Origin of the sequence: Paenibacillus sp. 203 (assembly GCF_037027525.1) — a bacterium.
Taxonomy (GTDB): domain Bacteria; phylum Bacillota; class Bacilli; order Paenibacillales; family Paenibacillaceae; genus Paenibacillus; species Paenibacillus polymyxa_B.
In genome coordinates this window covers 1-57671 of the sequence record NZ_JAXCHD010000017.1, presented here as the reverse complement: position 1 = coordinate 57671, position 57671 = coordinate 1, and the positions used below count along the sequence as shown (strand labels likewise).

Annotated in this window: 56 protein-coding genes and 1 riboswitch (1 of these 57 running past the window's edge); of the genes, 40 read left to right on the top strand and 16 right to left on the bottom strand. The window is 47.0% G+C overall.

The window, feature by feature from the left end; translation table 11 throughout:
- Positions 1-49, top strand: partial view of an alpha-galactosidase gene (locus tag WA407_RS24735; protein WP_336078616.1) — the final stretch only. It extends 2144 nt beyond the left edge of the window; only the last 49 of its 2193 coding nucleotides appear in the window; its start codon lies beyond the left edge, outside the window; its stop codon occupies positions 47-49.
- A 24-nt stretch (positions 50-73) separates the two neighbouring features.
- Positions 74-1507 (top strand): PTS transporter subunit EIIC, encoded by a 1434-nt coding sequence (locus WA407_RS24730; RefSeq protein ID WP_235307234.1) that lies wholly within the window; start codon positions 74-76, stop codon positions 1505-1507.
- A gap of 195 nt (positions 1508-1702) precedes the next feature.
- Here WA407_RS24730 and WA407_RS24725 read toward each other — a convergent pair whose 3' ends face one another.
- Both WA407_RS24725 and WA407_RS24720 read right to left on the bottom strand, forming a co-directional pair.
- Positions 1703-2194, bottom strand: a complete 492-nt coding sequence (locus WA407_RS24725) for a DinB family protein (protein WP_235307235.1) — start codon at positions 2192-2194, stop codon at positions 1703-1705.
- A 134-nt stretch (positions 2195-2328) separates the two neighbouring features.
- Positions 2329-2943 carry a superoxide dismutase gene (locus WA407_RS24720; protein WP_023986992.1) on the bottom strand — a complete coding sequence of 205 codons (615 nt, stop codon included), beginning with the start codon at positions 2941-2943 and terminating at the stop codon, positions 2329-2331.
- Positions 2944-3464: 521 nt separating this feature from the next.
- Here WA407_RS24720 and WA407_RS24715 point away from each other — a divergent pair.
- The 7 genes from WA407_RS24715 to WA407_RS24685 all read left to right on the top strand — a co-directional run bounded on the left by WA407_RS24715 (position 3465) and on the right by WA407_RS24685 (position 8981).
- Entirely contained in the window at positions 3465-3890 is a 426-nt protein-coding gene (locus tag WA407_RS24715) for a GNAT family N-acetyltransferase (RefSeq protein ID WP_069291098.1), read from the top strand.
- A gap of 131 nt (positions 3891-4021) precedes the next feature.
- The gene (lepB, locus tag WA407_RS24710) at positions 4022-4606 is read left to right on the top strand and encodes a signal peptidase I (protein ID WP_235307236.1); all 585 of its coding nucleotides are present in this window, start codon (positions 4022-4024) and stop codon (positions 4604-4606) included.
- A gap of 93 nt (positions 4607-4699) precedes the next feature.
- Positions 4700-5137, top strand: coding sequence for a ribonuclease HI (gene rnhA / locus WA407_RS24705; RefSeq protein WP_023986996.1), 438 nt, complete (start codon positions 4700-4702; stop codon positions 5135-5137).
- A gap of 95 nt (positions 5138-5232) precedes the next feature.
- Positions 5233-6981, top strand: coding sequence for a tRNA epoxyqueuosine(34) reductase QueG (gene queG / locus WA407_RS24700; RefSeq protein WP_235307237.1), 1749 nt, complete (start codon positions 5233-5235; stop codon positions 6979-6981).
- 105 nt (positions 6982-7086) lie between these two features.
- On the top strand, positions 7087-7341 hold the full coding sequence (locus WA407_RS24695; RefSeq protein WP_013308742.1) for a YneF family protein: 255 nt from the start codon (positions 7087-7089) through the stop codon (positions 7339-7341).
- Between the two features lie 54 nt (positions 7342-7395).
- On the top strand, positions 7396-7989 hold the full coding sequence (folE, locus tag WA407_RS24690; RefSeq protein ID WP_013308743.1) for a GTP cyclohydrolase I FolE: 594 nt from the start codon (positions 7396-7398) through the stop codon (positions 7987-7989).
- A gap of 146 nt (positions 7990-8135) precedes the next feature.
- Positions 8136-8981, top strand: a complete 846-nt coding sequence (locus tag WA407_RS24685; protein WP_336078615.1) for a lipoate--protein ligase family protein — start codon at positions 8136-8138, stop codon at positions 8979-8981.
- A 12-nt stretch (positions 8982-8993) separates the two neighbouring features.
- Here the strand turns inward: WA407_RS24685 and WA407_RS24680 are convergent, their stop codons facing one another.
- Complete coding sequence (locus tag WA407_RS24680) at positions 8994-10373, bottom strand: Fe-Mn family superoxide dismutase (RefSeq protein ID WP_235307239.1); 1380 nt, start codon at positions 10371-10373, stop codon at positions 8994-8996.
- A gap of 257 nt (positions 10374-10630) precedes the next feature.
- A complete protein-coding gene (locus WA407_RS24675; protein ID WP_235307240.1) occupies positions 10631-11668 on the bottom strand; it encodes an alpha/beta hydrolase in 1038 nt (345 codons plus the stop codon).
- Positions 11669-11966: 298 nt separating this feature from the next.
- Between WA407_RS24675 and WA407_RS24670 the strand changes: the two genes are divergently transcribed.
- On the top strand, positions 11967-12710 hold the full coding sequence (locus WA407_RS24670) for an IclR family transcriptional regulator (RefSeq protein ID WP_061831535.1): 744 nt from the start codon (positions 11967-11969) through the stop codon (positions 12708-12710).
- A 155-nt stretch (positions 12711-12865) separates the two neighbouring features.
- Positions 12866-12978: riboswitch (TPP riboswitch) on the top strand.
- Between the two features lie 185 nt (positions 12979-13163).
- Positions 13164-15008 carry a phosphomethylpyrimidine synthase ThiC gene (gene thiC / locus WA407_RS24665; protein WP_336078614.1) on the top strand — a complete coding sequence of 615 codons (1845 nt, stop codon included), beginning with the start codon at positions 13164-13166 and terminating at the stop codon, positions 15006-15008.
- A 124-nt stretch (positions 15009-15132) separates the two neighbouring features.
- On the opposite strand, the gene WA407_RS24660 is transcribed toward thiC, so the two are convergent.
- A complete protein-coding gene (locus WA407_RS24660; RefSeq protein ID WP_010348453.1) occupies positions 15133-15285 on the bottom strand; it encodes a hypothetical protein in 153 nt (50 codons plus the stop codon).
- Between the two features lie 508 nt (positions 15286-15793).
- Here WA407_RS24660 and WA407_RS24655 point away from each other — a divergent pair.
- From WA407_RS24655 to WA407_RS24645, 3 genes are all read left to right on the top strand, one after another.
- On the top strand, positions 15794-16630 hold the full coding sequence (locus WA407_RS24655; protein ID WP_023987004.1) for a YitT family protein: 837 nt from the start codon (positions 15794-15796) through the stop codon (positions 16628-16630).
- A gap of 197 nt (positions 16631-16827) precedes the next feature.
- Positions 16828-17028 (top strand): SdpI family protein, encoded by a 201-nt coding sequence (locus WA407_RS24650; protein ID WP_302058607.1) that lies wholly within the window; start codon positions 16828-16830, stop codon positions 17026-17028.
- Between the two features lie 44 nt (positions 17029-17072).
- Positions 17073-17420, top strand: a complete 348-nt coding sequence (locus tag WA407_RS24645) for a DUF1648 domain-containing protein (protein ID WP_302058588.1) — start codon at positions 17073-17075, stop codon at positions 17418-17420.
- Positions 17421-17493: 73 nt separating this feature from the next.
- Here the strand turns inward: WA407_RS24645 and acnA are convergent, their stop codons facing one another.
- On the bottom strand, positions 17494-20205 hold the full coding sequence (gene acnA, locus WA407_RS24640; RefSeq protein WP_254329095.1) for an aconitate hydratase AcnA: 2712 nt from the start codon (positions 20203-20205) through the stop codon (positions 17494-17496).
- 419 nt (positions 20206-20624) lie between these two features.
- On the opposite strand from acnA, the gene WA407_RS24635 reads away from it, so the two are divergent.
- The 14 genes from WA407_RS24635 to WA407_RS24570 all read left to right on the top strand — a co-directional run bounded on the left by WA407_RS24635 (position 20625) and on the right by WA407_RS24570 (position 35303).
- Positions 20625-21620, top strand: coding sequence for an amidase domain-containing protein (locus WA407_RS24635; RefSeq protein WP_023987006.1), 996 nt, complete (start codon positions 20625-20627; stop codon positions 21618-21620).
- A 73-nt stretch (positions 21621-21693) separates the two neighbouring features.
- Entirely contained in the window at positions 21694-22782 is a 1089-nt protein-coding gene (locus WA407_RS24630) for a D-alanine--D-alanine ligase (RefSeq protein ID WP_039270664.1), read from the top strand.
- Between the two features lie 101 nt (positions 22783-22883).
- Positions 22884-23207, top strand: a complete 324-nt coding sequence (locus tag WA407_RS24625; protein WP_007428793.1) for a hypothetical protein — start codon at positions 22884-22886, stop codon at positions 23205-23207.
- Between the two features lie 138 nt (positions 23208-23345).
- Complete coding sequence (gene uvsE, locus WA407_RS24620) at positions 23346-24347, top strand: UV DNA damage repair endonuclease UvsE (RefSeq protein WP_254329096.1); 1002 nt, start codon at positions 23346-23348, stop codon at positions 24345-24347.
- Between the two features lie 174 nt (positions 24348-24521).
- A complete protein-coding gene (locus WA407_RS24615; protein ID WP_250259425.1) occupies positions 24522-25388 on the top strand; it encodes an inositol monophosphatase family protein in 867 nt (288 codons plus the stop codon).
- A 37-nt stretch (positions 25389-25425) separates the two neighbouring features.
- Positions 25426-25668 (top strand): hypothetical protein, encoded by a 243-nt coding sequence (locus WA407_RS24610; RefSeq protein ID WP_029515768.1) that lies wholly within the window; start codon positions 25426-25428, stop codon positions 25666-25668.
- A 123-nt stretch (positions 25669-25791) separates the two neighbouring features.
- A complete protein-coding gene (locus tag WA407_RS24605; RefSeq protein WP_336078613.1) occupies positions 25792-27522 on the top strand; it encodes a sensor histidine kinase in 1731 nt (576 codons plus the stop codon).
- On the top strand, positions 27500-29059 hold the full coding sequence (locus WA407_RS24600; RefSeq protein ID WP_029515766.1) for a response regulator transcription factor: 1560 nt from the start codon (positions 27500-27502) through the stop codon (positions 29057-29059). Before WA407_RS24605 ends, WA407_RS24600 begins: the two co-directional genes overlap by 23 nt.
- Positions 29060-29233: 174 nt before the next feature.
- Positions 29234-30526 carry an ABC transporter substrate-binding protein gene (locus tag WA407_RS24595; protein ID WP_069291103.1) on the top strand — a complete coding sequence of 431 codons (1293 nt, stop codon included), beginning with the start codon at positions 29234-29236 and terminating at the stop codon, positions 30524-30526.
- A gap of 237 nt (positions 30527-30763) precedes the next feature.
- On the top strand, positions 30764-31672 hold the full coding sequence (locus tag WA407_RS24590) for a carbohydrate ABC transporter permease (RefSeq protein WP_023987015.1): 909 nt from the start codon (positions 30764-30766) through the stop codon (positions 31670-31672).
- 5 nt (positions 31673-31677) lie between these two features.
- Positions 31678-32517, top strand: a complete 840-nt coding sequence (locus WA407_RS24585) for a carbohydrate ABC transporter permease (RefSeq protein WP_023987016.1) — start codon at positions 31678-31680, stop codon at positions 32515-32517.
- Between the two features lie 113 nt (positions 32518-32630).
- Positions 32631-33743: a rhamnogalacturonan acetylesterase gene (locus WA407_RS24580; RefSeq protein ID WP_336078628.1), complete on the top strand. Its 1113-nt coding sequence runs from the start codon at positions 32631-32633 to the stop codon at positions 33741-33743.
- A gap of 72 nt (positions 33744-33815) precedes the next feature.
- Positions 33816-34850, top strand: coding sequence for a glycoside hydrolase family 88/105 protein (locus WA407_RS24575; RefSeq protein ID WP_336078627.1), 1035 nt, complete (start codon positions 33816-33818; stop codon positions 34848-34850).
- Positions 34851-34901: 51 nt separating this feature from the next.
- A complete protein-coding gene (locus WA407_RS24570; protein ID WP_336078612.1) occupies positions 34902-35303 on the top strand; it encodes a sensory rhodopsin transducer in 402 nt (133 codons plus the stop codon).
- 94 nt (positions 35304-35397) lie between these two features.
- Here the strand turns inward: WA407_RS24570 and WA407_RS24565 are convergent, their stop codons facing one another.
- The 3 genes from WA407_RS24565 to WA407_RS24555 all read right to left on the bottom strand — a co-directional run bounded on the left by WA407_RS24565 (position 35398) and on the right by WA407_RS24555 (position 39086).
- Positions 35398-36357 (bottom strand): DMT family transporter, encoded by a 960-nt coding sequence (locus WA407_RS24565; protein WP_336078611.1) that lies wholly within the window; start codon positions 36355-36357, stop codon positions 35398-35400.
- Positions 36358-36564: 207 nt separating this feature from the next.
- A complete protein-coding gene (locus WA407_RS24560) occupies positions 36565-37881 on the bottom strand; it encodes a glutamate-1-semialdehyde 2,1-aminomutase (protein WP_269465967.1) in 1317 nt (438 codons plus the stop codon).
- A gap of 83 nt (positions 37882-37964) precedes the next feature.
- Positions 37965-39086 carry an LCP family protein gene (locus tag WA407_RS24555; RefSeq protein ID WP_069291107.1) on the bottom strand — a complete coding sequence of 374 codons (1122 nt, stop codon included), beginning with the start codon at positions 39084-39086 and terminating at the stop codon, positions 37965-37967.
- A gap of 103 nt (positions 39087-39189) precedes the next feature.
- Between WA407_RS24555 and WA407_RS24550 the strand changes: the two genes are divergently transcribed.
- The 4 genes from WA407_RS24550 to bcp are packed head-to-tail and all read left to right on the top strand — an operon-like array spanning position 39190 to position 42327.
- Positions 39190-40230 (top strand): ABC transporter ATP-binding protein, encoded by a 1041-nt coding sequence (locus WA407_RS24550; protein ID WP_028540997.1) that lies wholly within the window; start codon positions 39190-39192, stop codon positions 40228-40230.
- Entirely contained in the window at positions 40223-41017 is a 795-nt protein-coding gene (locus tag WA407_RS24545) for an ABC transporter permease (RefSeq protein WP_053324641.1), read from the top strand. The genes WA407_RS24550 and WA407_RS24545 overlap by 8 nt, the downstream gene beginning before the upstream one ends.
- Before the next feature lie 4 nt (positions 41018-41021).
- The gene (locus WA407_RS24540; RefSeq protein WP_336078610.1) at positions 41022-41810 is read left to right on the top strand and encodes an ABC transporter permease; all 789 of its coding nucleotides are present in this window, start codon (positions 41022-41024) and stop codon (positions 41808-41810) included.
- A gap of 40 nt (positions 41811-41850) precedes the next feature.
- Entirely contained in the window at positions 41851-42327 is a 477-nt protein-coding gene (gene bcp / locus WA407_RS24535; protein ID WP_250259419.1) for a thioredoxin-dependent thiol peroxidase, read from the top strand.
- Positions 42328-42397: 70 nt separating this feature from the next.
- Here the strand turns inward: bcp and WA407_RS24530 are convergent, their stop codons facing one another.
- Genes WA407_RS24530 through WA407_RS24510 form a run of 5 tightly spaced genes read right to left on the bottom strand, consistent with a single transcriptional unit; the run spans position 42398 to position 47658 of the window.
- Positions 42398-43513: a GerAB/ArcD/ProY family transporter gene (locus WA407_RS24530; protein WP_336078609.1), complete on the bottom strand. Its 1116-nt coding sequence runs from the start codon at positions 43511-43513 to the stop codon at positions 42398-42400.
- Positions 43514-43530: 17 nt separating this feature from the next.
- Positions 43531-43767 (bottom strand): hypothetical protein, encoded by a 237-nt coding sequence (locus WA407_RS24525; protein ID WP_336078608.1) that lies wholly within the window; start codon positions 43765-43767, stop codon positions 43531-43533.
- Between the two features lie 29 nt (positions 43768-43796).
- Positions 43797-44906, bottom strand: coding sequence for a GerAB/ArcD/ProY family transporter (locus tag WA407_RS24520; protein WP_336078607.1), 1110 nt, complete (start codon positions 44904-44906; stop codon positions 43797-43799).
- A 5-nt stretch (positions 44907-44911) separates the two neighbouring features.
- The gene (locus tag WA407_RS24515) at positions 44912-46120 is read right to left on the bottom strand and encodes a Ger(x)C family spore germination protein (protein WP_336078606.1); all 1209 of its coding nucleotides are present in this window, start codon (positions 46118-46120) and stop codon (positions 44912-44914) included.
- On the bottom strand, positions 46117-47658 hold the full coding sequence (locus WA407_RS24510) for a spore germination protein (protein WP_336078605.1): 1542 nt from the start codon (positions 47656-47658) through the stop codon (positions 46117-46119). The genes WA407_RS24515 and WA407_RS24510 overlap by 4 nt, the downstream gene beginning before the upstream one ends.
- Positions 47659-47787: 129 nt before the next feature.
- Between WA407_RS24510 and WA407_RS24505 the strand changes: the two genes are divergently transcribed.
- On the top strand, positions 47788-48138 hold the full coding sequence (locus WA407_RS24505; RefSeq protein ID WP_336078604.1) for a hypothetical protein: 351 nt from the start codon (positions 47788-47790) through the stop codon (positions 48136-48138).
- On the opposite strand, the gene WA407_RS24500 is transcribed toward WA407_RS24505, so the two are convergent.
- Positions 48139-48795, bottom strand: coding sequence for a DedA family protein (locus WA407_RS24500; RefSeq protein WP_336078603.1), 657 nt, complete (start codon positions 48793-48795; stop codon positions 48139-48141). It abuts the gene before it with no gap.
- A gap of 145 nt (positions 48796-48940) precedes the next feature.
- On the opposite strand from WA407_RS24500, the gene guaA reads away from it, so the two are divergent.
- The gene (gene guaA / locus WA407_RS24495) at positions 48941-50479 is read left to right on the top strand and encodes a glutamine-hydrolyzing GMP synthase (protein ID WP_254329107.1); all 1539 of its coding nucleotides are present in this window, start codon (positions 48941-48943) and stop codon (positions 50477-50479) included.
- 412 nt (positions 50480-50891) lie between these two features.
- Positions 50892-51509, top strand: a complete 618-nt coding sequence (locus WA407_RS24490; RefSeq protein ID WP_061831557.1) for a peptidase E — start codon at positions 50892-50894, stop codon at positions 51507-51509.
- Between the two features lie 85 nt (positions 51510-51594).
- On the opposite strand, the gene WA407_RS24485 is transcribed toward WA407_RS24490, so the two are convergent.
- Complete coding sequence (locus WA407_RS24485; protein ID WP_336078602.1) at positions 51595-52725, bottom strand: Gfo/Idh/MocA family protein; 1131 nt, start codon at positions 52723-52725, stop codon at positions 51595-51597.
- 131 nt (positions 52726-52856) lie between these two features.
- On the opposite strand from WA407_RS24485, the gene WA407_RS24480 reads away from it, so the two are divergent.
- The 5 genes from WA407_RS24480 (at position 52857) to WA407_RS24460 (ending at position 57228) form a co-directional block, all read left to right on the top strand.
- Positions 52857-53702: a LysR family transcriptional regulator gene (locus WA407_RS24480; protein WP_336078601.1), complete on the top strand. Its 846-nt coding sequence runs from the start codon at positions 52857-52859 to the stop codon at positions 53700-53702.
- 73 nt (positions 53703-53775) lie between these two features.
- Positions 53776-53958, top strand: coding sequence for a hypothetical protein (locus WA407_RS24475; protein WP_336078600.1), 183 nt, complete (start codon positions 53776-53778; stop codon positions 53956-53958).
- Between the two features lie 105 nt (positions 53959-54063).
- The gene (locus tag WA407_RS24470) at positions 54064-54534 is read left to right on the top strand and encodes a MarR family winged helix-turn-helix transcriptional regulator (RefSeq protein WP_336078599.1); all 471 of its coding nucleotides are present in this window, start codon (positions 54064-54066) and stop codon (positions 54532-54534) included.
- 21 nt (positions 54535-54555) lie between these two features.
- Positions 54556-55494, top strand: a complete 939-nt coding sequence (locus WA407_RS24465; protein WP_336078598.1) for an NADP-dependent oxidoreductase — start codon at positions 54556-54558, stop codon at positions 55492-55494.
- 363 nt (positions 55495-55857) lie between these two features.
- The gene (locus WA407_RS24460) at positions 55858-57228 is read left to right on the top strand and encodes an NCS2 family permease (protein ID WP_336078597.1); all 1371 of its coding nucleotides are present in this window, start codon (positions 55858-55860) and stop codon (positions 57226-57228) included.
- The last annotated feature ends 443 nt before the right edge of the window (positions 57229-57671 follow it).

Genomic DNA, 57671 nt, shown 5'->3' with positions numbered 1-57671 from the left:
GCAGGACTTTTTAGGCATGTTCTGGAGATTTGTTAAAGAAGACATCTGATTCAGCTAGAGGAGGTTTTACTAGATGGAAGCAAAAGAAAAGCAGTATAAGCAAATTTCTCAAGAAATTTTAAAATATATCGGTGGTGAAGAGAACATTATCGGTGTGGCCCATTGTGCCACAAGATTAAGAATTGTACTTGAGGACAATGAAAAAGCGGAATTAAAAATGATTGAAGATATTGATCTGGTTAAAGGCGTTTTCATAGCGGGGGATCAACTACAGATCATTTTTGGAGCAGGGTTGGTCAATAATATCTATGCCGTGTTTTCCAAACTGACCGGAACGGAAGATATGTCATTAAGTGACGTCAAATCGAAGTCCGCACAAAGGCAAAATCCTTTTCAAAAAGCCATTAAATCGCTGTCAGATGTCTTCATTGAGATCATGCCTGGAATTCTTGCCGCCGCATTGTTAATGGGGATCACCGGTCTATTAGGCCAGAAGGGGCTATTCGGCCCTAAATCGATTGTGGAGATGTATCCAATTTTCCAAGGGATCAATCGCTTTGTTCAAATCGTTTCCACAGGTATTTTCACCATCCTGCCGCTGCTTGTTGTTTATTCTGCAACCAAGAGATATGGCGGCCGTCCGATTCTGGGGCTTGTGCTGGGTGCAATTATGCTTCATCCAGCCTTGGCGGACGCCTTTGAGGTAGCTAAAGGGAGCCAAAATCCGGAATCGATCAGTCTTTTCGGCCTTCCCGTACAGTTGGTAGGCTTTCAGGGCGGTATTATTATCTCTCTGATGATGGGATATGTGGTAGCCAAGTTGGATCAGTTTTTTAACAAAAAGGTTCCAGACATGATTAAACTATTTTTGGCTCCGTTGCTGACGGTCTTTGTTTCTTCCCTGCTATTGTTTACTATTATCGGCCCTCTTGGGCGAGAGTTGGCTAGTCTGGTGACTGTTTCGCTGCTTTGGATGACACAAAACCTAGGAATATTCGGTTTTATGTTTTTTGCAGGCATTCAGCAGATCATTGTTATTACAGGCTTACATCATGTTATGGGTGCGGTAGAAGCGCAGCTGTTAACCGATACAGGCAGAAATTTTATCAACCCATTGGCATCAGTAGCTTTGATGGCTCAAGGGGGCGCCGTTTTGGGGTATATTCTTTTGAATCGCAAAGACACCAAGGTTAAAGAAATGGGTTACTCTGCATTCGGGTCTGTACTTTTTGGAATCTCGGAACCAGCGATCTTTGGGGTCACTTTAAAGTATAAGTTCCCCTTGGTTGCTGGATGCCTCGGAGGAATGATTGCGGGAGCATATGTATATTTAAGCAAGCTGACAGCCATAGGATTCGGAACCACGGCTCTTCCTGGCTTTGCAATTGCCGCGTCAGAGAACCATGGTCATATGAATTATCTGATCGCTCATCTTATTGCCCTGTTATGTGGAGCATTATTTACATTGGCTTACGGTGCTTTCAAGAGTAAGAGGTCAACAGTCTGAACCAAGAGAGTATGAACAGGTTGGACAAAATTAGTAAGGTACCATCAAGTTTTTATGAAAACGGGTAAAAATAATAGAACCTTCGTGGAATGGACAAGAGAGCATAGATGATAAAGTAAAAGAGCCGACCTCAGTCGTTAAAAACGACCGGGGACGGCTCTGAGTCACATGAATATATTTGTATGTTCGTTAAAGCTAATCGATTCCACTATCGCTTTCAATCAGCCCTTTGCCGATTACATTGGCCGAAACTGGAGGCTTGCCGAGCTCCCGGGACCATACGGACAGTTGCCCGATATGATGAATCTGGTGGGCGATAACATGACGCATCACCTCGCCCCAGGCATCAATTACAATCCTGCCGTCCGGGAGGTGATCTTCGAACCTATTCCGTTCCAGACCATCATGCCAGGCGAGCACGAACGGCTCGACATCGAGTCGAAACTTTGCATCCAGCTCACGGACTTTGTCGAGCGTATCATAGAGAGAGAAGTCCTCTTGAAAGTCGGGTTTGCCCTGAATCGTTTGAATCCAGCTCCACTCCACATCAACGATATGAAAGAGTGTCTTTAGAATGCCGCCGACTCCGCCGACGCGTTGTTTCAGTAATTCCTCCTGTGATACCTCCTCACACCAGCGGTACCATTGTTCCCGAATCATCCAGTTGTAACGAAAAAAAGTCTGCATCCATCAACCTCCAGAGCTGTATTTGAGAATCAACTCCACCAGTTTACCATGGAATGCCAAAAGGGCTGTCTCATTCGTAGAAAATCTACTTTTGAGACAGCCCTTTATTATAGGATAGAGATGTTGTTACTGGCTTATTTCTTTGCAGCCGCGTAACGTTTGTTTACTTCATCCCAGTTGATTACATTGTAGAATGCTGCAATGTAGTCTGGGCGTTTGTTTTGATATTTCAGGTAGTAAGCATGCTCCCAAACGTCCAGTCCAAGTACCGGAGTCAGACCTTCAGACAGCGGGCTATCCTGGTTTGGAGTGCTAGTGATCGCCAGTTTGCCGTCTTTGCCGACAACCAACCAAGCCCAGCCGCTACCAAAACGTGTTGTAGCTGCTTTAGTGAAGTCTTCTTTAAATTTGTCGTAGCCGCCCAGCTCGTTGCTGATTGCTTCAGCAATAGCACCTGTCGGTTGTCCGCCGCCGTTAGGACCGATAACTTCCCAGAACAGGCTGTGGTTGTGGTGTCCACCACCGTTGTTGCGAACCGCAGTGCGGATGCTTTCAGGAACGCTGTCCAGATTGGAGATCAGATCCTCCAGGCTTTTGCTTTGCAGTTCAGGAGCGCTCTCCAGAGCTGCGTTTAAGTTTGTTACATATGTGTTATGGTGACGATCATGGTGAATTTCTACTGTCAGTGCATCAATGTGCGGTTCCAGTGCGTCTTTTGCGTAAGGAAGTTCTGGTAATTGAAATGCCATAGTAAAATCCCTCCTGGTTATATGGTTGGGTAAGTGTTCCTATGTAATAATACCCTCGATAGTTATATTAAACCGCATTCAGCCTATTTTATCAACATTTTTGTTTGTAAAATAGCAAACCGGGCAATACGGCCTGGTAGCTAGCATGTCCAAAAACCCGATTGGAATACACAATACATAGGTAATAAGAGGTAAATTGTGAACTTTAAAATGTAAACGCTTTATATACAGCGCTTACATGAGAAAAAGGGATGTATTCCGTCAAAAAGTATGGTTTAATGGTCAAGGAAGCAGAAATTTCGGCTTTTTTGTCGTCTGCTATAATCTGTCATGTCTATGACATGACGAACTTGAGGGCATACACCCTTTTCCTGTTCTTCATTTCATATATAGCAGATCGTATGCATTTTTATCATAATGCCTTGTGATTAACACCATGATAAGAAATTTAAGGATTTATGTAAAAATGACGGTGCTGTCTCAATTTTTTTATTATGCTTACGAAAAGGGAGATATTACTTATGCACGTTCGTTCCTTTCAATTAAGTGATGTGAACTCAGTAACGGAACTCATGCAAATTGCCTTGTCAGAGGAGTGCTACAAAGAGACGGTGAGTGCGTTTGCCCGTCAGCTTTCGTGGGATTCCGGTTTGATCATCGTTGCAGAAGAAGAGGGAGAGATCGTTGGTGCTTTGATCGGCACGATGGATCAGAATGATGGTTGTTACTATCGTATCGCTATTCACCCGGATCGTCGTCGGATGGGAATCGGCAAATCGCTTGTGGAGTCCATGGAGCAGCGTTTTCAGCAACGTAAGGTTAGCCGTATTTGGGTAGCAGGGGACAAGCATAACAGTGCGGCCATGCCTTTGTACGAAGCGATGGGCTATGGAGCAAGCCAGATTTTACAGGCTTTTCAGAAGCTGAGTATTTTGGCGCCTCATTAATCGGGAATCGAAATAAAGAGAATTGAATAACATTAAGTATAATATTTACATTTAGAGCATATCTGAGTAACCGTTGCAATCGGGTACGGGATATGCTTTTCTATTTATAACAGGGTTGAGGAGGTTTAATTATGGACGCTTTGGCTCCTTCGTCAGGCCCGCTTCCCTCGCCGGAAACGTCCAAACAAGCAGGCCGCTCTGGTTACATACGCGATTGGTTAGTCACTCTGCTGATCGCCATGGTCGTCTTGCTGCTTCTGAACCTGTTCGTATTTAACTTGTCCACGGTCAGAGGACATTCGATGCAGCCGACGCTAATGGAAAGCCAGCATTTGTTCGTTAACAAACTGGTTTATAATTTTCATGATCCGGGCAGGGGGGACATTGTGATTTTAAAAGATCCCGATTCCAAGCTGTCGAGCCCAAGATTTTTAGTGAAGAGAGTCATAGGTATTCCCGGAGATGTCATCCGAGTTGAACATAATCAATTGTATGTGAACGGTGAACTACTAAATGAACCTTACACCAACTCTGACGTGGAGGATGGTGATTATGGTCCTTTTACGGTGGAGCCGGAGCACTTTTTTGTCATGGGGGATAATCGCCATATTGCAGCAAGCAAGGATAGCCGCTATTTTGGCAGCATTAAATCTCAAGATTTACTGGGACGTGCAGAATTTATATTTTGGCCGATATCTGAGTGGAAATGGCTATAGAGCAACTATAGTCTGAAATCAATGCGGAACACGTCCAAACCGATCAGGACCATGACGGAGCAGGCGGTTACCGATGAGGAAAGGAAGAGGATGATGAAAGAAGTGATGGTATATACCGACGGTGCTTGTTCGGGAAATCCGGGCCCTGGGGGCTGGGGCATCGTTTTGCTGTATGGGGAGCATCGTAAGGAGCTGTCAGGTGCCGAGAAAATGACGACAAACAACCGTATGGAGATCAAGTCCGTGATTGAAGCGCTAAAGCTGCTCAAGGAGCCTTGCCATGTGAAAGTACACAGTGACTCAGCCTATGTCGTCAATTGCTTTAAACAGGGCTGGATTAAGAATTGGCTTCGTAATGGCTGGCGCAACAGTAAAAATCAGCCAGTGGAGAACAAGGAACTATGGGAAGAACTGTGGGAACTGATGGGTAAGCATGAGGTTGAATATGTAAAGGTTAAGGGGCACAGTGACAACGAACTGAATAATCGCTGTGATTTTCTGGCGACCAGTGCTGTTAAAAATTTACGGTAGCATCTGCTGCTATTTTCTGTTGAAATTTGAGGTATGGGAATTTTGCAAATCCTCATATCTGTAATGATAAAAAGTGGAAGAGAGGTGAGTATCGGATGCAACGCGGATTGACTCAGGCGGCTGCCGGAACCGCTTTGACTTGGGCTGCGCTCAAGCAGGAAATTATTGAGGCAGCTCCAGGGCTGGGTATCGACTCCATCGGGTTCGCATCCGCTGACCCCTTTCTGTCTCTGAAAGCTATATTGGAAGAGCATCGTGCGAAAGGCTATGAATCCGGCTTTGAGGAGCCAGATATTGATAAGCGGATCTACCCGGAGCTGTATGGCTCACAGCCTGCATCTCTGATTGCTATTGCGGTGGCGTACCCTTCTAAAATGAAGGACCCGCCGAAGTCGGACAAGGGGAAGTACCGTGGCATTTTGGCGCGTTCAGCCTGGGGGAAAGATTATCATCTGGTACTACGCGAAGCGATGGAAAAGCTTGAGGCTTTTATAAGTGAGCGGGTGCCTGATGCCATATTGAAAAACATGGTGGATACCGGAGAACTGTCGGATCGAGCCGTTGCGGAACGCGCAGGGATTGGTTTTAGCGGCAAAAATACGATGATGATTTCACCGACGCTGGGATCATGGATTTATCTAGGTGAGCTGTTGACGAACATTCCTTTCCAGCCAGATGAACCGGTAACGGATGGTTGCGGCGAGTGTACCAAATGTTTGGATGCCTGTCCTACGGGCGCGCTTGTGGGTCCTGGGCAGCTGAATGCCCAGCGGTGTGTGTCCTTTTTGACGCAAACGAAGGGCTTTCTGGATGAGGAGTTTATGCGGAAGATAGGGAATCGGCTGTACGGATGTGATACCTGCCAAATGGTATGCCCCAAAAATCGGGGTCTCAACTGGGATCACCATCCCGAGCTTACACCCGATCCTGAAATTGTGAAGCCGTTGCTGCTGCCGTTATTGGATTTGAGCAACCGTGAATTTAAAGACCGATTCGGTCAAAGTGCGGCGGCTTGGCGGGGGAAGAAGCCCATTCAACGCAATGCGGTCATTGGACTGGGCAATTTCAAGGATATCAGTGCGGTGCCCAAATTAACGGAGGTTTTATTGGATGATCCACGTCCCGAGCTGCGAGGCACGGCGGCGTGGGCTTTGAGTCGAATAGGAGGGGAAAACGCTATGACAGCGATCAAGCAAGCATCAGAGAAGGAACAACATGAGCAAGTACGCGAAATGATCGCGCAAGCGCATTCCAAACTAGAGGAACAAGAGCAGACAGAACAGCAAAAGGCGTCTGAATCATCAAAATCAGAAGTAACGGCCGAGGACTCGCAGGGTCCAACTACGATTTATTATGATGAAATGGAGACACCTGTGGGCACGTTGACGCTGTGCGCTACAGATCGGGGGCTGTGCCGAATAGACTATGGCGTTTTCCATGCGAAGGAAGCACTGCTTCAGCAATGGGCCCGAACATGGATTGGGGAATATGTCTATGTGCAGGAGCCGGAAAAGCTGCGCGAAGCCGCGGATCAACTGCGTGAATATTTTGCGGGAGAACGACGGGAATTCAGCATAGCCTATGATTTGAGAGGCACTCCTTTTCAAGAGCAGGTATGGCGTGCATTGCAAAATATTCCGTACGGACAAAGTGTGTCCTACAAAGATATTGCAGAATCGATCGGACGAGCCAAGGCGGTACGTGCTGTGGGTGGAGCCAATAACAAAAATCCGTTACCCATTCTGTTTCCATGTCACCGGGTATCGGGTGCTAACGGAAGTTTGGTCGGTTATGCTGGAGGCTTACCAGTCAAGACGAAGCTGCTGGATTTGGAGAAACAATAAGGACATATGTTTGCAAAAAGTGATTTGCTAGCTGTCCCATGTTTTGCTATGATAGGTTCGTGCAATTCAAGATGTTTCATATAAATATACAGAGGTGACGACTTCGTGGTGTGGAATATTGTCATTCCGATTATTACCCTGATTGCTGGTTTGGTTGGGGGATTTTTCATCGGTGCTTATTATCTTCGTAAACAGCTTGAAAAGATGCAAAACGACCCTGAAACGCTGCAAAAAATGGCCAAACAGATGGGTTACAACCTGAATGGGAAACAAATGCAAAAAGCCCAGCAGATGATGAAGAACCAACAGTTCTCCAAAAATCAGCCTGGTCCGCGTAAAAATCAGGGCCGTCGGAAATAATGAGCAACGTGAGCACGGATGCCGCATGAGGTTGCTGCATAGAGGAGGATTACTGTGGCTGGCGTAAAAGATTATATTAACCGCAAAGCTGCGGATAACCGGGATAAAATCGAGTACCATGTGGAGCAGATTTTACAACTGATCGGTGAGGACCCCAAGCGTGAAGGGTTATTGGAAACACCGGCACGCGTTGCGCGCATGTATGAGGAAATATTTGCGGGTTATGAGGTTGATCCCCGGGATGCGCTGGGTGTGACATTTGACGAGAATCACGAGGAGCTTGTGATCGTGAAGGACATCGTTTATTACAGCCAGTGTGAACACCATATGGCTCCTTTCTTCGGAAAAGTGCATATCGGCTATGTACCCAGCGGCAAAATTGTAGGACTGAGCAAGCTTGCACGCCTGGTAGAGGCAGTGACCCGCCGATTGCAGGTACAGGAGCGTATTACATCACAGATCGCTGATATTTTAAATGAAGCGGTCTCCGCTCACGGGGTTATGGTGGTCGTGGAAGGCGAGCACCTGTGCATGTGTGCAAGAGGCGTCAAAAAGCCTGGTAGCAAAACGGTAACATCTGCGGTACGCGGTACGTTTCGTGATGATGCAGCGCAGCGCGCAGAATTTCTGTCGCTGCTCAAGGATTGATCGAACATCGCAAGACGTTTATGTGATGAACAAAAAAGGGTGGTTTACGCATAGGCGTAGCCACCTTTTTTTGTTAACATCAGAAATAGAGACGACGGGATAGCCGCCTTAAAATTACGATTTGCCTATGGATAAGGGGATAACGTATGGAGAATGTACATAGATCAACAGAAAAAACAACAGCTTTGCCTCAGTTGCAGTGGTTTGAAGCGCCACTCGCGGCCACTCAGGAGGACGTTTTGTCTCCGCTGGCTTGGGAGGAGCTGGCCTGTCGGCAAGTAGGGAAAGGAGCTGCACCCATTTTGCATCTTTGGCGGCATCCGTCAGCGCTTGTGATCGGTCACCGGGACCGCAGGCTTCCCTACGCCCCGCAGGCGATGGAGCGAGTGCGCAGCGCGGGAACCTCGGTATGCGTACGCCCCTCGGGTGGAGCAGCCGTCATGCTGGACAGGGGGGTGCTGAACCTGTCCTTGATCCTGCCGAATCCACAGCGGGCCATCAGCCTGCATGAGGATTTTCGGCTCATGGCAGCGCTAATTGCCGATGCGCTGGTTCCGTGGTCTGGCGAGGCGCAGACCGGAGAAATCCCTGGGTCCTTCTGTCCCGGGGATTACGATGTCAGCGTCCGAGGCCGCAAGTTTTGCGGCATTGCACAGCGGCGCCAAGCCAAGGCGTATATCATCACAGCCTTCGTGATGATTGAGGACAGTGGTGTAGAGCGTGCACAGGCGGTACAGGAGTTCTACACAGAGGCAGCCGGGGACACGTCGGCAGGCGTGCAGCAGCAGGATTACCCCCGGGTGAATCCAGCAACGATGGGTAGCCTGGCAGAGCTGGCTGGAGTGCCGTCTGTTGAGGCGTACACGGCATCTCTGCGCCGTGTCGTTGAGAGCCGGACAGCCGTTTTACCTGCCGCTGGCTGGCTGGTACAACCGGAAGGATTGACCGAACAAATGGCAGCACTCAGAGAGCGATACGATTTGCAGGTGTAGTTTTTCTTTAGCTTAGAAGGGTTGCCATCTCAGTTTGGAGGCTTGGGTATAGCGCTCTGCAACCTCTGGCCAGTTAACGACATGCCACCAATCTTCAATGTATTTGTTGCGTTCGGCCTGATGCTTTAAGTAATATGCATGTTCCCATACATCTAGCGCTAGCAGCGGAATGGACTCCCATTGAGTCAGATTCTGGTGCTTTTCGGCCTGCAAAATTTCAAGTCGTCCCGCGCGTGGACTCCATACCAGGATAGCCCAGCCGCCACCCTCGACCTTTTCGGCTGCTGAACTGAATTGCTTTTTGAATGCCTCGTAGCTGCCAAAATCCTTTTTAATCTGTTCAGCCAGCGGGCCGCTTGGGTTTCCACCACCTTGAGGACTCATGATCGTCCAAAAAAGAGTATGCAGATAATGGCCTGCGCCGTTGAATGCCAGTTCCCGTTCCCAATGTTTTACGAGGTCAAAATCACCTGTTTTTCGGGCTTCTTCCAGTTTCTTTTCCGCTTTATTCAGGTCATTCACATAGCTCAAATGATGCTTGTTATGGTGAATACGCATTGTTTTCTCATCAATATACGGTTCAAGCGCATTATAGGGGTAAGGGAGCGGCGGTAGCCGATGTCCCCCAATAGGAACCGACCGGCCGATTGAGGTTTTTTCCGTTGCCGAAGGTTGCGCCTGGCTGGACTTGACGCCTTTAGTCGTCCATGCGCCTTCTCCCCTTATGCCTGCCTGCCGTTCTCGAAACGCTTCCTCTGGGTAATTCTCACCCTCTGTAGCTACATGATACAACCTAGCAGCCCTTGCGATGGAGCCAGGTTCCTGAAAGGGGGTTGTCGAGATCAGGAAATATTGGCTTTCATGTGCCGCGTGTAATACAACTCCGGCGGATTTTGGTTGCTGACGCAATGCATGACTGTGCTCGCTTAGCAGCCCGAGCTGTCGTACATACTCCTGTGACTGACGGTTTGCGGTTTGCAGCAAATCGTCTAATCGACGATTTAATTCTTGTGAGTCAAGCTGAGAGTTTGAGGCTGACTCTGACAATGGCATCTTTACAGATGATGATGCGTCTAATCCTCTTGACTGTTTTGAATGTTCAGTGAATTCGTGTGTATGTGCTTGTGGAGCAGCCGACATCTGTTTCCACTCCTGATGCCACGCCTGATCTGCCGGATCGAGTGCGCTCCGTTGCTCTTCAAGCAGCTCTATGGCGGTGCGTTCCGTCTGTTCGAATACAGTCCGCCAATCATCCAGCAGCCGTACATAAGTAGGCTCTAGTCCCTCGGTAGCGGATTTAATCACTTCCACATGCCAACTTTCCTGCTGCTTCCAATGCCGAATTTCCTCCAGCACACGTAAGGGCAGGAAAGACCCATAAGTACTCAGCATCGTTTTTTACCTCCCGTATCCCACTATGGCTATCCGGCCGATCTGGCAGATCTGCCCTGGACGCATACGTACCCAGTATATTCACTGTCTCATCGGAAATATGTCTATGAACTCCCTTAATCCGGTCACATCTGTTACTAAAACAATGAATACCCATGGAACACGAAAAAGAAGCCCAGCTACGGCACGGGTTAAGTGTCCATAGACAGGCTTCTTCCAGGCGAAGAATAGAATATAGTTCTTCGAAAAATAATTTTTTACTTCGTATTCGTTTGTTTGTGGGCATCAGCGGTGGTTTTCTTGTCCTCCAGCTCCTGTACACTGCTTAGAAACGTCGATACCCGTCGCAAATATTCACGAGGGTGCTCTCTGAAAATAAGCTCATGTATCCCGTTTTTAACAATCCATACACTGGAAAGCGGGTTGGTTTGATTGGCAGCGAGCTTTTCCGCAATAGGATAAGGAGCTTTTTCATCCTGTGTACCATGCACAAACATAATCGGGAACGGGTAGTTTTCCTTTTTAACCTCCTGATATGGAATCTGATGCAAGCTGGTGCCGTTCAAAATTGGAAACAGCAACTCCAGAATTTCCAAAGACGGATGTCTTGGCAGATTAATTTGATTGTGAATGTTATGGTACAGCGTATCCGGTTCCAGCAGGAAGGTGCTGTCCAAAATCATTGCGTCCACATCCTTGGTTTGCAAGCCCGCCTGAAGAGCGGTTCCTGCCCCCATGGAGAAGCCCCATACGATAATCTCCGACGAGCCGCGTTGCTTCGCAAGCTGAATTGCTCCGAGGAGCTGTTGGGATTCTGCTTTGCCTCCGGTTGCGACTGCTTTGCTGTTTTGTGACGCAAATCCATAATCGAACATGACCACATTAAAGTTCAAACTGTGGGCATAATGCGCCAGATCATACATGGGAATCCAGCTTTCTTCGCGGTTAGCCCCATAACCATGGCTGAAAATAATCGTTTTCCGCGATTGATCCGCCGGGATATACCAGCCTTGTACCATGCGGCTACCATCCTTGGCAGGGAAGCTGACTTCCTCATAAGGCATGCTTTTGGCCTGCATCGGATTAGAGTACAGTGGTGCAACGGTGGGATTCGTAAGTACCCATGCGATGTAAGCATGCAAGGCAATAAAACAAAACAACAGAAAAAAGACGACCGACAGCAGCAGAGCTATCACAACGTGCTTGAACCGCAGCAGACGGGGATTAAAGAGTGGGGTGGACGGCTCCTGAACAGCGGTCTGTAGCTGAGCGTTGCGCTGGGATGTCGAAATCATGTAAGAGCCTCCTTATATAAAATTGATCTTCGTTTCATAGAATATAGGTATAATTCCACTTGAAAATAGTAGTGTAGATCCGTATAGATACCTATTATCGTATGATGGGGATTATCCAAAGTCAACGCCTGAACCGGAAAAGTAAAAATGATGCAAAGAATTGTCGATGTTTGTTCTCGTTCTGTAATATGGTTGTCACAAAAACATCGGTTTACAGTAGCCGCGACTATTCTATATAATTTATGTAACCATGTTTCATAGTGTGAAACGAATATGGATACAAGAGGAGCGGTTCACGATGGAAGACCGTAAATTAACCGTTCGCGCTGTAGAGCGTGCACTTGATATACTGCTGTGTTTTACCGCAAATTCGGATCTTGGCCTGACGGAGATTGCCTCCAAAATTGGTCTACATAAAAGCACGGTTCATCGGCTGCTGACTACGTTGGAGGATCGGGGCTTTGTCGTTCGGAATGCCGAAACGGAAAAATATCGACTTGGCTTCCGCATTTGGGAGCTATCCACGCATTTGTCCCAAAGTGACGAGCCGGCGGTGCTGTTACAACCTGCAATGGAAGGACTACGTGACCGTCTGGGGGAGACGGTCAGCTTGTACTTACGGGACGGCAGTATGCGTATTCGCATACAAGCCGTGCAGAGCAATCAGGCGATCCGCAGGGTCGCGCCTGTAGGTGCGCGTATGCCGCTGGCTGTAGGGGCCTCCAGCAAGGTGCTGGCGGCCTTTATGCCGCCGCAGGAGCTGGAAGCCCTGCTAAGCGGGGATGAATGGCCGCCCTCAGTAGACCCGGAGGTCTATAAAGCCCAGCTGCAGGACATTCGCGAGAAGGGCTATGCGACCAGCTATGAAGAACGGGAGCCAGGGGCTGCTGCTGTGGCAGCGCCAATTGTGAACCGGAAGGGACAGGTCACTGCGGCTTTATCTGTATCCGGCCCGGTCAGTCGACTTGCACCCGAGACGCTACATGACTTTGCTCCGATTTTGATCGAAGCGGCGAAGGAAATGGGGCTTATGCTTCCGTAACAAGAATGAACACAGTTGAAGCAAGCAGAGTGATTTGATAGGGAGTGTCTTCTTGGTAAAAGGGTACCTAGAAGGGTTGCCAAAGCCATAAATTTGAAGTAGTCTGGTAAGGAAGGCGGATGTCTGTTATATCCGCCTCATGTGAATAGAAGTATCACAGTTACTGGGGGAGCCTGTAATGCCGGGCTGAGATGGAATCGTGCAAGATTCCGGACCCTTTGCACCTGATCTGGATCATACCAGCGTAGGGAAGTAATCGGCCATTGAAATGTATACGCGGCTGCTGTCTTCAGTGGCGCATTGGAATGGATATTCCATATGCGCACTGTCTGGACAGCTGCCTCGTTAGATTAGCCGGTTCCCTGGGGAACCGGCTTTTTTGCATAGATCAGCGCCACCCTGGGAATGGTTCCGGATCGGTGTGTCATTTCATCGAAACGGGAGGAATGGACAATGAAACCGACAGAAGCAGAAGGAACAAAAGGAACAGAATTGAAATCAGCAGAAGTAAGATTGGTAGGAACAAAAGAAGTTGAGGTAGAGAAGACAAACGGGGAGCAAGCCAGTGGGGTAACGCCCTTTCCAGGAAGCCGTAAGGTATATATTCAAGGCTCGCGGCCGGACATTGCCGTGCCAGAGCGCGAAATTGCTCTTCATCCTACACATACGCCGCAGGGCACGGAGCATCATGAGCCATTGCGTGTATATGATACAAGCGGTCCCATGACCGACAAAGCCTATCAGGTCGATATCCGTCAGGGCCTGCCTCCATTACGGCGAGCTTGGGCACTGGAACGGGGCGATGTGGAGGCTTACGAGGGACGCGCCGTCAAGCCGGAGGATAATGGACTGAAACCTGGCTCCAAACGGGAGACAGTGGAATTTCCCGGCGTGACCAATCGTCCGCTTCGTGCTTCGCAAGGGCGTACAGTGACGCAAATGCATTATGCGCGGCAAGGGATCATTACGCCCGAAATGGAATTTGCGGCGATCCGCGAAGGGGTCGAGCCTGAGTTTGTACGGCAGGAATTGGCGGCTGGACGAGCCATTTTGCCTTCGAATATCAATCACCCGGAAAGTGAGCCAATGGTCATTGGGCGTCATTTTCACGTGAAGATCAATGCGAACATTGGTAATTCTGCGGTTACCTCCTCCATCGAGGAGGAAGTGGAGAAAATGACTTGGGCGGTGCGTTGGGGCTCGGATACGGTTATGGACCTGTCCACAGGCCGTAATATCCATACAACACGTGAATGGATCATTCGGAATTCTCCTGTACCGATTGGGACTGTGCCGCTGTATCAGGCACTTGAAAAGGTGAACGGTGAAGCAGAAGCGCTGACGTGGGAGTTGTATCGCGATACGCTGATTGAGCAGGCGGAGCAGGGAGTGGACTATTTTACAATTCATGCGGGTGTATTGCTGCGGTATATTCCGATGACGGCGAATAGAATGACGGGAATTGTATCCCGAGGCGGGTCAATCATGGCAGCCTGGTGCCTTGCGCACCATCAGGAGAATTTTTTGTATACACATTTTGAAGAAATTTGCGAAATTATGAAAGCCTATGATGTGGCCTTTTCTCTCGGAGATGGTCTACGTCCAGGTAGTATCTATGATGCGAATGATGAAGCACAGTTTGCAGAGCTGGAAACGTTGGGCGAGCTAACGCAAATCGCATGGAAGCATGATGTTCAGGTCATGATTGAAGGGCCGGGACATGTCCCTATGCATAAAATCAAAGAGAATGTGGATTTACAAATGGAGATTTGTAAGGAAGCTCCTTTCTATACCTTGGGACCGCTCACGACGGATATTGCCCCCGGATATGATCATATTACCTCAGCCATCGGGGCGGCGATGATCGGTTGGTTCGGGACGTCCATGCTGTGCTATGTTACGCCTAAGGAGCATTTGGGTCTGCCCAATAAGGATGATGTCCGCGAGGGTGTCATTACCTACAAAATTGCGGCACATGCTGCCGATCTGGCGAAGGGGCATCCACGAGCGCAGCAGCGGGATGATGCTTTGTCCAAGGCGCGCTTTGAGTTCCGCTGGCGGGATCAGTTCAATCTGTCGCTTGATCCCGAGCGTGCCTTGTCCTACCATGATGAAACGCTACCGGCAGAGGGCGCCAAGGAAGCACATTTTTGCTCGATGTGCGGCCCTAAATTTTGTAGTATGCGTATCACTCAGGACATTCGCGCCTATGCAGCGGATAAGGGGCTGAACACCCAAGAAGCAGTAGCTGTCGGGATGCGTGAGAAGGCAGAGCAGTATCGGGATGGCGGTCAGTAAAACGAACGTGGAGTTTAGGAACGTATGAATTAAAAAAGCCGTGGTTCTCTACAGTCAATGTAGGAAACTACGGCTTTTTAGCTTCTTATGTAAAGTGGGATCATTCAACCGGATAAACGGCGCCTTATTTTTTACCCATTTTTTCATTCAAAATGTCCTGAAAGCTGAGCTTCTTCTCCGAGCTATCTTCTTTCTTCTGCATACTCACCGCGTTGGCACGTTGGTATTGGTGGTGAAAGGGCATCAGGGTGTGGACGGTTAAGTTCATTGTATTCATGTAGGTCATTCCTCCAATTCCATATTGTCAAATTCAGATTGAGTTGCTTAGGACGTCTGTATAGGACTATTTGTATGTACTTGATGTCGTAATACCGTGTAGGTTGCTTGGTAATGTTTCAATCATTATACCCACATTTTCTCAAAGTAAAACGCTTTTGACATAAAACAGGAAGATGGTCATATGTGTCCAAAATTTGGATTAGGAGGATGGTCATTTTAGGGGAAAATGTGCCTAGGTCTAAAACAAGGGCTAGAGGCCCGTTTTCTTAGTTTAGTAGTCGGGATTGTGTTTTTTTGTCGAATAACCTTGTAAAAGGAGGATTTTGCGGAATCCTCAAGTCAGGATTGAGGCAGTCTGGTGGCGAATTAAAGTGTCAAAGTTGTATTGACTTTATGTTTGGTAGTAGATACCATGAACTGGTTGTCAGCGTATTTTGGCAACAAGAGTCAGCCAATCCATCTGGCGATTCATCCTTTGAAATGTTAGAGAGAGGATTAGAGCATATATGAAAAAAAGTATTGCAGACATCGCATTTATTATTCTGGGAGCGTTTTTTTTCGCGCTAGCTGTTAATCTGTTTGTGATCCCGAATGAATTTGGCGAGGGGGGCGTTACAGGGGTCACGATCATCCTGTACTACCTGTTTCAGTGGTCTCCCTCGATCGTCAATCTGGTGATTAATGGCTTGCTGCTGATTGTCGGATATAAATTTTTGGACAAGAGAACGACCTTGTACACTATAATTGCGGTCGCTTTTAACTCGCTGTTTTTACATTTAACGGTCAACTGGCGGATTGATTCGCATGAACCGACGATTAATGCTGTATTTGCCGGAGTTTTGGTGGGGGTCGGCATTGGCTTAATCGTACGGGTAGGTGGCACAACGGCAGGAACGGTCATTTTAGCCCGGATCGCCAACAAGTATCTGGATTGGAATATCAGCTATGGCTTGCTGTTTTTTGATTTGATTGTCGCATTCTCTTCCTATTTTATTATTGGTCCGGAAAAATTGATGCTAACTATCGTTATTTTGTACGTTGGTACAAAGGTGATGGACTTCATGATCGAAGGACTGAACCCGAAAAAAGCAGTCATGATCATTTCGGAGCACCAAGATAAAATTGCCGAGATGGTCATTACGAAAATGGATCGTGGAGTTACCGTCCTGTCAGGCCACGGCTATTACACTAAAAATCCAAAAGAAGTGCTGTATATCGTCATTAGTAAACAAGAGGTGTCAGCGCTTAAAAAGATAGTCAAAGCCATCGACACAGCAGCATTCATCACCATTCATGACGTGCGGGACGTGTTCGGAGAGGGTTTCCTGGATATTTCGAAGTAACTCGTATGCACGAAGGTAAGGTTATAGGAGAATATTGTTGGAAGTCGGTCCTGAGAGGATCGGCTTTTTGTTTTTGTGATGTTTCTTCCATTTTTGGTATTGGAAAATATGCATAATAAAGAGGAGTCACTCAATTCCTGTTATGGAGGGTTTGGCGGGATGGAGAATAAGGGTAATTATGACGTAAGTTTCCTTGGCTGCTTTCGAATGAAAGCGCTTGGAAGAAAACGCATCGTATCTCTGCTTATATTTGGATAGCCTTTGGCTTAATCGGGATCGCTATAGGATTAGGACAAGAAGTTAATGTGTATATGGTGCTCGCATCTTGTTTGCCGACGATGATTAGTTTTATTACTTCTCTCTTTCTAAGTCATAGGTATAAAAATATAGACTGCTGATATCTGTATAATGCAGATCGATTTAGCATATTAGGGGGATTTCCATGAGAAGTAAATTAAATTTTTCTAATGTATTGTCTTTTCTTATTTCTGTTTTGCCTTTAGTCATCTACTTTTTCATGTATCCGAGAATGCCTAGGAATGTAGCAATCCACTACAATTTCAATGATGTGGCTGACCGTTTTGTTGACAAATCCTCCCCTGAGGTATGGTTGTTGTGTGGAATTAGTCTCATATCTTTTATAATTATGCTAATGCTTCAACCCTATCTCAGTCGTCAGTTCAAGAGCGAAGAAGGCTCTGTAATCATGGAAAGCCTGCCTGGTCTCTTCACACTCCTTATAACCCTAGTGTTCTCAGTTCTCGGCATATGTTTCCTTTTAAAAGCTTAAAGCATATAAAAAATCCCCTCTCAATTCGCAGTTTCCACTGCATTTGGAGGGGATTTCGTTATTTATACGCTCTTTACTCTTGAATCATCTGACGCAATACGGTTTGCAGAATACCACCGTTGTGGTAGTAATCGATATCGACGGTGCTGTCTAGACGGGCAATTACCGGGAATTCGAACTTTGTGCCATCCTCGCGTTTAGCCACCACTGTAAGCTCTTGACCAGGCTTCACGTCATTGTTAATGCTGAGGATGTCGAAGGTTTCGCGGCCATTGAGACCCAAGCTGGACCAGCCATAGCCCTCCTGGAATTGCAGAGGCAGTACACCCATGCCGACCAGGTTACTGCGGTGAATCCGCTCGAAGCTTTCGGCAATGACAGCCTTAACGCCCAGCAGAAGCGTACCTTTGGCCGCCCAGTCACGAGAGCTGCCTGTGCCGTATTCCTTACCAGCAATGACGATCAGGTTCTGATCGGCTGCCTGATATTTCATGGATGCATCATAGATGGACATTTCCTCATCCGTTGGCAAGTATTTGGTCACGCCGCCCTCGGTGCCTGGAGCCACATTGTTGCGGATACGGATGTTGGCGAATGTACCGCGCATCATGATCTCGTGGTTACCGCGACGGGAGCCGTAGGAGTTGAAGTCCTTGCGTTCCACGCCATGCTCCTTCAAATACAGTCCTGCCGGGCTGGATGGGGCAATGTTGCCTGCTGGTGAGATATGGTCCGTCGTGACCGAATCATTCAACAGGGCAAGCACACGGGCATTACGGATTTCCTTGATATCTTGTACGCCATCTTGAAGTCCTTCAAAGAACGGCGGGTTTTGAATATAAGTTGAGTTTTCATCCCATTCATACAGTTCGCCTTCAGGAACCGGAATGGAGTTCCATTTTTCGTTGGCAGTAAATACATTTTCGTATTTGCGACGGAACATATCCGGGCTGAGAGACAGGCTGATGGCTTCCTTGATTTCCTCGGAAGTGGGCCAGATGTCTTTCAGGTAGACTGGTTGATTGTCCTGATCGTAACCGAGAGGATCATTCACCAAATCAATGTTCACTGTGCCTGCCAGCGCATAAGCGACAACCAGTGGCGGTGAGCCGAGATAGTTGGCTTTGACCTGCGCATGCACACGGCCTTCAAAGTTCCGGTTGCCGGAAATAACTGCGCCAACCGTCAAATCATGGTCTGTGATGGCTTGACTCACTTCGTCAGGAAGTGGGCCGGAGTTACCAATACAGGTTGCGCAGCCGTAACCGGCTACATGGAAGCCGAGGGCTTCGAGCGGTCCGATTAATCCGGCTTTTTGCAGGTATTCCGTCACGACGAGGGAGCCTGGTGTCAAGCTTGTTTTAACATAGCCTGGCTTTTTGAGCCCACGCTGTACTGCTTTTTTGGCCAGCAAGCCCGCACCGAGCATAACGCTTGGATTGGAGGTATTCGTGCAGCTTGTGATCGCCGCAATAACGACTGCTCCTGTACCCAACTCGCTGGTGGAGCCGTCCGGATGGGTCAGCGGAATTTTCTGTGCGATTTTTTCATCGCTCAGTCCATAGCCGCCTTTGTCCACCGGGGTACGGATAATGCCTTCGAACGTTTCTTTCATGCGGCTAAGCTCAACACGGTCCTGCGGACGTTTGGGTCCGGCGAGACTCGGTACTACCGAAGCCAGATCAAGCTCAATCGTATCGCTGAACACAGGGTCCGGTGTATCGGATGTGCGGAACATGCCTTGGGCTTTGTAATACTCCTCTACGAGGCTTACTTGCTCATCGGAACGTCCGGTGCTGCGCAGGTAGGCTAGCGTTTCCGCATCGACCGGGAAGAAGCCAATCGTTGCGCCGTATTCCGGTGCCATGTTGGCAACTGTCGCACGGTCAGCCAAGCTGATGTTTGCCAGACCAGGCCCGTAAAATTCCACGAATTTGCCGACTACGCCTTTTTTACGCAGCATTTGCGTAACAGTGAGCGCCAGATCGGTGGCAGTAGAGCCTTCCGACAGGCTGCCTGTCAGTTTGAAGCCGATCACATCGGGAGTGACAAAATACAGCGGCTGCCCCAGCATGCCCGCTTCTGCTTCAATCCCGCCGACACCCCAGCCTACAACACCCAGCCCGTTAATCATCGTGGTATGGGAGTCTGTTCCTACGAGGGAATCTGGAAAGACGACCGTTTCACCGTCAATGGTTTTGGTAGCGGCAACGGAGGCGAGATACTCCAGATTGACCTGATGGACGATACCGGTGGATGGCGGAACGGCGCGGAAGTTGTTGAACGCCGTTTGCGCCCAACGCAGAAAACGGTACCGCTCCTCGTTGCGTTCAAACTCTACATTAATATTGTAATCCAGCGCATCACTGGTACCAAAAGCATCGACCATGACCGAGTGATCGATAACGAGATCGACGGGAACGAGCGGATTGATTTGCTTCGGGTCCCCGCCTGCTTTTTTCACCGTATCACGCATAGCTGCCAAATCGACAACCACCGGGACACCGGTAAAATCCTGTAGCACGATGCGTGCAGGAATGAACGGAATCTCCTTGTTGGTATCCCGATCCTCAGCCCAGCCTGTCAGCTGTTGCACATGTTCTTCCGTAATGGCGCGACCGTCAAACTGTCGAACCGCGGCTTCCAGCAATACTTTAATGGAGAAAGGCAGCTTGGCGATACCACTTTTTCCTTGTTCCTCCAGTGCCTTAAGGCTGTAGTAGCGGTAAGGCTTCCCGTTAACTTCCAGACTACGGGCGATGGAGAATTGATCTTTTCCTGACATAAGTATTACCTCCTTGAAGTGGATGCTTGTGGGAAAATAGGGATGTCGTTTTTTCGACGTCTTGCACAGTTGGTTTAAATTGGTTGCGTTCTCAATTACATCTTCAGTGGTTCATAACGTGTTAGAGGTTGAGATGAATGTAATTTGTTTCATTAGATGAAACATGATTTCAAAATGATTGCTTTTGGATTAAGTATACCGTTTTCAGACGGTTCCGTAAAGTTTTTTTGGCCTAAATGATGCGTTGCAGATTGGAAAATAAAACGCCCGCTCCCTCGCGTTTCGATGTTCATACCAAGCTTTAGAGATTCATACTTATAGATAGAGAGCATTTCAGACCAGAGAGGCAAGAAAGGAAGTTATTCATCATTCCGGTTATCCCCGGAAAAGGATAGCGGGACGAATATGGAGGGATTGGGATGGGGGAGCGGGAATGGAAACAGGCCCTTTTTGCTTACGTGAATCAATACAATCGCAGTGAAGTGAATGGTGTACCGCAGCCGGATGAGTATCTGGAGGTGGGTCAGCGGATGGAACGAGCAGCACGTGCGGCCAGATTGGAGCAGTGGTACAACGAACGGGATGCTGTTCCCCTACGCAGCGAGACACGCGCCAAGCCCCTACGAATGGTGCAGGATACCCCGGATGAGGCTGTGGTAGATGTACAACTGCATGTCCGACTCTTTTATGAGAAGGGTGGGATGACTCACCGGGAGGATCGGATCGAACGGGAGCGTCTGACATTCACACGCGAGGGTGAAGCCTGGCAGGTAGCGAGAATTGAGCGCGATCCGGCAGAAAGGAAGCCAGCGGGGGGAGAGGTTCCTTTTGAACAGGCTTCGTTTAATCAAGGAGGAAATCTGCCGCTGCTGAATCGCGGTGTGCTGGGCTTTGGCTCATCAGCACGTCCCAGCCGATATCGCCGCGAAGAAGCAGCGGCCTATGCAGATCAGTGGTGGGATAGCTTCAATCCGGAGTTTGAAGGTTTTGATGTGGATTGCACCAATTATATCTCGCAATGCCTCTTTGCAGGGGGAGCACCGATCCACTATACTGGTAAAAGAGAATCGGGCTGGTGGTATAAAGGACGGGTTGCCGGACGTGAACTGTGGAGCTACAGTTGGGCAGTTTCCAACAGTCTGGAGCGGTATTTGGGCTCCAGCTCATGGGGGTTGACCGCTGAGCAGGTGAGTCGCCCAGAGCAGCTCATGTTGGGGGACGTCATTTTTTACGATTGGGATGGTGACGGAACCTTCCAGCACAGCACGGTGGTCACGGCCTTTGATGCGGGCGGCATGCCGCTAGTCAATGCACATACGGTAAGCTCCAGACATCGTTATTGGGACTATAAAAATTCGTATGCGTGGACGGACAACACGGTATATCGCTTTTATCACATCGCCGACTATTTTTAAATGAGATGATGGATAACAGGTACAGTGATGCAAATCAGTCACAATGACGAAAGCAGGAAAGCGGAGGATAGGCATGGCAAATCAAAAATTGACCGTAGGGCTAGTGTACGGTGGCAAATCGGGCGAACATGAGGTTTCGCTGCAAACGGCGTATGCGGTAATGAACGCTTTTAACTATGAGAAATACGAGATCATTCCTTTTTATATTACGAAGGCTGGCGATTGGCGTAGAGGGGCGCTATTAAGCGCTCCTCTGGCTTCTGTAGAGCAATTGAAGCTGGAACGCGCAGAGGGCGGCACCAAGGCGGCATTAGATACATTGTTCGGCAAGCTGTACGGAGAGCAGACGCTGGATGTACTGTTTCCGTTGCTGCACGGCACCTTTGGCGAGGACGGAACGATTCAGGGTCTGTTCGAAATGGCGGATATGCCTTATGTCGGTGCGGGAGTGCTGGCTTCGGCAGCAGGTATGGATAAAGGCGTCATGAAGAAGCTGTTTGAGCATGCAGGATTGCCGCAAGTGAAATACTGTTATTTTAATAGTACACAGTGGGCCCAAACCAGTCATGATCTGGTACGTAACATGGAAACCGAGCTAGGTTATCCTTGCTTTGTCAAACCGGCTAATCTGGGATCAAGTGTCGGTATTTCCAAAGCCAGTAACCGAGAAGAGCTGGAAAAGGCTGTAGATCTGGCTTTGCAATTTGACCTAAAGGTGATTGTCGAGGAGTACGTCGATGCCCGTGAGATTGAGGTCAGCGTACTTGGCAATGATGAGCCGATTGCCTCGGTACCGGGTGAAATTGTATCGTCGAGTGATTATTACGATTACGCTGCCAAATATACGGATGGCCAATCGGAAATGCTTATTCCGGCACCGTTGGATGAGGAAGTGGCAGATCGTATTCGTGAAGCCGCATTGCAAGCATTCCGTGCTCTGGAAGGCTGCGGGATTTCCCGTGCCGATTTCTTCGTCAGACGCTCGGACGGACATATCCTTATTAATGAAGTGAATACGATGCCTGGCTTTACACCGTTCAGTATGTATCCATTGCTGTGGAGAGAAACTGGCGTATCCTATGCAAGTCTGCTGGATCGCATGATTGCTCTTGCATTGGAGCGTTATGAGCGCAGGTCGGCACTGCACTACGAGAACTCATAAACGAAACAAAGGGGAGCTGATCACTCTCCTTTTTGTTCATATATATGGCATATCTTTGAGCACTACACTAAACCCTTAATGATGAAAGGTGGCGGTTACACATGGGCTTTCAAACTGAATTTAACTCCGTGTGCAAATTCAAGAGCGAGCAAGAACTTTACGAACTGCTGGAATACGGACGTGGCAAAATGGTTAAATCCGGGCTGCGCGTGTTTCCGACAGGCCAGAAGGTCATCGCTTACAGCGTGGACAACGTGGCAGTAGCCATCGTGCAGATTGTGGGCTGTATCGCCGAAATTAATTTCCAGGGCGATGAAGTGACCGAAGTTGAAATGATCCTCATTCGTAAGCTGAATGAAGAGGAATCAAGAATTCAGACCGCATTGGCGGATGAAATGTTTTTTGGAGCACAGCAGCAATCCTAGCTGTTTTCTTCTTGCAATTTGTGCGATAACACCGAATCAGCAGGTGCTTTTCCGGGTATGATCAGTAGAAAAGGGTTTTAGGTCACTGAACGAAAGCGACCTTACCATCTACTGCGACTGCTGAAAGGAAGACACCCTATGATCGTAAGGTTCGGTTATGTAGCCATGTCGGTTAACGTTCAAAATGCATCCCCCTCTAAAACAATGACATTGAGCAGCTTTAACAAGATTGGAGACCGAGAAGCTGCAATCCGCAAGCTAGAACGGATAGCAGCCGAAAATCTCCATAATACTTTGAGGCTGCTGCGCCATAATCGCGCGAGTGATATCCAGGTCTATCGTTTCTCATCCAAGCTGATTCCGCTCGCGACCCATCAGGATCTGCGAGATTGGGACCCTTTTCAGGCGCTTGCTGCTGACTTTGCAGAGGTTGGGAACTATGTCAGGGCGAATAAGATGAGGGTATCGTTTCACCCCGATCATTTTACAGTGTTAAGCACTCCCCGTCCTGAGGTGTTGCAGAGCTCCATTAATGATCTGAAGTACCACAAAGCGATGCTGGAGGCCATGGGACTCGGTGCCGAAGCCAAGAACAACATTCATATTGGTGGTGCATACGGAGATAAGGTGACCTCAGGCCAGCGTTTTGTAGAGCAGGTTAGTGCTCTGGATCTTTCGTTAAGAGAACGGTTAACGCTGGAAAATGATGATAAAACGTTCAATGCGGTGGAAACGCTGGAGGCTTGCAAATTGACGGGGTTACCGATGGTTCTCGATATTCATCATCAATGGGTGAATAATGAGGGGGAAAAGCCGTGGGAGCTATGGCCGGATATTTTGGATACCTGGACAGGGGAATTGGCCCAAGCCGGATCTTCTGTGGATCATCCATTGCCGCCCAAAATCCATGCGTCCAGCCCCAAAAGTGAAAAAGATCCTCGGGGCCATGCGGACGGTGTTCTAGTGGAGCCCTTGCTTACCTTTTTGCGCAATATTGCCGGATATACGGATCGGATTGATGTCATGCTTGAAGCCAAACTTAAGGATGAAGCGTTATTCGGGTTGATGAATGAACTGCGCCTTCAGGAAGCTAATGGGGTTAAAGTGCTGGATGGAGCTTCCGTAGAAATTATGCCTTAGAAAGTAGCATTTTGCGGATAAAGCTCCCATTTAGAGAAACTTTATGCAGATTATTGTGTATACTAGAATGTGTAAACTAGCAAACTTGTACTGAAACAGAGATGGTTAAGAGACTGTGTTGTAGAGCAGCTTCGTAAACCACGTAACAATGATATAGAAAGTAGAGTGAACACGTTGAACGAAAATGAAAACGAAAAGGTTCCCTATATCGTATCAGGAAAAAGCTATACTGCCGTGGCTATTAACGCGGCATCCAAAGCCGGGGAATGGATTAAAAGCAGGCTGGGAACTGTTGAACATTTGAATACCAAACAGTCTCCTACGGATCTAGTGACCGAGGTAGATAAAGGGGCAGAGCAGATGATTCGCAGACTGATTCTGACCCATTTTCCCGATCATGCTATTTTGGGTGAAGAGGGTGTAGAGCCGGGAGCCGAAGCTTCGGCCCGCGCATTAGAGGCTGCCCGTGAAGAGGAATATCTATGGATTATTGACCCGGTAGATGGGACTACCAATTTTGTACACAGTCTGCCGTATTACAGTGTGTCAATTGCCTTGGCCCATCGTGGAGAGGTGATTGTCGGGGTTATTTATGATCCGTCCCGTGATGAAATGTTTGTAGCGGAAAAAGGAAAAGGCGCTTATGTACATGGCAATCGCATGCAAGCATCGAGAGAAGAAACACTGGGAGATAGTCTGGTGTGCGTCGGCTTCCCGCCGGATCGTACGTATGCACAACCGCTAAATATGAAAATTACGCAGGTTCTTACACCTCAGGTACGCGGCATTCGGGCGATGGGCTCGGCAGCATTGCATCTGGCTTATGTAGCATCAGGACGGCTGTCGGCCTATTGCGAAATTGGTTTGAATGCGTGGGATGTGGCAGCGGGCGCTTTGCTGGTGCAGGAATCAGGCGGCACCATTACCGATACATTGGGCAGACCTTATGACCTGAGTGTACGGCATATTGCAGCGACGAATACAGCTATTCATTCTCAACTTATTCAAGTGCTGAAAGAAGCAGACGCAACCGGATTATAATTCTACGTAGAACATCATCATGAAGGAGGAAATCGCGATGAGCCAATCCGAAGAATTGGAACGCCAGCTCAGTGAACTGCTGACGGAAGGCGAAATTCGTGAGAATGAGGCCCAGAAGCGGGAAAGACTCAGTCCTAAATATGAGGTGCGGGTTCAGACTCATATCGATCCCATTGTTGAGGAGACGCGTAAATACCGGAGTATGGCACGGGAACTTGATGACCGATACGACGAATATATGAGCAAGGCGGACAAATCGAAACCAACCGATCAACGCTAAGCAAATACAAATACCTCTTGCCGAATGACCAAGGCATGGGGTATTTGTATGTTATAAAGGAGGCGACATTCACTGATTACCTACTTTAAAAGCGCTTATAAAAATGCTGGAATCCATCATAAAATGGTACTGCTGATTACGGTGCTTATGCTGGTTAATTTTGCAGTTGTTGCAGTCATACTTAAGTACGTATTTCATATTTATGATAATCAAATGTACAAAAAAACATCCGAAGTACTCAATATTTCTTCAATCGGCATAGAAAATGAGCTGAAGGATGTGGAAAAAGTTACTTTCAAGGTAACAACGGACGAGCAGCTTCAACGTTATTTGCTGCAATTGGAAAAGGAAAAGTCACCTTATACCAAAATGGTGCTGCGTAAAAAAATAACGAATAGGCTCGTCGCCTTTGCCGGCTCTGAGACCTATGTCTATTCTATGATAGTAATCGATAAAGAGGGACAGGTCATGAGCGCGGGCAACCGCGAAGGTATTCCCCAGGAGCTTCGATCCACCCTGTCGGAGCTGGCAGACGAACATGACGGTTCCAATGCATGGTATGCGGCAGGTCATTCCTCCTTGCTGGCCGCTCGGCAGTTCAAATCCTTTACCGATTCCAATTTTACACTGAATGGGCTCGGAACGCTTGCGATTCGTGTGCGAATTGACCGGATTGTAGCGGATCGTGTGCAAACTTCCGGCCGTGACGGACAACTGATGATTACAGATGGAAGACGGATGATTTATCCCGAAACACCACTTTTGAGTGAGAGTGATATCCAGGCGGAGCTTGGCCGAAAGCAGCCTTACGGGATTGCGACCTACTCAGGAGGAACCTTTTTCGCTGCTCAAATCAAATCCTCTTATACGGGGTGGACGTATTTGCATATGACCCCCTTCGATGATATGTTTCGCAGTATTACGATCATTAAAGAAGTTGTAAGCGCTATTTTTGTAATTATGCTTCTTATCGCATTGGCACTGGGGGCTAGGTTGTCAGGGAGCATTACCAAACCGATTGTTCAATTAATCCAGAACATGCGTAAAATAGAAAAAGGCGATCTCGACCGTTTGGAAGAAGAAGCACTTGGCGCGGTCCCCCTTTCCACACAGGATGAGGTAGGCTTGTTACATCGGACATATAAGAAAATGATTCGTCGCATTCGTGAGCTCATTAATGAGAATGTTGCCAAGCAGCTATTACTGCGGGAAACAGAGCTAAAGGCATTACAGGCACAGATTAATCCACACTTTTTATACAACACGCTGGAATCCGTGAACTGGCTCGCCAAGGCCAATAAGCAGGATCGGATTTCAGAGATGGTGGAAGCACTTGCTTTTCTATTGCGTAGTGCGGTCAGTTTTGAAGAGCAGCTGATTCCGCTTCGAAAAGAACTGGATATTGTAAGGAGCTACGTAACGATCCAAAAAACACGTTTTGATGAACGTCTCGTTTTCCATCTGGATGTCCCGGAAGAACTGATGGATGCACAAATTCCGAAGCTAACGCTTCAGCCCTTGGTGGAGAATGCCATTCATTATGCGCTGGAGCCGCGAATTGAACCCTGTCGGATTGCTATTATTGCGAGAGAAAGCGAGGGGTCTTTATTTCTACGAGTTGAAGATGACGGACCGGGAATGACGCCGGATTTCTTGGAAAAGCTGCGGAGCGGGCAGGTCATGACTCGTGGGCAGGGCATTGGACTTACGAATATTGAGGAACGGATTAACCTGACATTTGGTACACCTTGGGGGATAGAACTGCATAGCGAGTCAGGAACAGGAACGTCGATTCATGTCTGTATTCCATATGTGAAAGGGGATCAGGGTCGTGTACAAGGTGCTACTGGTTGATGATGAGCGTATGATTTTGGAAGGCATATCACAGGTGGTTGATTGGGGAAAAGCGGGAACGAGATTGGTTGGTACGGCACGTAACGGGATTGAGGCTTATGATCAGATTCAGGCCAGCCCGCCTGACTTTGTGATTAGCGACATCTCTATGCCTGGATTGGACGGTATCGGACTGGTTGCCAAAACGACGGAGCATTTTCCAGACGTCCGTTTCATTCTGTTGTCTGGTTACAAAGATTTTGATTATGCCTGTCGGGCCATGCAATACGGGGTGAAGCACTACTTGTTGAAGCCATGCAATGAGCGACAAATTCATGAGGCTCTGACCGAGTTGGGGCAGGAGCGGGAGGAGCAGGAAGAACGCAAGCAGTTTGTAAACCGGATGAAGCTAGATTTTCAGCGTATGCTGCCTCATGTGAAGGAACACTTTTTGAAGGAGTTTATTTCCTATAAAACTTACGGTAGCCGTGATATCGCATTTTATGAGCGGTTATTCGGAATTGAATTGCAAGATAAGCAGGTTCGAATGCTGCTGCTGCGGGTGGAGGAATCCCATGAGCCGGAGCATTTGTTTGCATTGCAAAATATAGCGGCAGATTTGATGGATGATGTCTTGCTCAGTACGACCATGCAGGGGCAATTGCTCATCGTGCTGGAAAGTGAGGATGACACGTCACGGTTTATGAAACAGATTGAAGCGGTACGTGCGACATTTCATCGCTTTTACAAGCTAGAGGTAACAGTCGCAGTTAGTGAGTCGGATAGTATGCAGCATTCACGGGGGATGTACCGGGAGACACTACATTGTATGAATCACCGTTTTTACACCGGGGAGGGCAGTTTGATTACGAAGGAGGATTTAGCGGCTGAGGATACCCGGGAGATGGCAGATTTGGAGCTGGACGAGGAGAAGTTCGGTCTGCTAATCAAGGCTGGAAATACGGTGGAGGTTGCACAGGAAGTGGATCGGTTGTTCGGTATTTTGTCCCGGATGAAGCTGGAAATCTCCGTGACCCGCTCCTATGTGCTTCAGCTCTATGCCGCTATGATCCGTATATGCCCTGAAGAAGAGCGTGCGGCGTTTACGAGCCGAATGGTGGTGCTGGCAGAGCAAAAAACGCTGGCATGTCTCAAATCTTTTGTACAGGAAGCTGCCGAACGAATGACCGCAATCTATTATAAAAGTAATGTGTATCGCCAATCTTCCACCGTTGATAAAATGATCACTATTATTGAGCAAAACTACAGAAAATCCGATCTGTCGCTGAACGGAGTGGCAGGTCAAATGCTGTATATGAATTCCGACTACTTAGGAAAAATTTTCAAAAAGGTGACAGGGGAAAACTTTTCACACTACGTCAATCGTTATCGGATCGAACGTGCGGCTGAGCATATTCGAGAGACAGGAGACGTGAAGGTATTTGAACTGGCGGAATGGTTCGGCTTCGGTGGGAACGCGCAATATTTTAGCCAGGTGTTCAAAAAATGGGCGGGTATGACGCCTTCCGAGTATATTAAGTCACATGAACGGGGATGAGCTGATGGCCCCCACTGTTTTTTAAACCCAGGAAACCTGATTTGTGTATTCCAATGTTTCTCTGCTTTTGGGAAAATAACAACAGGAGCTAATGTAAACGCTATCAAAATTGCGTAAATGCGTTGTCACTCGTGATTTGGCTCCTTTCTAGAACAGCGAAAAGGGGAGAGATAGGTGGGCAAAAAGGGATGGTTTCTGATCATAGCTATGCTGCTCGTTTTGACGACGGCATGTAGCGGAGCGGACGGCGGCAGCAATTCGGGCACAAGTGCAGACGGGAAAGTAAAGTTACGTATCGCTTGGTGGGGATCGGATACGCGTCATGAATACACGCAAAAGGTCGTTGATTTGTATAAGCAGAAAAATCCTAATGTAACGATTGATGTGGAATATGCCTCTTTTGATGACTATTGGAAAAAGCTCGCCCCGCAGGCTGCGGCTAATCAGTTGCCTGATATCGTGCAAATGGACATTTCGTACATTAGCCAATATGCGAAAAATGGTCAACTGGAGGATCTCGCGCCTTACTTGAATCAAAAAATTCAGGTCGCTGATGTGACCGAAAATGTACTCAAAACCGGCGTAATTGCCGGAAAGCAATATGGTATTCCAACCGGTGTCAATGTTCTGGGTTTCCAGTATGACCCGGCGTTGCTCAAAAAAGCGGGTATAGACAAAATCCCTGACAACTGGACATGGGATCAGTACAAAGAACTGGCTTTAAAGGCTGGTTCCAATAAAGTATACTTTGACAGCTCGATGGCTGCTGATATTTTCTTCCACTACTATTTGCGTACGCAAGGAAAGACTCTCTACAATGCGGAAGGAACAGGATTGGGGTATGACGACGATAAGCTGTTTGTTGACTTCTTTAGCGGATTGGCTGATCTGATTAAGAAGGGAGCGACCCCGCCTCCTGAAATTATGAACCAGACCAAGGGGATTCTTGAGGAATCCGATATTGTAAAAGGAACTGGCATCGGTATTTGGCAGTGGTCCAATCAGTATGTGGGCTTACAGCAGGTTGTTAACCGCCCAATGGCACTGGCTCCAATGTTTGGGCCGAATATGGAAAAAGGCGTATACATGCAGCCTACGATGTACTGGACGGTTGCTTCCCGTTCACAGGTAAAGGATGAGGCCGCAAAGTTTATTGATTTCTGGATGAATGATGTAGAAGCGAATAAATTGATTAAAGGCGAACGGGGCGTGCCAATTTCCTCCAAAATCAAGGAGGCTGTTGCGCCAGAGTTAAGCGAGCCTACGAAGCAGGTGTTTGAATTTGTAGCTTCCATGGAGCCGAAGGCTTCTCCAATGAGCCCGCCGCCGCCAGTCGGATCGCCGGAGGTAATTGCGACTCTGACCGATTATATTGAGCAGGTCAATTTCGGACAGATGACGGCTGAAGACGCAGCGGCCAAATTCCGGGCTGATGCGAATACTATCCTTGCGAATAACAAGCAATAATGAGCGCAATGAGATCTTTAGGATATCTGACATCGTTTTAGCATAAGAACGACAAGATCCAAGGAACGTTTCGTTAAGTTAACCGTGCGTAGTCCAAAGCATGATTGCGCACGGTTGATTCGACGAACCAACTGCATAAGCACCCTTTGCAGACATCACAATAATATTCGTATAACAACGAATTATTAACAACGTAAAGTTTTTCTATTTCTTTAAAAGCAACAGAAGGGAGGCTTGATGAGCTTGCGAAATCATCAGAGCTTGAAAGCCAATATGACCGGATATGCGTTTATCAGCCCGTTTATTGTGGGCTTTCTGGCGTTTACGTTAATTCCAATGTTTATTTCGCTGTATCTGTCCTTTACCACCTACAACCTGTTCACCCCGCCCAAATGGATTGGTCTGGGTAACTTCGAAAAAATGTTCACAGGCGACCCGAAGTACTGGAATTCGATCAGGGTCACGTTTACGTATGTGCTGGTCGGTGTACCGTTGCGACTGATTTTCGCGCTGTTTGTGGCTATGATTTTGAATACCAAATCGCGCATGGTCGGCACCTATCGGACAATGTACTATCTGCCGTCGATTATCGGAGGTAGCGTTGCGGTATCCATTATGTGGCGGAACATTTTCAGTAATAACGGCATAGTGAACAGCCTGCTTTCGACCTTAGGGGCGACTCCGGTGAAATGGTTTGGTGACCCGGATGCATCGCTTACGATGCTGATCACCCTGTCCGTATGGCAATTTGGCTCCTCCATGCTGATTTTTCTGGCAGGTTTGAAGAACATTCCTGTTGAATTGTACGAGGCGTCCAGTGTAGATGGCGCTAAGCCAGTACGAAAATTTTTCAGTATTACGCTACCGTTGCTTAGCCCGATTATTCTATTTAATCTGATTATGCAGACGATCAGCGCTTTTATGACCTTCGTCCCGGCTTATGTTATTTCTAAGGGTGAAGGAGGCCCGATGGATGGAACGATGCTGCATTCACTGTATCTGTTCCGGCAGGCGTTTATGTTCAGCAACATGGGATATGCGGCAGCCATGGCTTGGGTCATGCTCATTATGATTGGGATACTGACAGCGATTTTATTTATAACCTCCAGATACTGGGTATTTTATGAAACGGAAAAGGGGCGCTGATACCGATGGCATGGAAAACGGTCAAATGGCCAATTTATCACATACTGGTTGCTGCACTGGCGCTCCTGATGCTGTATCCCGTTTTTTGGATGCTGTTCAGTTCGTTTAAAGAAAGTCGGACGATATTCGTCACGGCATCCTCGCTTTTCCCTACTGAATGGATCTGGCAAAACTATGTAACAGGCTGGAAAGGGACAACTGGCTACAACTTTGGCACGTACATTCTAAACTCGCTCACGATCGTGGTGATTTCAACGATTGGAGCTGTACTTTCCTCTTCATTGATCGCATTTGGCTTCGCACGCTTGAAATTCAAAGGGCGTAACTTGTGGTTTGCTTTGATGATGGTGACGCTTATGCTACCAGGGGATGTGGTACTGGTACCGCAATATATTATTTTCACCAAGCTCGGTTGGATCAATACGATCTTACCGTTGGTGGTACCCTCCTTTTTCGGGATGCCGTTCTTCATCTTCCTGATGGTGCAGTTTATACGAACGATTCCAGCAGAGTTGGATGAAGCGGCGACGATTGACGGGTGCGGCAAGTTCCGGCTGTATTTCAGAATTATTTTACCCTTACTCAAATCGTCGTTGGCTACAGCGGCAATCTTCTCTTTCTATTGGAAGTGGGAGGATTTGCTTGGTCCGGTACTGTATCTGAATTCGCCGGAGAAATATACCGTATCTATTGCACTCAAGATGTTCCTCGACAGTGAGTCGGCTTCCAACTGGGGAGGAATGTTCGCGATGTCTATCCTAAGCCTGCTTCCAGTTATCGCTGTATTCTTCGCATTCCAGAAGCAAATTGTAGAAGGAATGAGTACGAGTGGTTTGAAGGGGTAAGATCCAAAATCCATAGCGTGAGGATATGAAGCTTACGAGTAGAAATGGAAGGCACCCGGGTTTGTACGATTGAATGGACGGGATTTGAGGGCGATGGCTGAGAGGTGAGTACATTGTGGAAGTTTGATTTTGGTCCGGGGGGGCCTGCGGATGGCTACAAAGGAGTGCCTCCGGATTGCTTATATACAACTGAACAGGGCTATGGCTTCGAGACGACGGAGCATGTATACGGTCGAAAAAGGCAGAGTGCAGCCAAGGATGCACGCACGCGGCTACGAAGCAGCTTTTGTATTCCACTGAACGCTGCATTTGTTGCAGATGTGCCAGACGGGATGTATCTCGTCACCGTACTGGTCGGCGATTCGCAGGCGGAAACGCTCACGCGATTCAAGGCTGGTGAAGGCAAGCACATGCTGCCCCCAGTACACACGCTGCCGGGCCAGTTCATCGAAGCGCTGTTTGCGGTGCCAGTCCGGGGTGGCAAGCTACGCCTCACCGTGTCAGGCACCGCGCCACGGCTCAATGCGCTGGAGATTGCGCCAGCGCCACAGACCCTCCGGCTATTCCTAGCCGGAGACTCCACGGTTACGGATCAGGACGCCTCCGGCTATCCGTATACTGGCTGGGGTCAGGCTTTGCCCGCCCTGTTCAAGCATGATGTCTGCGTGGATAATCATGCCGTATCGGGACGAAGCTCCAAAAGCTTCGCGGAAGAAGGACGGCTGGATGTCATTTTGGACGAAATAAAGGCAGGAGATTTCCTGTTCATCCAGTTCGGTCATAATGATCAGAAGCCTGATCCAGAGCGGGCTACAGAGCCTTTTACAACCTACAAGGAGCATCTTCGCCTCTACATCGACGGCACAAGAAGCCATGGGGCAACCCCGGTGCTGGTCACGCCCGTACATCGCCGCTATTTTAACGAGGATGGTACGCTATCTGACACACATGGTGACTATGTAACAGCGGTTCGTGAACTGGCGGAAGAAGCGAATGCGCCGCTAATCGATTTGTCTGCCCGCACGCAGGAGTTATATGAGCAGCTGGGTCCCGAAGAGAGTAAAGAGCTTTTTATGTGGCTGCTGCCTGGTGAATACATGAACTTTTCCAGCGGCTTAGAGGATAACACGCATTTTCATGAGAATGGCGCGGTTCGTATTGCAGACATGGTGGTGGATGCTGTGAAGGAACTGGATTTGCAACCGCTGCGCATGTATTTACGTTGAAGGACGACCTTTTCATGTACGGGCGTCAAGGAGGTAACTCACGTGAAACTTACCAAAGGGGGAGACGTGGAAATGCCTGCATTGATTTTTGATGAAGAACAAGTTAAGCAGGTGATCGACCGGGTCGTAGAACGCACCTTTCAAATGCACTACAGCTGGGATTGGCCGGGCGGAGTCGCCTTTTACGGAGTATGCGAAGCGTATGAAGCGACAGGGAACGAAAAGTATTTGACTAAGCTGAAAGAATGGGTTGACGAAAATATCGAGGATGGACTTCCATCTCTCTCGGTGAACGGCGTTTCTGTCGGGCACTGTTTGTTGACGCTTTATCAGGCCACAGGTGAGCAAAAATACCTTGATATTGCCATCGAGATGGCAGAATTTTTGGCCCAAAAAGCGGAGCGGTTTGCCGACGGCATTTTCCAGCATACGGTGAATTCACTTCATGATGTATTTCCGCAGCAAGCATGGGTGGATACGATGTTTATGGCCGGTTATTATTTGCTTCGTATCGGTCATCTGCTAGGGAACAAGGAGTATTGGGAGGATGGAGCTCGTCAATATCACGGGCATGAAGAATTTTTGCAGGACCCGGATACGAATCTGTATTATCACGGATGGGATCATGCGAACCAAAGCCGGATGTCAGGAATATATTGGGCGCGCGGCAATTCATGGGCAGCCCTCACGATGGCAAAAGCGCTGAAATTGGTGGAGGTGCAGCATCCATCTTATATGATCATCGATGGCTCGCTGCGTGACCAGCTCAATGCACTGGTGCGGCTGCAATCCCCAGAAGGGCTGTGGCATACGGTGCTGAACGATGATACCTCTTATCTGGAAACCTCGGGCTCGGCTGGAATTGCGACTGCCTTGCTTATGCAAGGAAGATTGTTTAACAAATACACCCAAAAGGCGATCGACGGTATTCTTTCCCGCATTAAGGACGACGGCACAGTAACGGGGGTATCCGCTGGAACTGCTGTGATGAACGATATTGACGGCTATCGTAACGTTCCGTACAAACGCCTTCAGGGCTGGGGTCAGGGATTGGCGCTTGCTTTTCTGGCTCAACTGTTGCGTACCAAGGAGAATCCGTACGGCTAGAAGAAGGGGCATAAGCGCCAAAAAGTATGATGGGTAAAGGAGGCCAATAGTATGGGAAATGCTGAACTTTCTCAGGAAAAGGTGGCTAATCAGCCGCGAGGCAGCCGATTCTGGGTCATCCCCGATGGGTATATTCCACCGGAAAGCCGGGGAGAGCTGCTCAGTCATGAGAGTATATGTGTGCTGAATTGTGGGAGCCGTGTGGCAAATCTAAGTATAGACATCTATTTTGAAGACCGCGAGCCATTGGAGGGATTGATCGAGGTGGTGGAAGGAAGACGAACCCGTCATATCCGAACAGCCTCGTTGGAGAAATCCGGCGAACGGATTCCGACAGGCATTCCTTACGCAATTACGGTCACTAGCGATGTGCCCATCATCGTACAATATAGCAGATTGGACACGACACAGCCGGAATTGGCATTAATGAGTGTCATGGCGTATCCTATTTAATCCGACGAAGACTAAGAAGTGAAAAAAGAAATCTCTCGGCTGCAATTGTGCAGCTGGGAGATTTCTTTTTTTGCAGGCAAATGAGTGTCTATTTTTAGCCCGTTTTTTGTGATTTTGCCGAAGTTGTTTTGATCGGCGTGAAGTTTTTTCGCCCTCCGAAATTGGTACCCAGCACGCCGATAATGATCATCACAGCCCCAACAATGTGATAGTAGGCGAGCTGCTCCTTCAAAATGTAAGCACCGGCAATCATGGAAATGAGGGTGGATAAATTACCGATCACACTCATTTTGGAGGCTTCGATCCACTTCAAGGCAAAGCTCGATAACAGCGAGGTGACGAGGGTAGACAGAATGCCCAGATAAATCAGTGCCATCCAATAACCAGGCTTCACCAGTGGAGCGGTATAGGCGCTCATGGAGCCGTCTATGGCATGGTATCCTAGTGCCACCACGTTAAAAACGATACATCCCAAAATAGAGGTAACGTAGGTCAATTCCATGGGGCTGTACTTTTGTGTTAAGGGTCGTGCCAGCACATTATAGCCGGATAGGCATATCGCAGAGAGCACGAGTAGAAGAATACCTCCATAGCTATTGGACGCTAGTGGTGCTCCGCTTTTCATCACAAATATAAAAACCACGCCAAAGACAGACAGCAGTAAGGAAATTTTTTGGACTACCGTTGTACGCTCTTTAATAAAATAGGAAGCTAACAGCAACGTAAAAATAGGAACGGTTGCTTGAATAATTCCACCTTCCGATGAAGAAGTGCTCATCAGCCCGAAGGCTTGTAGTGGAAAATACACTAAAGGGGAGAGCAGTGCTAGTGGTAAAATGCGCGAAATGTCACGTAACTTGATGTTGAGCTTAATCCAACCGAGCAGCACTGGAACGGTCAAAGCGATAAATGACAGCGCAAAGCGATGGGCAATCACATCCAGCGGGCTCGCCTCTGTGACTGTCAATTTTACAAATAAAAATGAAAATCCAAGTATAGCTGCATAGCTGAGAGCTGCCAGATAGGCGGCTCCATTTCTGGAACGACTGTGCATAATAAACCTCCGTAATCATGACCTTAACCTGTTGTTCTCTCAATATACCCGGATGGCATCACCTGATACAATCCATAAAATCTGCAACTGTACGGGTACAGTTGTCAAATAAAAAAAGCCGGAACGAAGTCCCAGAGGTCGAATACCCTTCCCTAAGACTACTTCCAGCTCTTATCAAAATTCATATTCTATCACTTACTGCTGGGTTTACTTACCCTGTGACATCGCCCGGAACGAATCGTCCGCCGCTTCCAGCGTAGCATCCACATCTTCGTCGGTATGCGCTGTTGTGAGGAACCAGGCTTCGTACTTGGATGGCGCCAGATGAATACCGCGATCCAGCATGTGACGGAAGAAGGATGCGAACGCTTCGCTATCCGTATCCTGCGCCTGTGCGTAATTCGTGATCGGATGATCACAGAAATGCGTCGAGAACGCTCCACGAATACGGTTGATCGTCAATGGCACGCCGTAGCGTTCGGCAGAGGACTGAATACCGTCCGTCAGTCTCACGGCCAGACGTTCCATCTCTTCGTACACGCCTTCCCCTTGAAGGACTTCAAGGCAGGCGATGCCTGACGAGATGGAAGCCGGGTTGCCGGCCATCGTACCCGCCTGATAAGCCGGGCCGAGTGGGGCAACCTGCTCCATGATGTGCTTGCTGCCGCCGTAGGCACCAATCGGCAGACCCCCACCCATGATTTTGCCCAGAGCGGTCAAATCTGGCTGAATCGCATCATGGTTGTCCAAACCTGCATACGTTTGGGTGGAACCGAAGTGGAATCGGAATGCGGTAATGACCTCGTCATAAATGACGAGTGAGCCGTTCGCACGCGCCATCGAGCATAACCCTTCCAAATAACCGGGCTGCGGCATAACCATGCCGAAATTACCGACAATCGGCTCAACCATGACTGCCGCCACATCGTCGCTCCAACGCTCCAATGCTTGGCGCAACGCGTCGAGATCATTGAATGGCACGGTAATAACTTCGCTCGCAATGTTGGTCGTAATGCCTGCGCTATCCGGTATGCCCAGCGTGGAAGGGCCTGAGCCTGCGGCTACAAGTACCAGATCCGAGTGACCGTGGTAGCAGCCGGCGAATTTGATGATCTTGTTCCGCCCAGTATAGGCTCGTGCCACACGAATCGTCGTCATAACTGCTTCTGTGCCAGAATTCACAAACCGGACCTTGTCCATAGAAGGAATTGCTTCCTTCAGCATCTTCGCCAGTTTAATTTCCAATACCGTTGAGGTTCCGTATAATACGCCGTTCGCGGCCGCTTCGCTGATGGCCTTAGTAATATGGGGATGGGCATGCCCAGTAATAATAGGGCCATAAGCCGCCAAATAGTCGATATATCGATTATCATCCTCATCCCAGAAATGAGCACCTTTAGCACGTTTCATGAATACTGGAGCGCCGCCGCCCACAGCTTTAAAGGAGCGTGAAGGGCTGTTAACGCCCCCGACTATATGCTCCAGGGCTTCTTTATATAGTGCTTCGGAGTTTTCCCGTTTCATCATCAAAAACTTCCTTTCCGTTCATTAAAATAGGGTATACACACGCCAAAGGGCAGCGTTCACGGCTGCCCCTGCATACATCATTATAGCTCTTTTTGACCTGTCTTTGTTGTTGATTGTGTGGAAGCATCCTCATTACTGGTTTTACTGCCCCCTGTAAAAGAAGCTTTATCCTTCTTGGTAGACGATGCACTGTCTGGCTGTTTCGTTTCGTTCTGATCCTTGTTTTGTTCCTGTGTTTGTGTGGGTGGATTATTAAATATATCCTGCACATACGTTTTCAGTTCTTCCGGATCGCGGACCGTAAGAACTGCTGCGCCGCCCACATTCTCTTCTCCGAGCATCTTCATCGGTGGAACCTGTTCGCTGCCTGCAAAGTTGCTTTGGTACCCCACATTTGCCAGCTTCCACATATCGTTAACACTGAGATTCGTGTCGATGTACGGGTTAACCTGCTCTAAAATATTCGGCAAGTTAGCGATGGAAGTCGTGGTCTGCATTTTCTGGGCTACGGCTTCCAAGAATGCCCGTTGCCGTCCTGATCGGGAGAAGTCGGACATTGCATCGTGGCGGAACCGCACATATTGAAGCGCCGTATTGCCATCTAGATGCTGCATGCCCTTTTTCAAATCAATATCGTACTGATGTTTATCCGCATTACTTGTATAATGCATATCCTTTTCCACTTCAAAATCAATCCCGCCTACGGCATCCACCAGTTTGATAAAGCCCTGGAAATCCGTGTAGACATAATATTGCACCGGGATGCCTAACAGATCGCCAGCCGTCTTCATGGCCGTGTTGGGTCCGTGAGTAATGGCGGTGTTAATTCGATTTTTTCCATAGCCGGGAATATCCACGTACGTATCACGCAAAATAGAGAACAGGTGGATTTTTTTCTTAACGGGGTCCAGTGATACAACCATCATGCTGTCTGATCGGGGGACTTCCCCTTTCTGGATACCGCGCCCATCGACACCCATCAGTAAAATGTTAACCATATCGGTACCTTCCCACTTGGGTGGTTCTGGCGTACGAACCTGATCGACCTGCTTTACATTTTTGAAGGGGGAGTTAGCGCCCTCTTTATGCAGATTATCCAGCTGATTATAAATGGATGTAAAATAGTACACGGCAAAGCCGACAATCGCGACGATTACCACGGCTAGAACCGACCATATCGTCCTTTTGGTTCTGCTTGTCATGGATGCTCTCCCTTTCGCTTTTCAGTTCATTACATTATAATTTCTTTTTGGAGCACAATCAATTTAACTATGGATTTTACAAATCCTGATTGAGAGGTATAACATGCTGGCAATTGATGTGCAGGATCTGCGCAAAACATTTAAGGTTCAAAAAAATCGCGAGGGCTTAAAGGGTGCCTTCCTTGATTTATTCGCCCGAGAATACAACGAGGTAGCCGCGGTCAAAGATATATCTTTCCGTATTCCGCAAGGAGAAATATGCGGTTATATCGGTGAGAATGGCGCCGGAAAGTCCACCACGATTAAGATGCTGACAGGTATTCTCGTGCCGACATCGGGACATCTCAAGGTGGGCGGTTATGTCCCCTATGAGGAACGCGAGAAATTTGTAGGCAACATTGGCGTTGTGTTCGGTCAGCGCAGTCAGCTTTGGTGGGACATCGGTGTGATCGAGTCTTTTCAACTGCTGCGGAAAGTATATCAGGTTCCGGCTACGGACTTCAAACGTAGGCTGGATGAGCTGGTAGAGAGGCTGCAATTGCAGGATCTGCTAAGCCGCCCGGTACGCAAGCTTAGTCTCGGGCAAAGGATGCGCTGTGAGTTGGTAGCTGCCTTGCTGCACAATCCGTCTATTGTTTTTCTGGACGAGCCGACCATTGGGCTTGATATTATGGTGAAATCCGAAATCCGCGAGTTTCTGAAGGACATGAACCGGGATCACGGTACGACTATTTTGCTGACGACCCATGATTTGCAGGATATTGAAGCGCTGTGCTCGCGCGTCATTATGCTGGATGATGGAAATATCATTTATGATGGTGGTCTGGAGGATCTGAAGGCGCGTTGGGGGACAGGTCGAGAAGTACGGTTCCAGTTCGGCACATCGACCCAGTTGGAGCAATTACAGGCATGGACTGCTGATATGCCACTGGCTTGGACGATGGATAATGATTTGGCTGCCAAAGTATGGATTCCTCTTCATATTAATGTATCGGATGTGCTCGCTTGCGTAGTCGGTCGCACGGACATTACGGATATCAAAATCATTGAAACCAACACGGATGATATCGTCCGCAGTATCTATCAATCTGGTTCGGCTGAACGCCAGGGCAATCCGATAGTGGAGGCCAAAGTTCATGCTTAGCGTATACACCGATTTTATTCGTATCCGATTTCTCACGATGCTTGCGTATCGTGTGAACTATTATTCAGGAATCCTTATTTATTGCATGAATATTGGCGTGTATTATTTCACATACAAAGCGATATATGGCGATGCGGGTAGCATTGGAGGCTTTACCGCTGCTCAGATGACGACGTATGTAGCAGTATCGTGGATGGCGAGAGCTTTTTATTTTAACAATCTGGATCGTGAGATCTCGACGGATATACGTGATGGAAGCATTGCAATTCAGATGATCCGACCTTATAACTATGTACTTGTTAAATTTATGCAAGGACTCGGCGAGGGTATGTTCCGTTTTCTGCTGTTTATGATTCCAGGCATGGCGATTGCGATGCTGTTATTTCCGGTAAAGCTTCCCACGGATCCGGTAGCCTGGGTTGGTTTTCTGGTCATGCTGTTTTTTAGCTTTATGATCAACACTCAGATCAATATTATTACGGGATTAACGGCCTTTTTTATCGAAAATAATGAGGGCATGATGCGTATGAAGCGCGTAGTTGTAGATCTGTTTTCTGGGTTGATTTTGCCAATCAGTTTGTTTCCAGGCTGGCTGGCGACGATCGCCCAATGGATGCCGTTTCAGGCGATTACCTATTTGCCGGGTTCTGTATTTACGGGACGTGTAAAGGGCGTTGGCATCTGGAATGTACTGGGTATCCAAATCATTTGGCTGGTCGTTCTGCTCGTGCCGATGATCATCATTTGGCGACTGGCGCGCAGACGTCTGTTCGTGCAGGGAGGGTAAGCCGATGATGTACTATTTGGGTCTCATTAGCGAATATTTGAAAAATTACATGAAGTCACGGCTCACCTATCGGGCTGACTTTTGGGTAGAAGTGATTTCAGACCTGCTGTTTCAGGCCACGAATCTTATTTTTATCCTGGTTATTTTTATGCATACAGACAGTTTGGGGGGCTGGAGTGAAAATGAAGTCGTGTTCGTTTATGGATTTTTCATGGTTCCTTACGGACTATTCAGCTGTTTCGTCAACCTTTGGAACTTTAGCGAGCGTTATATTGTGAAAGGTGAGCTTGATCGGGTAATGACTCGTCCTGCATATAATCTGTTCCAGATTTTCCTTGAAAATGTGGACCCGCCAGCGTTGGTGGGCTCAGTGATCGGTCTGATTATAATGGGGATCAGCGGGGCACAGATGGACTTGGCTATGGAGTGGTGGTTCGTACCAGCGCTGATCGTTTTGAGCCTAAGTGCCGTGGCAATCTATACAGGCATTTACACCATATTGACTTCTATTTCATTCTTTTCGGATGCGCCCACAGGAATTATCCCGCTCATGTACAATATTCAGGGCTACGGACGTTATCCAGTGACGATCTATAACCGAGCCATTCAGGTTGTGCTGACTTGGATACTACCTTTTGCTTTTGTTGGTGTATATCCAGCCTCCCTATTCCTCCACCGAGAGGACATGCGCCATATGGCTCTCTTAACTCCTGTGATGGGAATTGTCTTTCTGACCTTGGGCTTACTGGCATGGAACTGGGGAATTCGCCGCTACAGAGGGGCAGGCTCATAGGTCAGATCACATAAGCCCCCACAAGATAGGAGATGATGAGATGTCCACGATATTTACCGTTATTGGGCAAGAGGCACCGGATTTTGAATTGCCTGGGAGTGAGGGAAAGCGTGTTAAGCTGTCTGATTATCGAGGTAATAGGGTGTTGCTGTATTTCTATCCCAAGGATTTGACCTCTAGCTGCTCGACCCAGGCTTGTGATTTTCGGGATAAACATACGGAGTTTGAAGGCTTGAACACGGTGATTTTGGGGATAAGCCCAGATCCACTCAAGCAGCATGACAAGTTTATTGCAAAGTACGGACTCCCTTTTCAGTTGTTATCTGATGAAGAGCATCAGGTCGCTGAGACGTATGGTGTATGGCAGCAAAAACAGATGTACGGCAAGCAGTACATGGGTATTGTTCGGTCTACGTTCCTTATTGATGAAAATGGCATTTTAGTTCATGAATGGCGTGGTTTAAGAGTGAAAGGGCATATTGATGCTGCGCTGGCATACATTCAGGATATGGCGTAAGTGAAGAATACAAGAAAACCTTTTGAAATCGGATTATGCTTTTTTAAGCATCGGTTTCAAAAGGTTTTTGTTAATTTTTGGATACGTTTTGTCGATGCTTCCACTTTTGCTTGCAGAGATAAACACCCCATAACAAAAGCGGAATGATCAAGCCGTTGGTATAATGCCAGGTAGACATGGGATAAACCAGAGTTCTTACATAATAAAACACATTTGGGGTTATCGAAATGGTCATGCCAAACACAAGCCCTCCTGCGGGGATGACAAAGGGACGGATATTAGAAATTCGGAATAGCTGAGTTGTTCCGAAAGTAAACGCGTAAAAGAAAAGAACACCTTTGAAATAGGCAGCAAGTGCCCAGATTAAAGTTACTAGCGATTCAACTCGTGTAATATAATTGAGCTCGTTAATCTTTGTTGTGAGTGCAGAAGAAATATATGGACTGTAGTTGGTCACGAAGGGTCCAATGACAAGGAGGGAGAGCAGCAGAAAGAGGCTAATCAGCACTCCGCCTATAAGTGATGCGAGCAGCATATCTCTTTTAAAATGGGCTCTTTTGTTTACATAAGGAAAAACCATGAGCATAATAGACATTCCGGCAAAAGGCATTGCCGCGCCTGGAACCATTCCTTTGGCAACAGGAGCGAACCCGTTTTCCAAAACAGGCCGTACATTAGAAAGCTGGATTTGTGGCAGGAGTCCAAGGATCAGACCAGAGAAGATTAATATATATGCTGGTAATAGCATCTCGCTAACACGACCGAAAGCTTCAATTCCCATTAGCGCAGTAAGCACCATTAGGGATATTCCCATAGCGAGCAGGACACGCAGAGGGGTTTGTACAAATAACTGGTTATTCAGGAAATCGCCTACCTCTCTAGCAATAAGAGCGGTGTTCATGAAGAAATAAAACAAATACCAGCAGGAGACAATGGTTCCGAATACGGGCCCGAAAATTTTACGGATCGCTTCAATAAGTGTAAGGCCCGGGTAGAGTTCATGAACACGAATGAGCACGTAAATAATAATTAAACCTAACGGTATGGACAATATAGAGCTGATCCAGGCATCCTGATGAGCAATATGTGTAATAATAGTCGGATAAATTAAGAGCATATCCCCGATTAAACACATAAACATAAGGACAGTCACTTGCCGAACACTGATACGTTCTTTTTTTGACATTTGTGGCTGCCTCCCTTCTAAAAGCCAAATACATGTGACACAAAAGCGTTAACAGGGTTATAGATGATTTCAATCAGAACCAGCGGGCTTGGCGTAACCTCTGATTTGGCCGCAAGGACACTAAGCCATGTGCCTAATCCGAGCATAATGATGTACACGAACATATCCTTAAAGCGATGCTTTCGGTACAAGCCTGGTAAATCTTTGGCAGCAATGGCTAGACCGATACAGATAATGACAATGGTGATCAGCATATGTATGCTCCTTCCATTAAGGGTGAGGGTCAACCAGGTCCCAGGCTATGATTTCCTTTTGTTCTAAACTTGTATACGACAAGCAGCAGCAAAGGAAGGACAACGGAATCAGTCAAATCCCAGTAAATCCAGGCGTGAACGATCGTATCCAGATAATAAGTAATGTTGGGTGCCGACACGATAATCAGACCAAATAGGATCATAAAGCTAGGGCCCAGAAAAGTCCGTACATTGTCTAAACGCAGTAGCTGAGTCATTCCTAAGGTAAAGGCATAGAAGTGTAAAATGGTTTTAACAAAGGTAGTGATAATCCAGGCTGTGCTCATCATGGATTCAACCCTCTGTAAGAAGTTTCCTATGTTAATTTTTTTAGAAAGCGTGTAAGAGGTGTACACGCTGTTTTCGGTTACAAAAGGGCCCAGAACCATGAGAGAAACCAGAAGTAGTACGCTTAACAGAACGCTAGCAGTAAGGCCGGCTAATAAAACTGATTTTTTTAGACCCGGTTTTTTGCTCACATAGGGAAAAATCATGAGTAAAAAAGCTAATTCTCCGAATGGGTAGGAGAGCGCAAATAGGCTGCCTTCCATAATCTTAGGAATACCTTGCTCCATAATAGGCTTAAGCTGCTGACTTTCACATTGGGGAAGCAAGCATAGGATTAAAAATAATGTAAAAACCAGGCACAGAGGAAATAACATTTGAGCCGTACGGGCAATAGGCTCCAATCCCATATACATCCCCCACATCAGCACAAGAATTAAGAGTAAATTGATAACGGGAAGAGGTGTCATCACATAGGTCTGGCTGTTCATAAAATCTCCGACTTCTCTTAAGTAAATCGCTGAATTTATTAGTAAATGGAACAAATACCATATGGAGATGAGGGCGCCTAGCCACGGACCCAAAATTCGCTGGCAGAGCTGAACAAAGGTGAGATCAGGATACAGCTGATGTACCCGCAGGAGTAGCAGTAGTATAGCCAGTCCTGCAGGGATGCTTAGGAATGAGCTGATCCAGGCATCTTGCTTGGATATGGCTGTAATGAGGGAGGGATACACCAGTACACAGTCTCCGATAATACTCAAAAATACGAGTACGGCTATATTTGGTATGCTGATACGCCCTTTTTCCTCCACCAAGCTCACTCCTTCATTTCTTTTTGGAACGATTCAAACAAGGAACCAATTTTTTTGATCGTAGTCTTTGCCTTATATTCAATCTGTAAGTCCATAAATGGATTTTCTTTTTCTTCTTTTAGTCTTTTCCAAAGCTCTGGTTTGGACTGGTGGATCAGCTGACCAAAGCCGAAAATGTCTGACTTGAACTCACGCCGAACAGTCTCTACGGAATGCTTCAAAATTTCAACGATTTTTTCATTGCTTGCGGCCTCAATTTCTTTAATATCAGCCATACTGCTTAACTTCATATGCTTACAGTTGACCTCTCGTACTGTGCTATCGTTGGTAACGGATATGGAGATAACAGGTTCTCCATCGCGAATAAGCACTTTTTTTTGGGTGTTGCTGTTCAAGGTTAATAAGGCGATATTCCCTCCTCCCTGACAGTCGACGTGTCCTGTAGTTGATTCCACTGTATTCCAAATGTAATTGAACCCTTTGCTGTCTTGTTCATTGATCCAGCCCAGCAAGCGGTCTTTTTTTAAGACACCGATACCGGAGAACCTCAGTGTGGTTCCAGGAGATATGCTTTTGGTGTCATCTATACCTTTTTCATTGGACGACTCTATATCTCCCAAAGCTTCCAAAGCGGGCAGAGTGGACTGGATGTCAGGATTAGCCAAGTTGCTCAGCAGTTGATCCATGGTTACTTTGGTGGCAGGAGCCCATGTTTTGGTTAACGTATCCAATGAAGCAAACATTTTATTGGCCGGTAACTTTTCAAGTGGAGTGGGGATTTTTAGCATCGTGGAAGCCTTGTTATCTTTGGCTATCGCAATATAAAAGTCACTTCTAGTAAAAGGCTCTCGCATCAAGGCTTCAATCGCATCAGAAATTCCTCTTCTCGCATACTCTTCACCTAAAATCAGCATACGAATATGAGATAAATAGATGATTCGCGGGCTTGTATCCGTCATTTTTTGAATAGCCTCTTGAATTGTGGGCGCAGTGGCCTCATAAGTAACGACGGGCGAGCCTGCACTTGGTGAAGATTTGGAAGCTACTGCCGAAGGAATAACCACCTGAGCCGTCACCTGATACTGGTCACCTTCCATATCCACTCCGATCCCAATAGCGATGCCCAGCTCGTTTAATTCTTTGCGATCCCAGCATCCACCCAATAGTAAAGCAATCAGTCCCCAGACGAAGAACAAATGTATGGTCTGCTTCATGGTTGATCCCTTCTGGTTTTTGATTTATGGCCAATCCGTCTTTTTTTCGTTTTTTGGCGGATCGTATTTTGGATAGAAATGGATTGAGGCCGTGTCGTCATGCGAGGCCAAGGTAGGCGAAACAGCGTATCTTTCATATCGCTTTCCACATAGGGACCAAACGGGCTCATATAAGATACTCCAAACGATCGCAGACTGGTTAAGTGCAGTAAAAGCACGATTAAACCCATCAATATTCCAAGAAGCCCGAAGGCTGCGGCTAGCATCATTAAGGCGAAGCGTATAATACGAACCGCTATCGACAGGCCGTTTTCCGGAATAACATAGCTGGAGATGGCGGTAATGGACACGATAATGACCATAGCCGCCGAGACAACCCCCGCATCCACGGCTGCTTGCCCAATAACCAGTGTCCCTACAATAGATACAGCCTGTCCGACTGTCCTCGGAATTCTGACTCCTGCTTCACGCAAAATTTCATAAGTAATTTCCATGAGCATCGCCTCGATAAAGGCTGGAAACGGTACGCCTTCCCTTTGTGCTGCGAGACTGACCAATAAGTTTGTAGGAATCATCTCTTGATGAAAGGTAGTTACCGCAATATAAACTGCTGGTGCAAGCAAAGCGATAAAAAAAGAAAAGAAACGCAGCAAACGCAGCAAAGTGCTGATGTCAGCACGCTGGTAATAGTCCTCCGCCGACTGGAAAAATTGAACGAACAATGCGGGTATCAACAGTACAAAGGGGGTCCCGTCCACCAAGATAGCGATCCGGCCCTCCAGTAGGCTGGCAGCGACCGAATCCGGGCGCTCGCTGTTATAAATGGTGGGAAACGGGGTGAAGGTTTCATCCTGAATTTCCTCCTCGATGTAACCCCCTTCCAAAATCCCGTCAATATCAATTCGGTCCAAACGTTCTCTCAGCTCCTGAATAACTCCTTCGTCAGCAATCCCTTTGACATACATCACGGCCACATTGGTATGAGTCACTTGACCGATCTGTCTTGTTTCCATCCAGAGACGCGGATCGCGGATTCGCCTACGAATTAGGGCGGTATTTGTACGTAAATTTTCGGTAAAAGCCTCCATTGGACCCCGTACGACACTTTGGGATTGGGGTTCGCTGACACTGCGATCCTCCCAACCGACCGCATCAATCCATATGCCCTTTGCGTATCCGTCCAGCAAAATGATAATACCGCCAGATAGCATCTGGTTGAATAAGGCATCCATTTCGTCCACACTACCTGAGTTACCTGCAATCAAAACTTGATCCTTTAAATAGTCGAACGGTTCCGCACCCTCCGGTACATGATGCTCCTTTACCCGCATTAATGAACGCAGAACGGAATCATGGAGCAATTGAGTGTTAATCAGACCATCGATATAAAACAAAGCTGCTGGCCATTTTTGCATCCATAATAGCTCTTTAATGATTACATCTCCGCTGTTTCCAAAGGAGCTTTCAATATGGTTTACATTATCCCTCAAGTTAGAGGACACATGAGTAAGTGGACAACTTTTATTCTGATTTGGCATACGTAAAATCCTCCGATATTGGAGTTTGTTGGCTTAGTATGCTCTGAATATATGAATTTATGCCTTGACGATTATAGAAACGAATACAGTCTGACATTCGCGATTTGCTCCGGTGAAGGGAGGACTGGTATGCCTTTGTTGGAGGGGATTTTACTTATGGGATTAAGCGGTATTTATCACGCATGGGCGGCGGTTGCTATTTACTTCTTAATTTCGTTGGCTGGCGGGGTAGGGGCCATTTTCCTGGATACATTATTAATGCGGGAGACCCCATTGTATTTACAGTGTCCATTGTTGGGCATGCTGACGGCGTGGAGCCAAGGTATCATCGGACTGTCTATGTTTGGAGCAGGGGTGGCGATTGAAATGATGGAGCCGCGTATGTTGGGTTTGGTTGGAGGCGCGGGATTTGTGGTGATATCTATCGTGATTTCGATGTATTATGCAAGGATTCGTAGCCGTAAGGCAGCAGGAGTTTGACTACTTCAAGTCATCCTTGTTGCTGGTTTTCACCGATTTTTCGGATTTGCGTAGCGAGCTAAATAGGAAGCTTCTCCACCGGTAAATAATATACAGCAGGATTATGAACCCAACGACTCCCGCAATTCGCAGCGCATACAGCTCTACCAAATGGAAAATGGCATCCCATTGGGGACCAAATAGCTTGCCGATGCTTAGAAAGAGGATGACCCAGAATAAAGCGCCGCTGTAAGCATACAAGGCAAATTTACGGAAAGAAAGAGCAATAATCCCGGCAAAATAACCGGTAAAATGCCTGACACCGGGGATAAAATATCCAAGGAAGATAAGCCAGTATCCATATCGTTGGAACCATTTTTGTGTTTTCTGAAGCTTGTCCGGCGATAACAAAACCCATTTACCGTATTTCTGAATAAAGGGGAGTCCAGCCCATCTTCCAACAAAGTAGGTAATAGTCATACCGAGGGTTGTGCCCAGAAAAGCTAGTAGCACCAGTTTACCGAAATCCAAGGTACCGGCATAGGAGAGATATCCCGCATAAGCCATTGTGGTTTCCCCGGGAAATGGTAAAGCAATAAACTCAAGCAGCAAGCCGAAAAAAAGGACGCCGTAGCCGTATTCTTCGAACAATTGCGCGATCCACTTCAGCACATCCATCGTTTACACTCCTACGAACAGATTGAGTATTTTAGAATCAATTCATTTTAACAATCTTTTCATGCCCACTCAACTCCGGTTGATTTCTTGACGTCTTGTTTTATCGTTGCGTATAATGAAACGAACAATTGAGGGAGGCACGGTAATGAATAAGCCTAATGAAATCGTTGTAGTTCTTGATTTTGGAGGACAATACAACCAGTTAATCGCAAGAAGAATTCGGGATCTCGGCGTATATAGCGAGCTCCTTCCATACAATACGCCTGCGGAGAAGCTGAGAGAGCTGGCGCCAAAAGGGATTGTTTTCTCAGGCGGACCCTCCAGCGTATATACAGACAATGCTCCTCAGGTGGATCGGGCAATTTATGATCTTGGCATCCCTATCTTTGGTATTTGTTATGGCATGCAGCTGATGGCTCACCAACTGGATGGTAAGGTAGAACGTGCGGGCAAGCGTGAGTATGGCAAAGCAGACGTGCAATTCAATCAGGATGCCCGCTTGGCTAAAGGATTGGATTCTCGTCAAACCGTATGGATGAGCCATGGGGATCACGTTACAGATCTGCCGACTGGCTTTACACTGGATGCAGGAACAGAGAGTGCGCCGATTGCCGCGATGAGTAACCTGGAGCGGAATCTGTATGCGGTGCAATTCCATCCAGAGGTACGTCATTCCGTTCAAGGTAACGAGATGATCAGCAACTTCCTTTATGAAGTGTGCGGTTGTGAAGGCAACTGGACCATGGAATCGTTCATTGAAGATCAGATTCGTGAGATTCGTCAACAGGTAGGCGACAAGAAAGTATTGTGTGCCTTAAGCGGTGGCGTGGATTCTTCCGTTGTAGCGATGCTCATTCACAAAGCGATCGGTGACCAACTGACGTGTATGTTCATTGACCATGGATTGCTGCGCAAAGGTGAAGCCGAAAGTGTAATGGAGACGTTCGTTGGTAAATTTGATATGAAAGTTGTCAAAATTGACGCACGTGAGCGCTTCTTGTCCAAGCTGGCAGGAGTCGATGATCCAGAACAAAAACGTAAAATCATCGGTAACGAGTTTATCTATGTGTTCGAGGAAGAATCTTCTCAATTTGACGATTTTACTTTCCTGGCACAAGGTACGCTGTATACGGATATCGTGGAGAGCGGAACAGCAACGGCACAGACCATTAAATCCCATCATAATGTGGGTGGTTTGCCGGAGAACATGAAGTTCAAGCTGATCGAGCCGTTGAATGCCCTGTTCAAGGACGAAGTGCGTAAAGTCGGCGAAGAATGTGGATTGCCAGCTGAGATTGTATGGCGTCAACCATTCCCAGGTCCGGGTCTTGCCATTCGTGTGCTGGGCGAAGTGACAGAGGACAAGCTAACGATTGTTCGTGAGTCGGATTACATTTTGCGCGAGGAGATTGCTAAAGCCGGTCTGGACCGGGAAATCTGGCAATACTTCACCGCTTTGCCGAATATGAAGAGTGTTGGCGTTATGGGCGATGCTCGTACGTATTCTTACACTGTAGGTATTCGTGCAGTAACCTCCATCGACGGTATGACCGCCGACTGGGCACGTATCCCTTGGGATGTGCTGGAGAAAATTTCGGTACGTATCGTAAACGAAGTGGATAACGTGAATCGTATCGTGTACGACGTAACGTCCAAACCACCAGCAACAATCGAGTGGGAATAAACGCGGGAACTCCCGCCCTGTAATCACAAACCTTTGGAGATTCACCAATACAACATCAGGACTCCTCCGCATCGGCCGAAATATCGCTGTGCGGCAGGAGTCTTTTTTACGGGTTCAAGGTCGAACATCTGCTCCCACTCCAAAATGAGAGCGGGGAAGAGAGTATTTTATGGGTCAAAATCAAGGAACCCCAGTTATTTTCAACGGATACGAGGTTGAAAAAGAGGAGATATTAAGGAGATATTATTCAATAATAATGTCTCCTTTTTTTATATGACTTTATCAGCTTCAAGCTTTTTTATGTTATCCTCCAATGGTGTCATGTTTTGATACTAATATATTTTATAATATACCTAGAATAAAGTGTTACATATCCCGTCTCATTAAACGCTGTTCTAAGGAGAATAAAGAGATGAAAAAATTATTTTTGTCGTCCTCATTTAAGGATGTTGCACCATGGTTAGTCCATTTCGCCGGTGAAAACTTGGAAGGAAAAAAAGTCACCTTCATCCCAACCGCAAGTATTCCAGAGAAAGTTAAGTTTTATGTGGAATCAGGAAAAAAGGCATTAGAGAGTTTAGGATTAGTCGTGGATGAAATCGAAATAAGCACAGCAACCTGGGATGAAATAGCGAGTAAAATTAGAGGGAATGACTATATTTATATTACCGGAGGCAACACATTTTATTTACTTCAAGAGTTAAAAAGAACCGGGGCTGACAAAATCATTGCTGAAGAAGTTAATGCAGGGAAATTGTATATAGGCGAATCTGCCGGTTCGCTGATTTTATCACCGAATATCGAATATGTTCAACTTATGGACGATGTTCAGGAGGCCCCTGCATTAGATTCCTTTGCTGCGCTAGGGGTCATTGAATTCTATCCAGTCCCCCATCATACGAACATTCCGTTTAAAAAAGCGGTGGAGAACATCATTGAGGAATATGGCAGCCAATTAAATTTATATCCAATCAGCAACGCGGAAGTTATTTTGGTTGAAGGTGACAGGATAAAAGTGGAGAACACATGACTTCATTAAAAAGGCAGCACAATATAAAGAACCTTTAACTCCACATCTATCGTGGGGTTGAAGGTTCTTTTTTTATAATTCTACCTTACCATACGATCTTTTTCCCAGTTGCAGCCGATTTCTCAATGCGGTCCAGGAGCAGATGCAGCTTTAAGGCATGGTTGAAATCGGGAGCGAGACGGGTGTGTGTCAAAATATCCTCGGCAAAAACATAATGAGCCTTGGCTACATTCAGGGTTACCCCTTGTTTTGGGAAATCCAGGCTTGTATTAGGCTCTCTAGTTATACTTATTTGTTCAAAAGCGCCATTAGGACCATGACTCTGCGTACTGCTTGGATCGTACACAAGTTTTTCGAGCATTAGATTCCCAAATTGAACATGCCCAAGCGAAGGATTCTGTGTCAAACGCAAAATGCCCTTTTTCCCCTGAATCTCTATCTCAAACTTAGAATTTACTCCACCTTGAATGTGAACGGATACCGGTACTCCTTTTTCCAACAGCCCGTGAATCAAAATCTGATCGGCTGTATCCTTGGAAATGACTTCACCCGTTTCCTGAATAGTGGCTTCGTTATAGCGGGATGATGTGATGGCCGATAGCTCGCGGAATTCGCCAACGATGTATTGCAGCGCATCCAGGGAATGACCGCCATTAATCGTGAGCAGATTAGCCCCATTGGCTCTATTCAGCAAATAAGCAGTGTCCTGATTTACTTGTCCTCCTTTGCCGGGAGTAGCTACTTGCATATGACAGGATATAATTTCACCAATCTCTCCGCCCTCCACGAGTTTTTTCATCGTTTGCACTTCAAGATCCTGCCGTGCCTGCAAGCCGACGGTATGATGAATGCCTGCCAATTCCGCCGCCTTGGCCATTTTAGCAGCTTCCGCAGTGTTTGCCCCCAAGGGCCATTCACAAAAAATATGCTTTCTCTCTTGAATTGCCGCCATCACCGCCTCGTAATGATGGGGAACTTTTATGCTCACCACGACCATATCCACATCCTCGGAAGCTGCGAGCTTTTTGGCATCATCAAAAGCCAGTGCCGCGCCTACTTCTTCTGCGCTTTGTCTCGCACTCTCCATACGAGAAGTACCGACGGCAGTGATATCTAAGTTTAAGTGCTTGAGCAAAGCCGGAATATGCGTTTGACTGGCCCATTTATTATTCATCGAACCTCCTACGATACCTACACGAATCTTCTTTTTGATCATGTTGCCATACCTCCTGATTTTTAAGATGAGGGTGGAAAATAGCATCCAAGGCCAATATAATACATTTAACTCATAAATAATAATGCTTGTTTATGATATAGATATCATTTTATTTGATGGGAGGTGAAGAGATGGATATTGAAAATATGCAGGCATTTGTTTCGGTGGCAGAGCTGAGAAGCCTGACAGAAGCAGCCCAAAAGTTGAATCACCTGCAATCGAATATGACGGCCAAAATAAAGAAGCTGGAGGCTCATTACGGCACAGCGTTATTTTACCGAAAGCCCCGTGGTATGGAGCTGACACCTTCAGGAGAAATCCTATATGCTCAGTTCAAGCAAATGTTGTTGCTGTGGCAAGACACGGAGATGAAAATGAGACCGCAGGAGGAAAAGCTGCGCATCGGGACGATGCAGTCTATTATTGCGGGGGAAACAACAAGGGCGCTTACGAAGGTATACGAGCTGTACCCGCAGGCCTCGGTTACATTAAAAACCGGAACCACCACGGAAATGGAGCGAATGATCCTCGACGGCGAGCTCGATATTGCTTTTGTCACAGGGTATCCCACCAACCCGTATATTCATTATCAAAAAATATGCCGTGAAGAGTTGGTGCTGGTGGGGAAAGGCATACATGAAGGCTCAGATCTCAAACAGGTGCTGCAAGGAGCCTCTATTATCATATTGTCGGATGGCTGCCTGTACCTAACGCATTTAAAGAAGATGTATCAGGACATGCAATTGACCCATGGCGAGGTTGTGGAGGTCGGTGTGTTTGAAACGATGGTGGAATTTGTCTTGATGGGAATGGGAATCACCCTTATGTCTAAAAGGCTTGCGCGGCAATTCAAAGTAACATCCTATTTGCCCACTCCCCCAACCTTCGGCTACATGGATACATATTTAATATCTCGTCCAAATCACGAAATGACAGCGATTGAACATAAATTTATCGAAATCAACAATACGATCTAATAGAGTAGGGGGAATTGAATTACAGAATCACGGCATATCCGGCAGCAGTGTAGCCAGCAGCGGTTTTTAACCGATGTGCGAGCGCCCATCGACAGAAACGCGTACGTTTTATGGTGCGCTTAAGCATATTGCCGAAGGATTAATTAACCGTTACCCGGACAAGCTGATCGTCTTTTTGATCCCGCCTCACGGATCAAGTGATACGGTTCCTGAGCATCTGCCTAATGCCATCACAGGTCAAGTCTATAGCGCGTAAGCACAGGCTGCTCAAGCTATCCGTTTAGCTTGAGCTTTTTTTGTGAATGTAGGATTGTATATACTTGTCTCAGACTTGTTTATTTTTAGTGAGGGTGTATAATACTTGATGCATCAATTGATAGGTCAAGCATTAGAAGGAGGGTTTGTCATCGAACATTGCTCTGAAAGAAGCCAGTTGTTTTATCGCATGCATCTTTTGTGTAAAGAAATGAATAACGCTTTTGAAGCACAAATAAAAACCAGTTTTACCAAGGTCGAAATTTTGTATCATATTGATCATCGTCAGGAACTAAGTCAGCTAGAGCTCCAACATCTGCTCGTTCTGGATGGTGCAGCAGTGACCCGACATCTGAGAAGGCTGGAAGAGGAAGGTCTGATTTTACGTAGTAAAAAAGAGCAGGATAAGCGTGTGACCTATATACGTTTGACCGAATTAGGGGTTCAAGAGCTGCAAGTTTTGTCAGAGCAAAGACAAGCCTTTCAGGAAAAGCTGCTATGTAAGTTTACAGATGAGGAAATTGCGGTTTTGACAGATGTGCTACAACGTATGTCTAGCAATGTAAAGAATATGTAAATGTGCGAGGAGGAAATGAATATGAAAGCCATCGTTATAGATCAGTATGGAAGCAAGGATGAATTGAAAGAAAGAGAAGTGCCTACTCCTACACCACAGGCTCACCAGGTTGTAGTCAAAGTGGCGGCTACCTCCATCAATCCAATTGACTGGAAGCTACGTGAAGGTTACTTAAAACAAATGATGGATTGGGAGTTCCCGATTATTTTAGGCTGGGATGTAGCCGGTACTATTTCGGAAGTAGGCAGCGAGGTCACCGATTGGAAAGTGGGAGATGAAGTGTTTGCACGCCCGGACACCACCCGGTTCGGTACTTATGCCGAGTATACCTTGGTGGATGATCATCTGCTGGCACGTAAACCCGCCTCAATTTCTTGGGAGGAAGCCGCTTCTGTACCTTTGGCGGGGTTGACTGCTTGGCAGGCGCTCTTTACACATGGTCAACTGACCAAAGGGGAAAAAGTATTAATCCACGCAGGTGCAGGTGGCGTAGGTATGTTTGCTATCCAGTTTGCCAAACAGGCCGGAGCCTATGTCATTACTACAGCCAGTGAGCGTAATCATGAATTGCTTGCTTCATTGGGAGCCGACCAAATCATTGACTATCGTACAACTCGTTTTGAGGAAGTTTTATCTGATGTGGACGTGGTGTTCGATACGATGGGCGGGGATGTTCAGAAGAACAGCTTTAAGGTAATGAAAAGGGATACCGGACGGATCATATCCATTGTCAGCAATTTTGACGAAGAGCTGGTGAAGGAGTACAACGTAACAGCCCAAAATATATGGCTGGAGCCCAATGGACAGCAACTACAGGAAATTGCCGATCTGTTGGAGCAAAAGAAAGTAAGATCGGTAATAGGAGCTACGTTTCCTTTTTCACAAAAAGGTTTGTATGACGCACACGCTTTAAGCGAAACCCACCACGCTGTTGGTAAAATTGCAATAACCTTCCCATAAGGACGCATACACATATACAGCACGAAAGGAATTGCACACGATGAAGATTTTAGAAGATTATTTTCACTACTTGATCTATCGTTTATCTGGAAAATATACCGGACTCAGCGAATGCCTTTGATAAGTACAAAAATATCTGATTCCTCTAAATGATAACCCGTCAGCTGCATAATAGCTTGCTGGTTTTCTATTTTCCGAACAATACATATGTGTTCAATTTGCAACATTCGCTTTTTCTGTTGACAAGCAGTAGGTGAGAGCCTAAAATAACGAATGTAATAATATAGCGCATATGAATGCGAATATTACTTCAAACGAACGACAACAATACGAGTATGCTTTGCGTAGGAGGAATTACGACTCATGGAGCGTTTCTTTAAATTAAAGGAACATGGCACGAACGTCCGCACAGAGATTATTGCGGGGATTACTACTTTTATGACCATGGCTTATATTCTGGTGGTCAACAATACCTTTTTAGGTCCGACTGGAGCAGGTATGCCCAGTGAAGCTGTCTTTTTTGCGACGGCGGTAGGTGCAGGTTTGATTACCATACTGATGGGGCTATTCGTTAATGTACCGATCGGTATGGCGCCGGGTATGGGTTTGAATGCTTATTTTATGACTGTAGTCCTGAGTTCCAATGGCATGATTACTTGGCAAGCGGCACTTGGCGCTGTATTTATATCCGGTATCGTCTTTCTGATTTTAACCGTGACACGAGTAAGACAGATGCTGCTTGTTGCAGTTCCGGAAAATTTAAAGACAGCCATTACAGTGGGTATCGGTTTGTTTATTACAATTGTCGGATTCAAGCTTTGTAACCTGGTTATGGTGAGCATCGTTCCAGGGACAGATGTTGGTCAACCGGTTCCGGGTCATGCTTTTAATTTGATTCTGGGAAGTCTGGTACATCAAAAGGATGCACTGCTGGCGCTAATCGGATTGCTTATTATCGCAGCACTGATGGTCGTTCGGGTCAAAGGTGCATTGCTGATTGGGATCGTAGCTACTACATTAATCGGTATTCCGATGGGAGTAACAAATTTGAGTAGCTTGACAACAGGCAACTGGATTCCTGATTTCAGTAATTTGGCTGTAGGTCAGTTAGACTTGAAAGCAGCTTTGCATATCGGTCTGTTTGATATCATTTTCATTTTCACATTTGTAGAGTTGTTTGATACGTTCGGTACCTTGGTAGGTACGGCTACACGCGCGGGTATAATGAAAGATAAGAAAAAAGGCGAGAAAATTATCGGTAAAGCAATGCTGGTTGATGCAGTTGGGGTAAGTACTGGTGCAGTATTGGGTACAAGTACGATTACAGCATTCGTAGAAAGCTCCGCAGGGGTAGAAGAAGGCGGACGTACCGGACTGACTGCTGTAACGACAGGTGTTCTGTTCTTGTTGGCCCTGTTTATTGCACCGTTGGCTCTGGTTGTGCCTTCTGCCGCTACTGCTCCAGCTCTGATTATCGTTGGGGTCCTAATGATGAGTCAGGTTCGCAATATCGACTGGGATAACTTCCTGTTGGCGTTTCCTGCATTTTTGACCATCGTGCTGATGCCTTTCACAGGTGGAATCGCGAATGGTATCTCTGCTGGTATTCTGTCTTACGTTGTGCTGGCTGTGTTTAGTAACCTGTTTACCAGCAATAAAGTTAAAATTCACTGGCTCATGTGGGTGCTTGCTATTATTGTAGTGATCCGCTTTGTCTTTATGGGCTCCGAATAATCAGTAGATATAGAACAAAGAACCTCTTTCCTGTTGCTTAAGGGAAGAGGTTCTTTTTTTGTAGTTAGACGCAGATAGATACAAAGGAGCTATTATATAGAAGGAAAACGAATAATAATAAAGTATTGTGAAACCTTATCTAATAAATGCTTGCAAAAGGGATATGTATATGGTATATTCTAATTCCGGCCAAGAAATACAATATTGCGAGCGAGTGTTACAAAAAAAGATTTCGAAAAAATGCTTGCAAAGTTGGTTCGGACATGATAAGATATAAGAGTTGATGAGGCGACAAACTGAGTTAACAAAAAAGAATGTTTGATCTTTGAAAACTGAACAACGAGTGAGTAAAACGATTTTGTTCGCAAAATCAAAACAAGAGATATTTTATCTCGTCAGTTTCAAAATGAGCTTATCGCTCTTTCTATAAACCAGCTTCGGTT

Coding starts and splice junctions, on each gene's coding strand:
- WA407_RS24480 (WP_336078601.1), top strand. CDS start 52,857: ATGGATATTGAAAATATGCAGGCATTTGTTTCGGTGGCAGAGCTGAGA.
- WA407_RS24570 (WP_336078612.1), top strand. CDS start 34,902: ATGGGAAATGCTGAACTTTCTCAGGAAAAGGTGGCTAATCAGCCGCGA.
- WA407_RS24550 (WP_028540997.1), top strand. CDS start 39,190: ATGCTGGCAATTGATGTGCAGGATCTGCGCAAAACATTTAAGGTTCAA.
- WA407_RS24670 (WP_061831535.1), top strand. CDS start 11,967: ATGGAAGACCGTAAATTAACCGTTCGCGCTGTAGAGCGTGCACTTGAT.
- WA407_RS24590 (WP_023987015.1), top strand. CDS start 30,764: ATGAGCTTGCGAAATCATCAGAGCTTGAAAGCCAATATGACCGGATAT.
- WA407_RS24635 (WP_023987006.1), top strand. CDS start 20,625: ATGGGGGAGCGGGAATGGAAACAGGCCCTTTTTGCTTACGTGAATCAA.
- WA407_RS24575 (WP_336078627.1), top strand. CDS start 33,816: ATGCCTGCATTGATTTTTGATGAAGAACAAGTTAAGCAGGTGATCGAC.
- WA407_RS24475 (WP_336078600.1), top strand. CDS start 53,776: ATGTGCGAGCGCCCATCGACAGAAACGCGTACGTTTTATGGTGCGCTT.
- WA407_RS24645 (WP_302058588.1), top strand. CDS start 17,073: ATGAGAAGTAAATTAAATTTTTCTAATGTATTGTCTTTTCTTATTTCT.
- WA407_RS24610 (WP_029515768.1), top strand. CDS start 25,426: ATGAGCCAATCCGAAGAATTGGAACGCCAGCTCAGTGAACTGCTGACG.
- WA407_RS24525 (WP_336078608.1), bottom strand. CDS start 43,767: ATGCTGATCACCATTGTCATTATCTGTATCGGTCTAGCCATTGCTGCC.
- WA407_RS24675 (WP_235307240.1), bottom strand. CDS start 11,668: ATGATTTCGACATCCCAGCGCAACGCTCAGCTACAGACCGCTGTTCAG.
- WA407_RS24725 (WP_235307235.1), bottom strand. CDS start 2,194: ATGCAGACTTTTTTTCGTTACAACTGGATGATTCGGGAACAATGGTAC.
- WA407_RS24625 (WP_007428793.1), top strand. CDS start 22,884: ATGGGCTTTCAAACTGAATTTAACTCCGTGTGCAAATTCAAGAGCGAG.
- WA407_RS24485 (WP_336078602.1), bottom strand. CDS start 52,725: ATGATCAAAAAGAAGATTCGTGTAGGTATCGTAGGAGGTTCGATGAAT.
- WA407_RS24460 (WP_336078597.1), top strand. CDS start 55,858: ATGGAGCGTTTCTTTAAATTAAAGGAACATGGCACGAACGTCCGCACA.
- WA407_RS24500 (WP_336078603.1), bottom strand. CDS start 48,795: ATGGATGTGCTGAAGTGGATCGCGCAATTGTTCGAAGAATACGGCTAC.
- WA407_RS24545 (WP_053324641.1), top strand. CDS start 40,223: ATGCTTAGCGTATACACCGATTTTATTCGTATCCGATTTCTCACGATG.
- lepB (WP_235307236.1), top strand. CDS start 4,022: ATGGACGCTTTGGCTCCTTCGTCAGGCCCGCTTCCCTCGCCGGAAACG.
- WA407_RS24515 (WP_336078606.1), bottom strand. CDS start 46,120: ATGAAGCAGACCATACATTTGTTCTTCGTCTGGGGACTGATTGCTTTA.
- queG (WP_235307237.1), top strand. CDS start 5,233: ATGCAACGCGGATTGACTCAGGCGGCTGCCGGAACCGCTTTGACTTGG.
- WA407_RS24630 (WP_039270664.1), top strand. CDS start 21,694: ATGGCAAATCAAAAATTGACCGTAGGGCTAGTGTACGGTGGCAAATCG.
- WA407_RS24555 (WP_069291107.1), bottom strand. CDS start 39,086: ATGACAAGCAGAACCAAAAGGACGATATGGTCGGTTCTAGCCGTGGTA.
- WA407_RS24530 (WP_336078609.1), bottom strand. CDS start 43,513: ATGTCAAAAAAAGAACGTATCAGTGTTCGGCAAGTGACTGTCCTTATG.
- WA407_RS24510 (WP_336078605.1), bottom strand. CDS start 47,658: ATGCCAAATCAGAATAAAAGTTGTCCACTTACTCATGTGTCCTCTAAC.
- WA407_RS24655 (WP_023987004.1), top strand. CDS start 15,794: ATGAAAAAAAGTATTGCAGACATCGCATTTATTATTCTGGGAGCGTTT.
- rnhA (WP_023986996.1), top strand. CDS start 4,700: ATGAAAGAAGTGATGGTATATACCGACGGTGCTTGTTCGGGAAATCCG.
- WA407_RS24715 (WP_069291098.1), top strand. CDS start 3,465: ATGCACGTTCGTTCCTTTCAATTAAGTGATGTGAACTCAGTAACGGAA.
- uvsE (WP_254329096.1), top strand. CDS start 23,346: ATGATCGTAAGGTTCGGTTATGTAGCCATGTCGGTTAACGTTCAAAAT.
- thiC (WP_336078614.1), top strand. CDS start 13,164: ATGAAACCGACAGAAGCAGAAGGAACAAAAGGAACAGAATTGAAATCA.
- WA407_RS24605 (WP_336078613.1), top strand. CDS start 25,792: ATGGTACTGCTGATTACGGTGCTTATGCTGGTTAATTTTGCAGTTGTT.
- WA407_RS24685 (WP_336078615.1), top strand. CDS start 8,136: ATGGAGAATGTACATAGATCAACAGAAAAAACAACAGCTTTGCCTCAG.
- WA407_RS24730 (WP_235307234.1), top strand. CDS start 74: ATGGAAGCAAAAGAAAAGCAGTATAAGCAAATTTCTCAAGAAATTTTA.
- WA407_RS24585 (WP_023987016.1), top strand. CDS start 31,678: ATGGCATGGAAAACGGTCAAATGGCCAATTTATCACATACTGGTTGCT.
- guaA (WP_254329107.1), top strand. CDS start 48,941: ATGAATAAGCCTAATGAAATCGTTGTAGTTCTTGATTTTGGAGGACAA.
- WA407_RS24490 (WP_061831557.1), top strand. CDS start 50,892: ATGAAAAAATTATTTTTGTCGTCCTCATTTAAGGATGTTGCACCATGG.
- WA407_RS24560 (WP_269465967.1), bottom strand. CDS start 37,881: ATGAAACGGGAAAACTCCGAAGCACTATATAAAGAAGCCCTGGAGCAT.
- WA407_RS24465 (WP_336078598.1), top strand. CDS start 54,556: ATGAAAGCCATCGTTATAGATCAGTATGGAAGCAAGGATGAATTGAAA.
- bcp (WP_250259419.1), top strand. CDS start 41,851: ATGTCCACGATATTTACCGTTATTGGGCAAGAGGCACCGGATTTTGAA.
- WA407_RS24505 (WP_336078604.1), top strand. CDS start 47,788: ATGCCTTTGTTGGAGGGGATTTTACTTATGGGATTAAGCGGTATTTAT.
- WA407_RS24680 (WP_235307239.1), bottom strand. CDS start 10,373: ATGCTGAGTACTTATGGGTCTTTCCTGCCCTTACGTGTGCTGGAGGAA.
- WA407_RS24540 (WP_336078610.1), top strand. CDS start 41,022: ATGATGTACTATTTGGGTCTCATTAGCGAATATTTGAAAAATTACATG.
- WA407_RS24660 (WP_010348453.1), bottom strand. CDS start 15,285: ATGAATACAATGAACTTAACCGTCCACACCCTGATGCCCTTTCACCAC.
- WA407_RS24565 (WP_336078611.1), bottom strand. CDS start 36,357: ATGCACAGTCGTTCCAGAAATGGAGCCGCCTATCTGGCAGCTCTCAGC.
- acnA (WP_254329095.1), bottom strand. CDS start 20,205: ATGTCAGGAAAAGATCAATTCTCCATCGCCCGTAGTCTGGAAGTTAAC.
- WA407_RS24720 (WP_023986992.1), bottom strand. CDS start 2,943: ATGGCATTTCAATTACCAGAACTTCCTTACGCAAAAGACGCACTGGAA.